Annotated in this window: 52 protein-coding genes (1 of these 52 running past the window's edge); 19 read left to right on the top strand and 33 right to left on the bottom strand. The window is 71.7% G+C overall.

The window, feature by feature from the left end; all coding sequences use genetic code 11:
• Both QSK30_RS03430 and QSK30_RS03425 read right to left on the bottom strand, forming a co-directional pair.
• Positions 1–9,203, bottom strand: the 5' portion of a protein-coding gene (locus QSK30_RS03430) for an SdrD B-like domain-containing protein (RefSeq protein WP_285499452.1). Its footprint begins 1,507 nt before the window's first position; 9,203 of the gene's 10,710 nt are visible here — the first part of the coding sequence; it begins with the start codon at positions 9,201–9,203; its stop codon lies off the left edge, out of view.
• Positions 9,204–9,381: 178 nt separating this feature from the next.
• Complete coding sequence (locus QSK30_RS03425; RefSeq protein ID WP_285499451.1) at positions 9,382–10,359, bottom strand: helix-turn-helix domain-containing protein; 978 nt, start codon at positions 10,357–10,359, stop codon at positions 9,382–9,384.
• 98 nt (positions 10,360–10,457) lie between these two features.
• Here QSK30_RS03425 and QSK30_RS03420 point away from each other — a divergent pair, with 98 nt between their 5' ends.
• From QSK30_RS03420 to QSK30_RS03410, 3 genes are all read left to right on the top strand, one after another.
• Positions 10,458–11,903 (top strand): VOC family protein, encoded by a 1,446-nt coding sequence (locus tag QSK30_RS03420; RefSeq protein ID WP_285499449.1) that lies wholly within the window; start codon positions 10,458–10,460, stop codon positions 11,901–11,903.
• A gap of 432 nt (positions 11,904–12,335) precedes the next feature.
• Positions 12,336–13,139 carry a S1 family peptidase gene (locus QSK30_RS03415; protein ID WP_285499448.1) on the top strand — a complete coding sequence of 268 codons (804 nt, stop codon included), beginning with the start codon at positions 12,336–12,338 and terminating at the stop codon, positions 13,137–13,139.
• Between the two features lie 82 nt (positions 13,140–13,221).
• Positions 13,222–14,688 (top strand): protein adenylyltransferase SelO, encoded by a 1,467-nt coding sequence (locus tag QSK30_RS03410; RefSeq protein ID WP_285499447.1) that lies wholly within the window; start codon positions 13,222–13,224, stop codon positions 14,686–14,688.
• 27 nt (positions 14,689–14,715) lie between these two features.
• Here QSK30_RS03410 and QSK30_RS03405 read toward each other — a convergent pair whose 3' ends face one another.
• On the bottom strand, positions 14,716–15,795 hold the full coding sequence (locus QSK30_RS03405) for a DmpA family aminopeptidase (RefSeq protein WP_285499445.1): 1,080 nt from the start codon (positions 15,793–15,795) through the stop codon (positions 14,716–14,718).
• Positions 15,795–16,400: a TetR/AcrR family transcriptional regulator gene (locus QSK30_RS03400; RefSeq protein ID WP_285499444.1), complete on the bottom strand. Its 606-nt coding sequence runs from the start codon at positions 16,398–16,400 to the stop codon at positions 15,795–15,797. The genes QSK30_RS03405 and QSK30_RS03400 overlap by 1 nt, the downstream gene beginning before the upstream one ends.
• A gap of 138 nt (positions 16,401–16,538) precedes the next feature.
• On the opposite strand from QSK30_RS03400, the gene QSK30_RS03395 reads away from it, so the two are divergent.
• Positions 16,539–18,008, top strand: a complete 1,470-nt coding sequence (locus QSK30_RS03395; protein WP_285499443.1) for an APC family permease — start codon at positions 16,539–16,541, stop codon at positions 18,006–18,008.
• Positions 18,009–18,014: 6 nt separating this feature from the next.
• Here the strand turns inward: QSK30_RS03395 and QSK30_RS03390 are convergent, their stop codons facing one another.
• From QSK30_RS03390 to QSK30_RS03375, 4 genes are all read right to left on the bottom strand, one after another.
• Positions 18,015–18,725, bottom strand: a complete 711-nt coding sequence (locus QSK30_RS03390; protein WP_285499442.1) for an SDR family NAD(P)-dependent oxidoreductase — start codon at positions 18,723–18,725, stop codon at positions 18,015–18,017.
• A 34-nt stretch (positions 18,726–18,759) separates the two neighbouring features.
• Positions 18,760–19,254, bottom strand: a complete 495-nt coding sequence (locus QSK30_RS03385; protein WP_285499441.1) for a hypothetical protein — start codon at positions 19,252–19,254, stop codon at positions 18,760–18,762.
• Between the two features lie 105 nt (positions 19,255–19,359).
• Positions 19,360–20,991, bottom strand: a complete 1,632-nt coding sequence (locus QSK30_RS03380) for an amidohydrolase (protein ID WP_285499440.1) — start codon at positions 20,989–20,991, stop codon at positions 19,360–19,362.
• Positions 20,992–21,170: 179 nt separating this feature from the next.
• Positions 21,171–21,479, bottom strand: coding sequence for a hypothetical protein (locus tag QSK30_RS03375; RefSeq protein ID WP_285499439.1), 309 nt, complete (start codon positions 21,477–21,479; stop codon positions 21,171–21,173).
• A gap of 148 nt (positions 21,480–21,627) precedes the next feature.
• Here QSK30_RS03375 and QSK30_RS03370 point away from each other — a divergent pair, with 148 nt between their 5' ends.
• On the top strand, positions 21,628–21,873 hold the full coding sequence (locus QSK30_RS03370) for a nucleotidyltransferase domain-containing protein (protein ID WP_285499438.1): 246 nt from the start codon (positions 21,628–21,630) through the stop codon (positions 21,871–21,873).
• Between the two features lie 67 nt (positions 21,874–21,940).
• Here the strand turns inward: QSK30_RS03370 and QSK30_RS03365 are convergent, their stop codons facing one another.
• The 4 genes from QSK30_RS03365 to QSK30_RS03350 form a co-directional block, all read right to left on the bottom strand.
• Positions 21,941–22,735: a putative protein N(5)-glutamine methyltransferase gene (locus QSK30_RS03365; RefSeq protein WP_285499437.1), complete on the bottom strand. Its 795-nt coding sequence runs from the start codon at positions 22,733–22,735 to the stop codon at positions 21,941–21,943.
• A gap of 119 nt (positions 22,736–22,854) precedes the next feature.
• Positions 22,855–25,053, bottom strand: a complete 2,199-nt coding sequence (katG, locus tag QSK30_RS03360) for a catalase/peroxidase HPI (protein WP_285499435.1) — start codon at positions 25,051–25,053, stop codon at positions 22,855–22,857.
• Positions 25,054–25,115: 62 nt separating this feature from the next.
• Positions 25,116–25,547 carry a Fur family transcriptional regulator gene (locus QSK30_RS03355; RefSeq protein ID WP_285499434.1) on the bottom strand — a complete coding sequence of 144 codons (432 nt, stop codon included), beginning with the start codon at positions 25,545–25,547 and terminating at the stop codon, positions 25,116–25,118.
• A gap of 125 nt (positions 25,548–25,672) precedes the next feature.
• Positions 25,673–27,292 carry a PucR family transcriptional regulator gene (locus QSK30_RS03350; protein WP_285499433.1) on the bottom strand — a complete coding sequence of 540 codons (1,620 nt, stop codon included), beginning with the start codon at positions 27,290–27,292 and terminating at the stop codon, positions 25,673–25,675.
• A 130-nt stretch (positions 27,293–27,422) separates the two neighbouring features.
• On the opposite strand from QSK30_RS03350, the gene QSK30_RS03345 reads away from it, so the two are divergent.
• Positions 27,423–28,919 (top strand): CoA-acylating methylmalonate-semialdehyde dehydrogenase, encoded by a 1,497-nt coding sequence (locus QSK30_RS03345; protein ID WP_285499432.1) that lies wholly within the window; start codon positions 27,423–27,425, stop codon positions 28,917–28,919.
• 17 nt (positions 28,920–28,936) lie between these two features.
• Positions 28,937–30,322, top strand: coding sequence for an aspartate aminotransferase family protein (locus QSK30_RS03340; protein WP_285499431.1), 1,386 nt, complete (start codon positions 28,937–28,939; stop codon positions 30,320–30,322).
• Between the two features lie 742 nt (positions 30,323–31,064).
• On the opposite strand, the gene QSK30_RS03335 is transcribed toward QSK30_RS03340, so the two are convergent.
• Positions 31,065–31,868: a DUF7402 domain-containing protein gene (locus QSK30_RS03335; RefSeq protein WP_285499430.1), complete on the bottom strand. Its 804-nt coding sequence runs from the start codon at positions 31,866–31,868 to the stop codon at positions 31,065–31,067.
• A gap of 435 nt (positions 31,869–32,303) precedes the next feature.
• A complete protein-coding gene (locus tag QSK30_RS03330; protein ID WP_285499429.1) occupies positions 32,304–33,647 on the bottom strand; it encodes an MFS transporter in 1,344 nt (447 codons plus the stop codon).
• Positions 33,648–33,819: 172 nt separating this feature from the next.
• Here QSK30_RS03330 and QSK30_RS03325 point away from each other — a divergent pair, with 172 nt between their 5' ends.
• A complete protein-coding gene (locus tag QSK30_RS03325; protein ID WP_285499428.1) occupies positions 33,820–34,200 on the top strand; it encodes a MarR family winged helix-turn-helix transcriptional regulator in 381 nt (126 codons plus the stop codon).
• A gap of 37 nt (positions 34,201–34,237) precedes the next feature.
• On the opposite strand, the gene QSK30_RS03320 is transcribed toward QSK30_RS03325, so the two are convergent.
• A complete protein-coding gene (locus QSK30_RS03320) occupies positions 34,238–34,450 on the bottom strand; it encodes a hypothetical protein (RefSeq protein WP_285499427.1) in 213 nt (70 codons plus the stop codon).
• A 167-nt stretch (positions 34,451–34,617) separates the two neighbouring features.
• On the opposite strand from QSK30_RS03320, the gene QSK30_RS03315 reads away from it, so the two are divergent.
• The 4 genes from QSK30_RS03315 (at position 34,618) to QSK30_RS03300 (ending at position 36,977) form a co-directional block, all read left to right on the top strand.
• Complete coding sequence (locus QSK30_RS03315; protein WP_285499426.1) at positions 34,618–35,454, top strand: NYN domain-containing protein; 837 nt, start codon at positions 34,618–34,620, stop codon at positions 35,452–35,454.
• A gap of 163 nt (positions 35,455–35,617) precedes the next feature.
• On the top strand, positions 35,618–36,277 hold the full coding sequence (locus QSK30_RS03310) for a hypothetical protein (RefSeq protein ID WP_285499423.1): 660 nt from the start codon (positions 35,618–35,620) through the stop codon (positions 36,275–36,277).
• Positions 36,278–36,422: 145 nt separating this feature from the next.
• Positions 36,423–36,575, top strand: a complete 153-nt coding sequence (locus tag QSK30_RS03305; RefSeq protein ID WP_285499421.1) for a hypothetical protein — start codon at positions 36,423–36,425, stop codon at positions 36,573–36,575.
• 21 nt (positions 36,576–36,596) lie between these two features.
• The gene (locus QSK30_RS03300; RefSeq protein ID WP_352231543.1) at positions 36,597–36,977 is read left to right on the top strand and encodes a hypothetical protein; all 381 of its coding nucleotides are present in this window, start codon (positions 36,597–36,599) and stop codon (positions 36,975–36,977) included.
• Positions 36,978–37,002: 25 nt separating this feature from the next.
• Here QSK30_RS03300 and QSK30_RS03295 read toward each other — a convergent pair whose 3' ends face one another.
• Entirely contained in the window at positions 37,003–37,416 is a 414-nt protein-coding gene (locus tag QSK30_RS03295) for an ATP-binding protein (protein ID WP_285499419.1), read from the bottom strand.
• A 109-nt stretch (positions 37,417–37,525) separates the two neighbouring features.
• Positions 37,526–38,713 (bottom strand): glycosyltransferase 87 family protein, encoded by a 1,188-nt coding sequence (locus tag QSK30_RS03290; RefSeq protein WP_285499417.1) that lies wholly within the window; start codon positions 38,711–38,713, stop codon positions 37,526–37,528.
• A gap of 99 nt (positions 38,714–38,812) precedes the next feature.
• Here QSK30_RS03290 and QSK30_RS03285 point away from each other — a divergent pair, with 99 nt between their 5' ends.
• Together QSK30_RS03285 and QSK30_RS03280 are read left to right on the top strand one after the other, a co-directional pair.
• Complete coding sequence (locus QSK30_RS03285; protein ID WP_285499415.1) at positions 38,813–39,475, top strand: response regulator transcription factor; 663 nt, start codon at positions 38,813–38,815, stop codon at positions 39,473–39,475.
• Complete coding sequence (locus tag QSK30_RS03280) at positions 39,472–40,572, top strand: sensor histidine kinase (protein ID WP_285499414.1); 1,101 nt, start codon at positions 39,472–39,474, stop codon at positions 40,570–40,572. The genes QSK30_RS03285 and QSK30_RS03280 overlap by 4 nt, the downstream gene beginning before the upstream one ends.
• 48 nt (positions 40,573–40,620) lie before the next feature.
• Here the strand turns inward: QSK30_RS03280 and QSK30_RS03275 are convergent, their stop codons facing one another.
• From QSK30_RS03275 to QSK30_RS03265, 3 genes are read right to left on the bottom strand one after another with little or no spacing between them, the layout of a single operon-like run.
• The gene (locus QSK30_RS03275; protein WP_285499413.1) at positions 40,621–41,130 is read right to left on the bottom strand and encodes a MauE/DoxX family redox-associated membrane protein; all 510 of its coding nucleotides are present in this window, start codon (positions 41,128–41,130) and stop codon (positions 40,621–40,623) included.
• Positions 41,131–41,165: 35 nt separating this feature from the next.
• Positions 41,166–41,534 (bottom strand): hypothetical protein, encoded by a 369-nt coding sequence (locus QSK30_RS03270; protein ID WP_285499402.1) that lies wholly within the window; start codon positions 41,532–41,534, stop codon positions 41,166–41,168.
• A 37-nt stretch (positions 41,535–41,571) separates the two neighbouring features.
• Positions 41,572–42,207, bottom strand: a complete 636-nt coding sequence (locus tag QSK30_RS03265) for a DedA family protein (protein ID WP_285499401.1) — start codon at positions 42,205–42,207, stop codon at positions 41,572–41,574.
• Positions 42,208–42,848: 641 nt separating this feature from the next.
• Between QSK30_RS03265 and QSK30_RS03260 the strand changes: the two genes are divergently transcribed.
• Positions 42,849–43,487, top strand: a complete 639-nt coding sequence (locus QSK30_RS03260) for a hypothetical protein (protein WP_285499399.1) — start codon at positions 42,849–42,851, stop codon at positions 43,485–43,487.
• On the opposite strand, the gene QSK30_RS03255 is transcribed toward QSK30_RS03260, so the two are convergent.
• The 10 genes from QSK30_RS03255 to QSK30_RS03210 form a co-directional block, all read right to left on the bottom strand.
• A complete protein-coding gene (locus QSK30_RS03255; RefSeq protein WP_285499397.1) occupies positions 43,369–44,223 on the bottom strand; it encodes an AfsR/SARP family transcriptional regulator in 855 nt (284 codons plus the stop codon). The two genes, QSK30_RS03260 and QSK30_RS03255, sit on opposite strands and share 119 nt — an antisense overlap.
• Complete coding sequence (locus tag QSK30_RS03250) at positions 44,220–45,050, bottom strand: ABC transporter permease (protein ID WP_285499396.1); 831 nt, start codon at positions 45,048–45,050, stop codon at positions 44,220–44,222. The genes QSK30_RS03255 and QSK30_RS03250 overlap by 4 nt, the downstream gene beginning before the upstream one ends.
• A gap of 2 nt (positions 45,051–45,052) precedes the next feature.
• Positions 45,053–46,018, bottom strand: a complete 966-nt coding sequence (locus QSK30_RS03245; RefSeq protein WP_285499393.1) for an ATP-binding cassette domain-containing protein — start codon at positions 46,016–46,018, stop codon at positions 45,053–45,055.
• Positions 46,015–46,431, bottom strand: a complete 417-nt coding sequence (locus QSK30_RS03240; protein ID WP_285499392.1) for a lasso peptide biosynthesis B2 protein — start codon at positions 46,429–46,431, stop codon at positions 46,015–46,017. The genes QSK30_RS03245 and QSK30_RS03240 overlap by 4 nt, the downstream gene beginning before the upstream one ends.
• The gene (locus QSK30_RS03235; RefSeq protein ID WP_285499391.1) at positions 46,428–46,688 is read right to left on the bottom strand and encodes a lasso peptide biosynthesis PqqD family chaperone; all 261 of its coding nucleotides are present in this window, start codon (positions 46,686–46,688) and stop codon (positions 46,428–46,430) included. Before QSK30_RS03235 ends, QSK30_RS03240 begins: the two co-directional genes overlap by 4 nt.
• Positions 46,685–47,269, bottom strand: coding sequence for an asparagine synthase-related protein (locus QSK30_RS03230; RefSeq protein ID WP_285499390.1), 585 nt, complete (start codon positions 47,267–47,269; stop codon positions 46,685–46,687). Before QSK30_RS03230 ends, QSK30_RS03235 begins: the two co-directional genes overlap by 4 nt.
• An 18-nt stretch (positions 47,270–47,287) precedes the next feature.
• Positions 47,288–48,523: an asparagine synthase-related protein gene (locus QSK30_RS03225; RefSeq protein ID WP_285499389.1), complete on the bottom strand. Its 1,236-nt coding sequence runs from the start codon at positions 48,521–48,523 to the stop codon at positions 47,288–47,290.
• 120 nt (positions 48,524–48,643) lie between these two features.
• A complete protein-coding gene (locus QSK30_RS03220; protein ID WP_285499388.1) occupies positions 48,644–48,778 on the bottom strand; it encodes a keywimysin-related RiPP in 135 nt (44 codons plus the stop codon).
• 131 nt (positions 48,779–48,909) lie between these two features.
• Positions 48,910–49,683, bottom strand: coding sequence for an ABC-2 transporter permease (locus QSK30_RS03215; protein ID WP_285499386.1), 774 nt, complete (start codon positions 49,681–49,683; stop codon positions 48,910–48,912).
• Positions 49,680–50,591 carry an ABC transporter ATP-binding protein gene (locus QSK30_RS03210; protein ID WP_285499384.1) on the bottom strand — a complete coding sequence of 304 codons (912 nt, stop codon included), beginning with the start codon at positions 50,589–50,591 and terminating at the stop codon, positions 49,680–49,682. Before QSK30_RS03210 ends, QSK30_RS03215 begins: the two co-directional genes overlap by 4 nt.
• A gap of 169 nt (positions 50,592–50,760) precedes the next feature.
• Here QSK30_RS03210 and QSK30_RS03205 point away from each other — a divergent pair, with 169 nt between their 5' ends.
• Positions 50,761–51,951 (top strand): sensor histidine kinase, encoded by a 1,191-nt coding sequence (locus QSK30_RS03205; protein WP_285499383.1) that lies wholly within the window; start codon positions 50,761–50,763, stop codon positions 51,949–51,951.
• Positions 51,948–52,682, top strand: coding sequence for a response regulator (locus QSK30_RS03200; RefSeq protein WP_285499382.1), 735 nt, complete (start codon positions 51,948–51,950; stop codon positions 52,680–52,682). Before QSK30_RS03205 ends, QSK30_RS03200 begins: the two co-directional genes overlap by 4 nt.
• Here QSK30_RS03200 and QSK30_RS03195 read toward each other — a convergent pair.
• Positions 52,615–53,307 (bottom strand): response regulator, encoded by a 693-nt coding sequence (locus QSK30_RS03195; protein ID WP_285499380.1) that lies wholly within the window; start codon positions 53,305–53,307, stop codon positions 52,615–52,617. The genes QSK30_RS03200 and QSK30_RS03195 overlap by 68 nt on opposite strands.
• A complete protein-coding gene (locus QSK30_RS03190) occupies positions 53,304–53,963 on the bottom strand; it encodes a sensor histidine kinase (protein WP_285499378.1) in 660 nt (219 codons plus the stop codon). Before QSK30_RS03190 ends, QSK30_RS03195 begins: the two co-directional genes overlap by 4 nt.
• 588 nt (positions 53,964–54,551) lie before the next feature.
• On the opposite strand from QSK30_RS03190, the gene QSK30_RS03185 reads away from it, so the two are divergent.
• Positions 54,552–55,229 carry a papain-like cysteine protease family protein gene (locus QSK30_RS03185; RefSeq protein ID WP_285499377.1) on the top strand — a complete coding sequence of 226 codons (678 nt, stop codon included), beginning with the start codon at positions 54,552–54,554 and terminating at the stop codon, positions 55,227–55,229.
• A 13-nt stretch (positions 55,230–55,242) separates the two neighbouring features.
• Positions 55,243–56,031: a hypothetical protein gene (locus QSK30_RS03180; RefSeq protein ID WP_352231542.1), complete on the top strand. Its 789-nt coding sequence runs from the start codon at positions 55,243–55,245 to the stop codon at positions 56,029–56,031.
• Here the strand turns inward: QSK30_RS03180 and QSK30_RS03175 are convergent.
• A complete protein-coding gene (locus tag QSK30_RS03175; RefSeq protein ID WP_285499374.1) occupies positions 55,977–56,939 on the bottom strand; it encodes an XRE family transcriptional regulator in 963 nt (320 codons plus the stop codon). The genes QSK30_RS03180 and QSK30_RS03175 overlap by 55 nt on opposite strands.
• Positions 56,940–57,389: the final 450 nt, after the last annotated feature.

Here is a 57,389-nt window from a genome sequence, read left to right as displayed (position 1 = left end):
TCGAACACCAGGCCCGCCAGCGACCCGCGGGTCTCGGCGAAGACGTACCCGGTGAGCGTGCTCCCCGAGGTGACCGGGATGTCGAAGATGACGTCGCTGACCGTGGCGTCGCCGCCGCCGGTGCCCGCGGTGTCCGGCCCGTCGCCGTAGCCGTCGGGCTGGGTCTCGATGACCGCGTAGGTCCCCGGCGCCAGGTCGGTGAAGGAGAACGTGCCGTCCGGACCCGTGGTGGTGGCGACCCCGCCACCGGGGCCGACCAGGGTCACGGTCACCCCCGGGATGCCGGTGCCCGCGTCGTCGACCACCCGGCCCGCGAAGGTCGAGACCCGGAACTCACCGAAGGTGTAGCCCGTGGCGTCGACTCCGCCCGGCAGGGCGATCTCGGTGATGGAGTCGGGCGGCGTCGGTGTGCCGCCTTCACTGCCCGCGGTGTCGGTCCCGTCGGCATAGCCCGCGGGCTGGGTCTCGGTGATCGTGTAGGTGCCGCCGACGAGGTTGGGGAACGTGTAGGTGCCGTCGGGCGCCGAGGTCACCGTGGTGTTGACCGGGTTCCCCTGTGCGTCGGTGCCCGTCAGGGTCACGCCGGCTCCGGCGATGCCCGGCTCGCCGGGGTCTTGGGTGCCGTTGTTGTTGGTGTCGTCGAAGACCACGCCGGCGAGTGAGCCGCGTTCTTCCGCGAACTCGTAGCCGGTCCCGGCGGTGCCGGGGGTGATCACGATCTCGCTGATGACGTCGTTGACGGAGGCGTCGCCGCCGGCGGATCCGGGGGTGTCGGGTCCGTCGCCGTAGCCGGCGGGCTGGGTCTCGGTGATGGTGTAGGTGCCCGGTCGCAGACCCGGGAAGGCGTAGGTGCCGTCGGGGTTGGTGGTGACGGTGACCGACACGGGGTTGCCGTTGTCGTCGGTGCCGCTCAGTACCAGGGTGACCCCGGCGATGGGGTTGCCGCCGTCGTCGACGACCCGGCCGGAGAGGGAGGAGGCGGGTAGTTCGCCGAAGGTGTAGCCGGCGCCGTCGGCGCCCCCGGTCAGGGTGATCGCGGTGATGGAGTCCGGCGGGACGGGCAGGCCACCGGAGGTGCCCGCGGCGTCGGTGCCGTCGAGGAACCCGGCCGGTTGGGTCTCGGTCACGGTGTAGAGGCCGCCGACCAGGTCGGCGAAGGTGTAGCCGCCGTCCGGCGCGGAGGTGACGACGCGGTTGACCGGGTTGCCCACCGCGTCGGTGCCGGTGAGGGTCACGGTGACCCCGCCGATGCCCGGCTCGCCACCGTCGCGGACCCCGTTGTTGTTGAGGTCCTGGAACACCGCACCGGAGACCGAACCGCGGTCCTCGGCGAAGGTGTAGCCGGTGCCGGTGGTGCCGGAGCCGATGACGATGCCGCTGATCACGTCGTTGACCGACGCGTCACCGCCGGCGGATCCCGGGGTGTCGGGTCCGTCGCCGTAACCGGCGGGCTGGGTCTCGGTGATGGTGTAGGTGCCCGGCGGCAGGTTCGGGAACGAGTACGAACCGTCCGGGCCGGTGGTGATGGTGATCGGGGCGCCGGGTCCGGTCAGGACCAGGGTGACGCCGGGGATGCCGTTGCCGCCGTCGTCGACCACGCGTCCACTTAGGACAGATGCCCGGTACTCGCCGAAGGTGTAGCCGGTGCCGTCCACACCACCGTCGAGGGTGATCTCGGTGATCGAGTCCGGCGGGGTCACGGTGCCGCCCGCGGTACCTGCGGTGTCGGTTCCGTCGACATAGCCTGCGGGCTGCGCCTCAGTGATCGTGTACGTCCCGCCGATCAAGGTCGGGAAGGTGTAGGCGCCGTTGGCTCCGGAAGTGACTGTGGTGTTCACCGGGGCGCCGGTGACGTCGGCGCCGGAGAGCGTGACGCTGACCCCGCTGATACCGGGCTCGCCCGGGTCCTGGGTGCCGTTGTCGTTGGTGTCGTCGAAGACCACACCGGCGAGCGAACCGCGCTTCTCCGCGAACTCGTAGCCGGTGCCGTCGGTACCGGAGCTCACGACGATGCCGCTGATCACATCGTTCAGCGAGGCGTCACCGCCCGCGGATCCCGGGGTGTCGGGACCGTCGCCGTACCCGGCGGGCTGGGTCTCGGTGATCGTGTAGGTGCCCGGCGGCAGGTTCGGGAAGGAGTACGTCCCGTCCGGCCCCGTGGTGATCGTGATCGGTGCACCCGGCCCGGTCAGAACCAGGGTTGCGCCAGGGATCCCGTTGCCTGCCTCGTCCACGACCCGGCCGCTGAGGCTGGAAGCGCGGTATTCGGCGAAGGTGTAGCCCGTGGCGTCGACGCCGCCGTCGAGGTCGATCGCGGTGATCGAGTCCGGCGGAGTCGGCGTGCCACCCGAGGTCCCAGCGGTCTCGATGCCGTCTGCGTAGCCCGCGGGCTGCGCTTCGGTGACCGTGTAGGTGCCGCCGACCAGGTCGGAGAACAGGTACGAACCGTCGACCGCCGAGGTCACCACGGTGTTGACCGTGTTGCCCTGGGCGTCGGTGCCCGAGAGCGTGACGCTCACGCCCCCGATGCCGGGCTCGCCCGGGTCCTGGGCGCCGTTGCCGTTGGTGTCGTCGAAGACCACGCCCGCTAGCGAACCTCGGTCCTCGGCGAACTGGTAGCCGGTGCCGGTGGTACCGGAGCCGACCACGATGTTGCTGAACACGTCGTTCGCGACGTCACCGCCGGCGGTACCAGCGGTGTCCGGGCCATCGCCGTAGCCAGCGGGCTGGGTCTCGGTGATCGTGTACGTGCTCGGTGCCAGGTTCGGGAACGAGTACGTCCCATCCGGACCGGTCAGCGCCGAGATCGGACCACCAGGACCGGTCAGCACCACCAGCACGTTCGCGATCCCGTTGCCGCCATCGTCCACGACCTGACCGCTGAGCGTCGAAGCCCGGTACTCGCCGAAGGTGTAACCCGTCGCGTCGGCACCGCCGTCGAGGTCGATCGCGGTGATCGAGTCCGGCGGGGTGAGCGTGCCACCCGAGCTGCCAGCCGTGTCAGTGCCGTCCACATAACCGGCGGGCTGGGTCTCGGTGACCGTGTAGACCCCGCCCACCAGGTTCGGGAAGGTGTAGGCGCCGTTGGGCGCCGAGGTCACCGTCGTGTTCACCACGTTGCCCTGGGCATCAGTACCCGACAGGGTCACGCTGACCCCGCCGATACCCGGCTCACCCGGATCCTGCGTCCCGTTGTTGTTCGTGTCGTCGAAGACCACACCCGCCAACGACCCGCGGTCCTCAGCGAACTCATAGCCGGTGCCGTCCGTGCCGGAGCCGACCACGATGCCGGTGAAGACATCCGGGCCGACAGTGCCGCCCGCGGTACCAGCGGTGTCCGGACCGTCCCCATAACCGGCGGGCTGGGTCTCGGTGATCGTGTACGTGCCCGGCGGCAAGTTCGGGAACGAGTAGCTGCCGTCGGGACCAGTGGTGATGGTGATCGGGGCACCGGGGCCGGTGAGCGTGATCGTCACGCCGGGGATCCCGTTGCCGCCGTCGTCCACGACCCGGCCGGCGAGGCTGGAAGCGCGGTACTCGCCGAAGGTGTAGCCCGTGGCATCGACGCCACCATCGAGGTCGATCGCGGTGATCGAATCCGGCGGGGTGAGCGTGCCACCCGAGCTGCCGGCGGTGTCGGTGCCGTCGACATACCCGGCAGGCTGCGCCTCGGTGACCGTGTAGGTGCCGCCGACCAGGTCGGAGAACAGGTACGAACCGTCGACCGCCGAGGTCACCACGGTGTTGACCGCGTTGCCCTGGGCGTCGGTGCCCGAGAGCGTGACGCTCACGCCCCCGATGCCCGGCTCACCCGGATCCTGCGCGCCGTTGTTGTTCGTGTCGTCGAAGACCACGCCCGCGAGCGAACCGCGGTCCTCGGCGAACTGGTAGCCGGTGCCGTCCGTGCCGGAGCCGACCACGATGTTGCTGAACACGTCATTGCCCGCGGTACCACCAGCACTGCCAGCAGTGTCCGGACCATCCCCATAACCAGCGGGCTGGGTCTCAGTGATCGTGTAGGTGCCCGGCGGCAAGTTCGGGAACGTGTACGTCCCGTCCGGACCGGTGGTCACCGTGATCGGGGCACCAGGACCGGTGAGCGTGATCGTGACGTTCGGGATCCCGTTGCCACCGTCGTCGACCACGCGGCCGGCGAGGCTGGACGCGCGGTATTCGGCGAAGGTGTAGCCCGTCGCGTCGACACCACCGGCAAGGGCGATCTCGGTGATCGAGTCCGGCGGAGTGACGGTTCCTCCCGAGGTGCCCGCGGTATCGGTGCCGTCGACGTAGCCGGCGGGCTGGGCCTCGGTGACCGTGTAGGTGCCGCCCACCAGGTTCGGGAAGGTGTAGGCGCCGTTGGGACCGCTGGTCACCGTGGTGTTGACCGGGGTGCCCAGGGCGTCCGCACCGGAGAGCGTGACGCTCACGCCGCCGATGCCCGGCTCACCCGGATCCTGCGCGCCGTTGTTGTTCGTGTCGTCGAAGACCACGCCGGCCAACGACCCGCGCTCCTCGGCGAAGGTGTAGCCAGTGCCGTCCGTACCCGAATTGAGGACGATGTTGCTGAACACGTCGTTCGCGACGTCACCACCGGCGTTGCCCGCGGTGTCCGGGCCATCGCCGTAACCGACCGGCTGGGTCTCGGTGATCGTGTACGTGCCCGGCGGCAGACTCGGGAACGAGTAGCTGCCGTCCGGCCCGGTGGTCACGGTGATCGGGGCACCGGGACCGGTCAGGACCACGGTGACGCCCGCGATGCCATTGCCGCCGTCGTCCACGACCCGGCCGGCGAGGCTGGAAGCGCGGTACTCGGCGAAGGTGTAGCCCGTGGCGTCGACACCGCCGGCAAGGGCGATCTCGGTGATCGAGTCCGGCGGGGTGGCGGTGCCACCCGAGGTGCCCGGGGTGTCGACGCCGTCGGCGTAGCCCGCGGGCTGCGCCTCGGTGACCGTGTAGGTACCGCCGACGAGGTCGGAGAACAGGTACGAACCGTCCGGCGCCGAGGTCACCACGATGTTCACCGGCGTGCCCAGTGCGTCCGTGCCCGAGAGCGTGACGCTCACGCCGCCGATGCCCGGCTCACCCGGATCCTGCGCGCCGTTGCCGTTCGTGTCGTCGAAGACCACACCGGCCAACGACCCGCGCTCCTCGGCGAAGACGTACCCGGTGGCCGCACCGCCCGAGGGCAGCACGATCCCGCTGATCACGTCGTTGACCGAGGCGTCGCCGCCCAGCGATCCCGGGGTGTCCGGGCCGTCGCCGTAGCCCGCGGGCTGGGTCTCGGTGACCGTGTAGGTGCCGGGGGCCAGGTTCGGGAAGGTGTACGACCCGTCCGGGCCGGTCAGCACGGTGATCGGACCGCCGGGACCGGTGAGGACCACCGTGGCGCCGCCGATGCCGTTGCCGCCGTCGTCGACGACCCGACCGGCGATCGATCCGGTCACGAACTCGCCGAACAGGTAGCCGGTGGCGTCAACACCGCCGGCGAGGGTGATCGCGGTGATCGAGTCCGGCGGGGTGGCGGTGCCACCCGAGGTGCCCGGGGTGTCGATGCCGTCCGCGTAGCCGGCGGCCTGGGTCTCGGTGACGGTGTAGGTGCCGCCGATGAGGTCGGCGAACGAGTAGGAGCCGTCCGCGGCCGAGGTGGTGCTGAGGTTGACGGCGTTGCCGAGCGCGTCCGTCCCGGTCAGCGTGACCGTGGCGCCGGGGATGCCCGCCTCGCCCGGGTCCTGCAGGCCATTGTTGTTCACGTCGACGTAGACCACGCCGGAGAGCGAACCCCGGTCCTCGGCGAAGAGGTAGCCGGTCGCGGTGGTCCCGGAGCCGAGCACGATGCCGCTGATCACGTCGTTGACCGAGGCGTCGCCGCCCGCGCTGCCCGGCGTGTCCGGGCCGTCGCCGTAACCGGCGGGCTGGGTCTCGGTCACCGCGTAGGTGCCGGGACGCAGACCGGTGAAGGTGTAGGCGCCGGTCAGGTCGGTGGTCGTGGTCAGCAGCACGGGGTTGCCGTTGTCGTCGGTGCCGGTCAGGGTGACCGTGGTCCCCGGGATGCCGTTGCCGCCGTCGTCGGCGACCCGACCCGCGAGGGACGCGCCGGACAGCTCGCCGAAGAGGTACCCGGTGCCGTCCTCCCCCGGGTCCAGGTCGATCTGGGTGACCGAGTCCGGCGGGGTCAGGACGCCGCCCGCGGTGCCCGCCGCGTCCTTGCCGTCGAGGAAGCCGACGGGCTGGGTCTCGGTGACCGTGTAGGCGCCGCCGAGCAGGCCGGTGAACGAGTAGCCGCCGTCCGGGCCGGTCGTGGTCGTGACGTTGACCGGGTTCCCGGCGTTGTCGGTGCCGGTGAGCGCGACGCTGACACCGGGGATGCCGGGCTCACCCGGGTCCTGGGCGCCGTCGTTGTCCAGGTCCTCGTAGACGGCCCCGGTGAGGGACCCGCGGTCCTCGGCGAAGACGTAGCCGGTCGCGGTGGCGCCCGAGGCCAGGGTGATACCGCTGATCACGTCGTTGACCGCGGTGCTGCCGCCCGCGGTGCCCGCGGTCTCCGGGCCGTCGCCATAGCCGGCGGGCTGGGCCTCGGACAGCGAGTAGGTGCCCGGCGGCAGGCCGGTGAACGAGTAGTCGCCGGTGGCCGAGGTCGTGGCGGTGGCGGGCCCGCCTGGACCGGTCAGGGTGATGACCACGCCAGGGATCGGGTTGCCCGCGTCGTCGACCACCGTGCCCGCGAGGGAAGCGCCGACGAACTCGCCGAAGGTGTAGCCGGTGGCGTTGGTGCGCACCGGCAAGGAGATCGCGGTGATCGAGTCCGGCGGGGTCAGCGTGCCCCCGGCCGAACCGACCGCGTCGATGCCGTCGGTGTAACCGGCGGGCTGGGTCTCGGCGACGGCGTAGGTGCCGGGACGCAATGCCGGGAAGGTGTAGGAGCCGTCGGCGGCGGTGGTCGTGGTGAGGTTGACCGCGTTGCCCGCGGTGTCGGTGCCGGTCAACGCCACGCTGACGCCCCCGATGCCCGCCTCGCCGCCGTCGCGCACGCCGCTGCCGTCGGCGTCGACGTAGACCGAGCCGGCCAGGCTGGAGGTGTTCAGCTCGGCGAAGTTGTTGTCGGTGCTGGAGACCCCGCCCGCCAGGGTGAGGGTGAACGAGTCGTTGCCCGCGACGACGGCGTTGGTGCCGGGGGTGTCGATGCCGTCGTCGAACGCGGGGGGCTGGGTCTCGGTGACGGTGTAGACGCCCGCCGCGACGGCCGCGAACGAGTACGTGCCGTCGGGCGCGCTGGTCGTCGTGAGGTTGACCGGCGCCCCGCCTGCGGTGGTGCCCGTGAGGGTGACGGTGACGCCCCCGATGCCGGTGTCGCCGTCGGCGGCGTCGAACACGCCGTTGTTGTTGCGGTCGGCGAAGACCCGGCCGGACACGGCGCCGACGGTGGGCGCTTGGGCGGTCGCGCTGTCGGTGATCGTGCCGTTCAGCGGGTCGGTGGCGGTGACCGTCGCGGTGTTGGCGTCACCGGCGATCGGGGCGGTCGCGGTGCAGGTGTAGGTCGTGGTGTCGCCGATGCCGAGCAGGCCGATCGTCCGGTTGCAGCTGGGCGTGACCGGGTCCGACACCACCACGCCGGTCAGCGCGGTGTCGCCCTCGTTGTGCACGGTGATGGTGAAGGTGATCGTCTGGCCCGCGGCGTAGCTCGCGGCGTCGGCGGTCTTGGCGATGTCGATCGCCGGGTTGATGACCACCACGTCGAGGCTGGCGGCGTCGCTCATCGGGTCGCCGAACGGGTTCACCCCGGTCACCGTGGCGGTTTGGGTGAAGTCGTCGGCGGGGGCGGGCCCGGTGCAGGTGTAGGTGACCGGGACGTCCGCGGCCAGGTTGCCGATCGCCCGGTCGCAGTCGGAGACCACCGGGTCGGCGACGGCGACGTTCACCGCCGCCGAGCCGCCCGGGGAGACCACGGTGATCTGGTAGGTCACCGGCTGGCCCGGCCGGAACGGACCGGTGCCCACCAACGACTTGGTGATGTCCAGCGACGGGATGGGGACCGACAGGACGAGGTTCTCCGCCAGGTAGGTGTCGCCGGAGGTGCTGAAGGTCAGGTTGGCCGAGGTCGCGCCGACCGGGATGGGGGGCACGGCGAACTGCTTCGAGTCGACGCTCATGTTGTTCGCCACGGCGGGCGACAGGGCGTTCTGGCCGTTGGAGACGAAGTAGTTCGTCGTCGCGCTGCCCGAGAGCGGTTCCGCCAGGGCCGTGCCGTTGGCCGAGAACTGGTCGCCCGCGATGTTGAAGTCGCCCTCGTAGGCGGTCAGCCCGGCCCGGGTGCCCGCGGCGCCGACGCGGAAGCCGTTGATCGTGATGGTGGTCGCCGGGTCCACTGAGGACTGGCGGACGTGGCCGTCGTAGACGAAGACCTCGCGCTTGGCCGGGGCGTTGACGTTGGCGTCGTTGTACTTGTAGACCACGACCAGCGACCAGCCCGCGAAGCAGCCGAAGCCCTCGGGGGTCCAGACGTTGCCCAGGGTGATCGTCTGCGGGACGCCGGTGGTCGCGCCCGCGAAGCGCGCGGTGACGTTGGCGTAGGCGGTGTAGAACTGCGGCTGCGAGGCGGGCACGTTGGCCAGCGCGTCGCGGCTGATCACCTGCGGGGCGACCGCGGCGGCGGCCCCGGCACCCACGGACAGGCGCACCGAGGTGCTCTCGGGCGTGCCCGCGGGGAGGTTGGACGAGCCCGCGCCCGCGAGGAACTGGCGGGTGTTGCATCCGGGCAGCGCGGAGACGGTGCCGTCGGCGAGCCGGATCGTGCCGGTGTCGCCCGCCCAGTTCAGCCGCGCGAAGTCGACGGTGGCGCCGGTCGGGATGGTGATCGAGGCGGTGCTGGAGTTGTAGGTCGCGGCACTGGAGTCCACGTCGGCCCAGCGCATGTAGTAGCTGTCGTTGATGCCGGTCGCGGCGGTGTAGGTGCGGGCCTGAGAGGTGGCGCAGGTCGCGATCGGCTCACCGAACGGGTCGACCGGGTCCGTCGGCGACGGGCAGCGGCTGTTGCCGTTGCCCGCCTGGAGGAAGTCGCCGTAGAGCTCCTGGTCGTAGTTCAACGTGAACGGGCGGACGACGGCCGCTTGCGCGGGTGACGTCGTCAGCACCACGATCCCGGCCGCTGCCGTGACCGCCGCCAGCGCCGCTGCCAAGCCCCGGCGAAGGGCACTTCCTTTGACCATGTGACGACTCCCCTGGCCCAACCCGAAGCAGCATCCAACTATCGGAATGTGTCGCCTGTCCGGAATGGCCGCTCCCCGGGCAGGGGAGGTTCACCATGTCGTGTAGAGATGTGTAACGGATCACTCTGGACTGTCGCACCGCTGGCTGGACCTGCCCAGTCGCGTGTGGACAGGTCGGTCAGCCCGCCTGCCGCCGCGCGTCCACGCGCTCGTGGAACGCGCGCCGATAAGCGGTGGGCGAGGCGCCCACGACCCGGGCGAAGTGCGCCCGCAGGCTCGCCGGGCCGCCGAACCCGCAGGTGGTGGCGATCCAGGCGATCGGCCGGTCGCTGGTCTCCAGGAAGTGCTGGGCCCGGCGCACCCGCTGCCGCAGCAGCCAGCGCAGCGGCGAGAGCCCGAGCGCCTCGGCGAACCGGCGCTCCAGGGTGCGCACGCTGACGCTGGCCCGGGCGGCCAGGTCCGCGGTGGACAGCGGCCGGTGCAGGTGCTCGCCCGCCCAGTCGACCAGGGTGGGCAGCCAGTCCGCGCGGGCGGCGGGCGCGTCGGGCCGGTGGTACTGCGACTGGCCGCCGTCGCGGTGCGGCGGGGTGACCAGGCGGCGGGCGAGCTCGGCGGCGACCGCGGCGCCGTGGTCGACGCGGACCACGTGCAGGCAGGCGTCGATGCCCGCGACCGTCCCGGCGGAGGTGATCACGTTCGCGTCCTCGACGTAGAGCACCGACGGGTCCACCCGGACGGCGGGGTGGCGGCGGCTCAGCTCGTCGGCGTGCAGCCAGTGGGTGGTGGCCCGGCGCCCGTCGAGCACCCCGGCGGCGGCCAGGACGAAGGCGCCGGAGCAGATGGACAGGATCCGGGCGCCGCGCCGGTGCGCCGCCCGGACGACGTCGACCAGCGCGGCGGGCGGGTCGTCGTGCACGTTGGTGCAGGCCGGGACGACGAGGGTGTCCGCCGAGGCCACGTCCCACCCGGGGCGGCCCGGGGCGAGGGTGAACCCTGGCGTCAGCCGCACCGGCGCGTCGCCGACCGGGACCGCGGCGAACTCGTACCAGGGGTCGGCCAGGTGCGGCCGGTCGACGCCGAAGACCTGGCAGGGCACGGCCGCCTCGAAGATCGGCATGTCGTCGGTGACCACCATGACGACGCGGTGGGCGCGCATGTCGCGAACCTAGCGCAGGTTGACGCAGCAGGGGGTGGCCCGCGGCGGTGCCGGTCAGCAGGATCGGGACCAGTCCACGATGGTCGGAGGAGAGCTGCATGAGGGAACCCACGAAGCCGGTGGCCGCGGTGTTTGGCGCCTACGGGCACACCGCCCGGTTCGTGACGGCGGAGCTGCTGGCGCGCGGGTGGACCCCGGTGCCGTCCGGCCGGGACCCGCTGAGGCTGGCCGCGGCCCACCCCGACCTGGAGTCCAGGACCGCCTCGGTCGACGACCCAGGCTCCCTGGACCGCGCGATCGCGGGCGCGACCGCGGTGATCAACTGCGCCGGTCCGTTCGGGGACACGGCACCACCGCTGATCGAGGCCGCGCTGCGCGCCGGGGTGCACTACCTCGACGTCAGCGGCGAGACCCTGGTGGCGATGAGCACCTTCGAGACCTACCGGCACGACCCGAGGGTGCGGGCGGCCGGCATCGCGGTGGCACCGGCCCTGGCCTTCTACGGCGCGCTCGGCGACCTGCTCGCCACCGCCGCGCTGGGCCACTGGCCCGCGGCCGACGGGATCTCGATTGCGGTGGCCCTGGACAGCTGGCACCCGACCAGGGGAACCCTCCTGGCGGGCAAGGCAAGAGCAGGCCGCCGGGTGGTCTTCACCGACCACGAACTGCGCGTGCTGGCGGGCGACGACCAGCCGCCCCGGTCGACCTGGACGTTCCCCGAGCCCTTCGGAACCCAGGAGGTCGTCGGCCAGTTCTCCACCACCGACGTGGTCACCATCGCCCAGCACGTGGACACCGCGCGGATCGACGCTTTCCTGAACGTCGCACCGCTGAAAGACCTCAGCGACCCGGAAACCCCAGGACCGCAGGCGGTCGACGAACAGGGCCGCTCCGCGCAGGAGTTCGTAGTCGAGGTCGTCGTACGTCGCGGGTCCGAACAGCGGCGCGCGGTCGCCCGCGGGCGCGACATCTACGCCATCACGGCGCCGATCGTGGTGGAAGCGGCCGAGCGGATCTTGGCGGAGGGGGTCGTGGGGGTGTTACGGCCGGGGAAGCGTTCAACGCCAACGACTTCCTGCGATCCTTGCCATTGGCCGAACTGTCCCTTGGCCACTCATGAGCCGCTACCGGTGCCGTGCGGAGGTTTCCGGACAGGTGGGAAGGGGCACGCTGGCGAGGTGATCGGACGACTGCGCAGCATTGTGTTGGACACCAAGGACCCGCACGGGTTGGCGACCTTCTACGCCGCCCTGCTCGGCGGGGAGGTCACCACGGTCGAGGAGGACTGGTGCGTCGTCACCGACCCGGGTGGGGTGCGGGTGGCGTGTCAGTTGTCGTCGGGGCATGTGGCGCCGGAGTTCCCTGATGTGGCCGGGTCGCAGCAGGTCCACCTGGACGTCGTGGTCACCGACATCGAGGAGGCCGACCGGCGGGTTCGGGAGATCGGCGCGCGGCGGGTCACCGCCGAGCACCCCGAGGACGACTTCCGGGTCTTCCTCGACCCGGCCGGGCACCCGTTCTGCCTGGTGTACGGCATCTCCTGACTCAGCGGGACTGGAGTCGGGGAACAGGCCGGCCCACTCCTCGGGCAGGCCCAGGCCGCCGATCTGGTCGCAGATCCGGCGCGGGGCGGGGGCGGGGCGGTCAGGATTGCCAGCGGGGCTAGCACGCGCAGCCCGCGCCCGGCCGCGCCGCCGAGGGTGCCGATCCACCGGCGCACACCGCCGCTCATCCGCTCGGGATCCGCCGCGGGCGGGTTGGGAATTCTGATGTCGCGGTCGCGGATTCGCCCCACGCGGACCTCAATCGCCTTCTTTCACAATTTTGTCGGCGCCAGTTGAAAGGTTCGACACCCGAGACAGAATTCCGTTGATGTGAATACCCGGTGTTTTTCTTGCCACCCGAACGGGGGTGGTGAGTGAAGGGCGCTGCGTCGACCCTGGCGGGTGCGAACCCTGCAACCGGAAGGAAATCCCATGATCAAGCAAGTGCTCGGCGTGCTCGCCGTCGCGCTGGCGGGGGTGGTGTCGGTCGTCGTCCCGGCCAGTGCCGGGGTCACCGCCGACTTCGCCGCCATCGTGGCGCTGGACAATTGCTCCGGCTCCGTGGTGCGGCCGCCCGCGGCCGCGGACAACGACCCGGCGCTGGTGCTGACCAATGGGCACTGCGTCAAGCTGATGGGCGCGAACGAGGTGATCGTGAACCAGGCGTCGAGCCGGTCGTTCACCCTGCTGGGACCGTCCGGCCAGTCGGTGGGGACGCTGCGGGCGACCAAGCTGGCCTACGCCACGATGAAGAACACCGACGCGGCGTTCTACCAGCTCGGCACCACCTACGCGCAGCTGCAGCAGCAGTACCGCACGCGGGCCCTGGACCTGTCCGCCAGCCGTCCCGCGCAGGGCACCGGCATCCAGGTCGTGTCCGGCTATTGGAAGCGGATCTACACCTGCTCGGTGGACGGCTTCGCCTACCAGCTCAAGGAGGGCAGCTGGACCTGGAAGGACTCGATCCGCTACACCCGGTCGTGCAACGTCATCGGCGGCACCTCCGGATCGCCGATCATCGACACCGGCTCGGGGAAGGTCGTGGGGGTCAACAACACGATCAACGAGAGCGGCGGGCGCTGCACGATGAACAACCCGTGCGAGGTCTCGCAGACCGGGCAGGTCACCGTCCGGTCGGGGATCGGGTACGCCCAGGAGACCTACGACGTCCCGACGTGCATCACCACCGGGAACCAGTTCAACCTCTCGCTGCCGGGGTGCACCTTGCCTAGGTGAGACGCCCAGGTGAGATGTCCAGGTGAGATCCGCGAGCGCGCCGCCACCGACCTGGTCGGCGGGCGCCACGTACCTTGGTGGGGTGAGCACCGCACCGCTGTCGGCAATTACCCTGGGTGACGAGTTCGCCCGCACGCTCCCGGAGCTGGCCCTCCCCTGGCAGGCGGAGCAGGTGGCCGAGCCGAGGTTGCTCGTGCTCAACGAGCGGGTGGCCGCGGACCTGGGGCTCGACAGCGCGTGGCTGCGGGGTCCGGAGGGAACTCGGCTGCTCGTCGGCAACCACGTGCCCCCGGGCGCCGCCCCGGTGGCGCAGGCCTACGCCGGGCACCAGTTCGGGAACTACTCCCCCCGTCTCGGAGATGGGCGGGCTCTCCTGCTCGGGGAGCTCGTCCACTCCGACGGGCGGCCGCGCGACCTGCACCTCAAGGGCTCCGGCCGCACCCCGTTCGCCCGTGGCGGAGACGGGTTCGCCGCCGTCGGACCGATGCTGCGCGAGTACGTGGTCAGCGAGGCGATGCACGCGCTCGGCATCCCCACCACCCGCTCGCTGGCGGTGGTGGCGACCGGCCGCTCGGTGCGCCGGGAGACGCCGTTGCCGGGCGCGGTGCTCGCCCGGGTCGCGCGCGGCCACCTGCGGGTCGGCAGCTTCCAGTACGCCTCGGCCACCGGCGACCTCGACCTGCTGCGCAGGCTCGCCGACCACGCGATCGACCGCCACCACCCCGCCGCCGCGGGCGCCGAGCACCGGTACCTCGAGCTGTTCGAGGCGGTGGTGGCCGCGCAGGCCGCACTGGTGGCGCGCTGGATGCTCGTGGGGTTCGTCCACGGGGTGATGAACACCGACAACATGACCATCTCGGGCGAGACCATCGACTACGGCCCGTGCGCGTTCCTGGACGCCTTCGACCGGTCCACCGTGTACAGCTCCATCGACCACCGCGGGCGCTACGCCTACGGCAACCAGCCCGCCGTGGCCGAGTGGAACCTCGCCCGGCTCGCCGAGGCCCTGCTCCCCCTCTTCGCCGACGACCAGGACAAGGCGGTCGCCTTGGCGGTCGACGCGCTCGGCGGGTTCCGGGAGCGGTACGACCGCACGTGGTCCGCCGGGATGCGGGCCAAACTGGGCCTGCCTAGCGCCTCGACCACACCGCTCGTCGACGAACTGGTGGATGACCTGGTCGCGCTGTTGGCCGAGAACCACGTCGACCACACGTCGTTCTACCGCCGCCTCGGCGCGGCCGCGCGCGGCGACACCGAGCCCGCACGCGGGTTGGTCCTCGACATCGCCGCCATCGACAGCTGGATCGCCCGCTGGCGGGCCCTGAGGCCTGACGCCGACGCGATGGACCGGGTGAACCCGGTCTACATCCCGCGCAACCACCTCGTCGAGGAGGCGCTCAACGCCGCGACCGAGGGCGACCTGGGCCCGTTAGGCGGGCTGCTGGACGCGGTCACCGCGCCCTACGACGAGCGGCCCGGCCGCGACCGGTACGCGGACCCGGCACCGGCGGACTTCGGCGCCGCCTACCAGACCTTCTGCGGGACCTGACCGTCTGTCCTCATCGGACTCTGGTGGCTACCGGCCCGCCTTGGTCACCAGGTCCACCAGGCGGTCCACCGGGATGCCCGGGGAGCGGTGGCCGAGGCGCCCGGTCACGGTGGTGGCGGCGACCAGCGCGTTGAGGACCGCTTCCTCGACGGCCTGCACCACGGCGGCGAACAGGTCGTCCACGCGGTTCCACGGGATGTACCGGAGGGTGTCGTAACCCGGGTCCCCGTGCGGGAATCCCGACTCGGCGAGCACGTTGCCGGTGGAGAACGCCAGGAAGATGTCGCCGGAGAAGTGCGACCCGGTGGTGCCCGTGCGGGCCAGTCCCAGCGGCACGCGCCTGGCCAGGGCCGAGCACTGGCCGGGGAGCAGCGGCGCGTCGGTGGCGACGACGGCGATCACCGACCCGGCGCCGGGCGGGAACATCCAGTCGCCGTCCTCGATCGGGTTGTCGTCGGACAACTGTGCGCCCACCGGCACGCCGCAGACCGTGAGCTCGCTCCGGGAGCCGAAGTTCGCCTGGACGAACACGCCGACGGTGTAGGAGTCCGCGCCGTGGCGCACGACCCGCGACGAGGTGCCGCTGCCGCCCTTGAACGCGTAGCAGTTCATCCCGGTGCCGCCGCCGACCGAGCCCTCGGCGACCGGGCCGGGCGCGGCGGCGTCGATCGCGGCGACGGCGTGCGCGGGCTGGACGTGCGGGCCGTTGATGTCGTTGAGGTAGCCGTCCCAGGTCTCGGCGACGACCGGGAGCAGCCACTGGTCGGCGACGCGGGGGTGCTCCCGGGCTGCCCAGTCGATCACGCCCCGGTGGCACGGCCCGATGGCGTGCGTGTTGGTGATCAGCACCGGCAGCCGCAGCTGCCCGGTCTCGTCGAGCAGGGCGCTGCCGGTCATCTCCCCGTTGCCGTTCAACGAGAACCGGCCCGCCGCGCACGGCAGGTGGACCTCGGCGCGGCCGCGCGGCAGGATCGCGGTCACGCCGGTGCGGACCGCCTCGCCCGCGACCAGGGTGGTGTAGCCGACCTCGACGCCGGGCACGTCGGTGATCGCGTTGTGCGGGCCGGTCTCCCCGGGCAGCGGAAGGCCTAGGTCTCGGGCGCGCATCAGGCCTCCAGTGGGCAGTTCGTGGCGTCGGCCGCGTAGGCGATGAGGATCGCCTCGGCCTGGGGGGTGGTGAAGGTGGGGACCGCCTGGGTGATGTGCAGGCCCAGACCGTCCTCGAGGGACACCAGGGTGCGGGCGATGGTGGTGGCGTCCCGGGTCAGGTCGAACACCCCGGTGGCCGAGCCGGTCTCCAGGATGGCGGTGTAGAGGGCGACCTGGCGCTCGCACAGCCGGATGTGCTGGGCGGCGTAGGCGGCGTCGCGGCGGGCGTAGGCGCCGAGCTCGTAGATCAGCACGCACAGCTCGTCGTCCTGGCCGGTGGGCAGCCCCGCCTTGATGGTCCCGACCAGCCGCCTGCGCGGGTCGGGCTCCAGCCGCGCGGCGTCCTCGCGGTCCACGCAGAACCGCTCGACGGCCTCGCGCTGCACCTCGAAGAGCAGGTCGCTCAGGGTCGGGAAGTAGTAGAGCACCGAGCCGGTGGACATGGCGGCCTGGTCGGCGACGTCGCGCAGCCGCAGGTTGAGCACGCCCCGGTCGAGGACGGCCTGGCGCGCGGCGGTGATGAGCTCGGCGCGCTTGTGGTGCGCCTGGCTTGGTCTCGGCATGCCCGGGATTCTTCAGGCGAGGATCAAAGAACGCAAGAGTCACCAGTCGTGACACAACCTTTTCTCAGCAAAGTATTGACGTGGGTCACATCGAGTTCTTTGATGACCAGTCAAAGAACTAAGTCCGAGGAGACCGCCATGCCGGATCCGTCGTCGTCACCGTCCACACCGGTCCCGCCACCGTCCGCACCAGCGGCACCGGCCCTGCGCCGGGGCCTCAAGGTGCTCGGCACCCTGCTCATCACGCTCTCCGCGATCTCGCCCGCGTCCTCGGTGTTCATCATCGCGCCGGGGGTGGTGGGCCAGGCGGGCAGCGGCGCGTTCTGGAGTTTCGTGATCGCCGCGGTGGTGGGCGTGTTCATGGCGTTCGTCTACGCGGAGCTGGCCTCGGCCTACCCGCTCAGCGGCGGCGAGTACGCCATCGTCGCCCGCACCCTGGGCAAGCTGCCCGGTTTCGTCACCCTCGGGCTGCTGCTGGTCACCCAGCTGCTGATCATCGCGGTGATCGCGCTGGGCGTGGGCACCTACCTGGAGGTGCTGATCCCGGGTCTGCCCGGCCCCGTGGTCGCGGCGGTGACCACCGCGGGCGCGACCGTGCTCGCGGTGTTCGACGTCAAGCTCAACGCCTGGATCACCGGGGTCTTCCTGGTGATCGAGATGGTCGCGCTGGTCGTGGTGAGCGCGCTCGGGCTGTTCGACCCGGCCCGCCCGCTGGGCGACCTGCTGGCCGCGCCGGTGGCGGCCGCGGACGGGGTCGTCGGCCCCGCCTCGGCCGGGCTGATCGTCGGCGCCGCGGCCGTGGCGATCTTCTCCTACAACGGGTACGGCTCGGCGGTGTACTTCGGCGAGGAGACCGCGAACGCCCACCGCGGCATCGCCCGGGTGATCCTGTGGGCGCTGGCGATCACCGTGCTGGCCGAGCTGGTCCCGGTCACCGCCGTGCTGCTCGGCGCGCCGTCGCTGCCGGACCTGTTCGCCGCGGACAACATGATGAGCTACTTCGTCACCGCGCAGGCGGGGTCGACGGTGAACACGGTGATCAGCCTCGCCATCGCGCTGGCCATCCTCAACGCGGTGCTGGCGATCATCCTGATCACCTCGCGGATGGTGTTCAGCACCGGCCGCGACGCCGCGTGGCCGGGTGCGGTCAGCCGCGCGCTGGCCGCCATCCACCCCAGCACCGGGACGCCGTGGATCGCCACCCTGGCCACCGGTGCGTTCGCCACCGCGCTGTGCTTCGCGGACAAGGACTTCCTCCTGGTGGTGACCGCCACCTCCATCGTCGCGGTGTACGCGGCGCTGTGCCTGGCGGTGATCAGCGGCCGCCGCAACGGCAGCACCGCGCACGCCGCCTACCGGATGCCGTGGTTCCCGGTCGCGCCGGTGCTCGCCCTGGCGGCGTTGGCCTACGTGATCTGGCAGAGCGCGCTCGACCCCGAGGTCGGACGCCCGAGTCTCGCGATCACCGCGGGCATCGGTGTCGCGTCAGCGCTGTACTACCTCGTGCTGCGCAGGCGTGGCGTGTGGGAGCTGCGCGGTCCGGCGGACGAGGAACCGGCCACGGAGGAGCCGCAGGCACGGGAGCGGGTCGTCGAACCGGGTGCGTGACGGGGGCTACCAGGGCAGGGTGCCCTGGGCGTCGACGTAGGTTCCGGTGGGCCCGTCCGGGCCCACCTGGGCCATCCGCACGATGATCTCGGCACCCTGCTCGACACTCTGGTGACCGGTACCGGCGTTCAGGTCGGTCGCGGTGAACCCGGGCTCCACGGCGTTGATCCGCATCGCCGGGAACGCCTTGGCGTACTGCACGGTCAGCATGTTCACCGCGACCTTCGACGTCGGGTAGGCGACTCCCGGGTAGGCGTGGCCCGGGGTGTCCGGGGTGCTCAGCCGGGTGAGCGAGGCGAGCCCGCTGCTCACGTTCACCACCACCGGCGCCGGGGATCGGCCCAGCAGTGGGAGGAACGCGTGCAGGACGCGCACCACACCGAAGACGTTCGTCTCGAACGTCCGCCGCAGCACCTCGGCGGTCAGGGCCGCGGCGCCGATCACGACGGTGCCGTCGGCCATCTCCTGCTGGATGCCCGCGTTGTTGACCAGGACGTCCAAGCCGCCGCCCGCCTCGACGACCTCGACCGCGGCGGCCACCGACGCGTCGTCGGTGACGTCGAGCTGGACGGCCCGGGCGCCCAGCCGCTCGGCGGCGAGGCGTCCGCGTTCGGCGTCCCGGCTCCCGAGGTAGACGGTGTGCCCGGCGGCGACCAGTCGACGAGCGGTCTCGAACCCGAGCCCTTTGTTCGCTCCGGTGATCAGTGTCGTCGTCATGATCTCGACGCTAGGACCTGGAGCGCGCTCCAGGTCAACCCGCCGCGGGCCCGTCCGCTCCCGGGGGCAGGCGGGCCGCGGTGACCACGCCGGAGAACGAGTACTCCACCACGACCTGGTCGACCGGTGAGTAGACCCAGAACTCGGCCGCGCGCTCGACGATGTCGACGAAGCGCGGCGCGGCGGAGCCGACCGCCAGCTCCACACTCGGGATCGCCGGGCTGGCCCACAGCAGGATGACGCTCCGTGCGGCGGGCATGTCGTGCTCGACGACCACGCCCAGGTCGACCGACTCCGAGTCCGCGGTGCGCAGCACCAGCCCCGGCGGCACCGCCGCCCACTCGATCGTGCCGTCGGTGTCGCGCGGGTACCGGTCCAGGCTCGCTCGCTCGGTCCGCAGGTGGCGGTCCAGGTCCAGCAGCTCGACCCCGGGCCGCCCCACCCAGCTCAGCAGCCGGTCCCACGGTTGGTCCGCGCGCACCACGCGCACCATGGACCGCGGCAGGAGGTCCGGCCGGGTCCCGTACACACGGTCGAGCGTCAAGGGGGCCGCCAAGCAGTCGCGCGAAGTCACTCTCCGTCCGCTGTCACGGTACGGCCTGGTCCCGCGCGGGCAGACCCCTGCCCACCCCCGTCAGCGCTGGAAGACCCGGCGACCCGCGAACCACGTCTCGGTCACCGTGGTGGCGGCGAGGTCCGAGGTGGCCGTCTGGAAGGGATCGCGGTCGAGCACCAGGAAGTCCGCGGACTTGCCCGGCGTCAAGGACCCGGTGACGTCGTCGACGCCCATCGCGCGGGCACCCGCGAGGGTGAACACCTCGACGGCCTCGGCGAGGGTGATGGCCTGCTCGGCCCACAGCGCCCCGGGGTGCGCGCCCGCGGGGTCCTGGCGGGTGATCAGGCCCTGGATGCCCTCCCAGGCGTTCGGCGACTCGCTCACCGGCCAGTCGGAGCCACCGGCGACCAGGGCCCCGCTGTCGAGCAGGGAGCGGTTGGGCTGCATGCGGGCGGCCCGGTCGGCGGGGAGAACGTCCGCGATGGCCGTGGGGATGACGCCGGGCACCCAGAGGAACGGCGAGATGTCGGCGGCGACACCCAGCTCACCGAAGCGGGCCAGGTCGTCGGGGTGCACGAACTGCCCGTGCGCCACCTGGAACCGGGTGTCGGCGAACCCCTCGGCGCGCAGCGCCTGGACGGCGTCCAGGGTGGCGCGCACGGCGGCGTCGCCGGTGCAGTGGATCTTGGCCGACAACCCCGCCTGGGCGGCGACGCGCAGCCAGCCCTCCAGTTCGCCGGGTGGCATGGTGGTCGCGCCGTGGAAGCACGCGCCGTGCACCTCGTCGGGCAGGTAGGGCTCCAGGAACGCCGCCGTCCGGGTCGGCGGGACACCGTCAAGGAAGATCTTCACGAAGTCCGGCCGGTGGTGCTCGGTGCGGTAGCGCTCACCGAGCTCCATCAGCGGTAGCCCGATCGGGTCGAACCCGAAGATCGGGTCGTTGATCAGCAGGCACGAGACCACCCAGGCGGCCAGCTCGCCCGCCTCGTCCAGCGACTTCAGCGCGCTGAGGATGTCGACCGACACCCCGGCGTCCTGGAACGCGGTGATCCCGAACGAGTGCAGGATGCCGATCGCGTGCCGCGAGGCGCTCGCGTGCTGCTCGTCGCTGAGCGCGCGGGTCTCCCGCAGCGCGCGCTCGACCAGCACGCCCGCGGCCTCCAGCAGGACCCCGGTGGGGGCACCGGTGGCCGGGTCGCGCACGATCACCCCGCCCGCCGGGTCCGCGGTCGCGGCGGTGACCCCGGCCAGCTCGAGGGCGCGGCTGCTCACCCACCGGTTGTGCCTGCTGTCGTCGCTCAGCGCGACCGGGCGGCCACCGGCGGCCTCGTCCAGCGCGTGCCGGGCGGACTCCCGCGACAGGGTCTCGACCAGCGTGGACGCCCACGCCCCGCCCACCACCCACTCGTCCGGGCCGAGGTCGCGCGACCAGTCGCGGACCGCGGCGAGGATGGCGGCGAAGTCGGCCTCCGCGCCGAAGGTCAGCTCGAACAGCTCGGCCCGACCGGCCAGCGCGTGGTGGTTGTGCACGTCGACCAGCCCGGGCATGACGAAGGCGCCACCGAGGTCGCGGACCTCGGTGTCCGGCCCGACCGCGACCTCGTTGAGGGCGAGCACCCGACCGTCCTGGACGGCGAGCGCCGACGCCCAAGGCCGCGCGGGGTCCACTGTGTACACGGTGGCGTTGGTCAGGATCAGGTCGGCTGCCAAGGTCGGGTCACTCCCCCGTCGAGTACTGGGCGGCGGGAGGCGACGCGACTCCCCCGCTCCCTACCGGCAGCAGTCTCGGCGGGGTGGCGGCCCGGCGGAAGCGACCGCGCGCGGTCGTGCGGCGCCGGACAACAAGGATGCGCTCAGCGCCAATCAAGGCCCGGACGGCTGGCCCGAGGTCAACCGGATCGGGTGAGGAAGCGGGCGCCGATAGTGGCGCCCGCGACGCACGGCAAGGTGATCAGCACGAGGTCACTGGTCCCGAACGGCCACCCGGAGGCCAGCAGCGAGAGCGGCGGCCAGAGCCCGGTCGTCCGGCGCACCGGCGCATCGCACGCGAACGGCACCACCCCCGACTCGATGTGCACACCCGGCCCGTCGCCCATGAGCCTGATCGCCGCCGCTGTGGCAACGACCCCGCCGACACCCGTGCAGACGACCAACAACGCCAACGCGGAGTACCGGACACGCACCCGATCTGGTTCCACGATGACAACCTAGGCGGGCACCTGGGCGTTTGTGGTGGGCGCGAAGTGAAGGCATTGTGGTGATGCGGCGCTGTGGTCATGTGCGCTGTGGTCATGTGCATTGCAGTTACGTGCATTGTGGTGGTGTGGCCGCCGGGGCGGGGGTGTCGTGACGAGCATCCGGTTCCCCACGCCCGCGCACCGCGGTGTCCTCGATGAGGTCTTGGCCGAACTGGTCGAGGATCCCTTGGTGTGCGGGGTGTTGCTGGGCGGGTCGCTGGCCCGCGGCACCGCGCGGGTGGACTCCGACCTCGACGTCCTGGTGGTGGCCACCGCGCCACCGGGTGCGTTCGCCGCCCTCGAAACCCGCCTCCCTGGCCCGCGATCACACCCACTCAGTCCACGTGGGACATAGGTTTCGTTGGCGCACAACAGAACCGGAGCCTTGACTCCGGAGCTGCCGACACGCGGCAGGCGCCTGGTCAGGCTGCTGGTTTGGTCCCGATGACGACGGTGCAGTAGAACTCCTCGGAGGTGACCACGCGGGGAACCAGTCCGTGCTCGGCCATGGTGCCCGCGGTCAGGTCGGCCTGGTGCTCGCCGGTCTCGATCAGCAGGCTGCCGCCCGGGGTGAGCCACCGCGATGCCTCGGCGGCGACCCTGCGGTGCACGTCCACCCCGTCCGGGCCACCGTCGAGGGCCACCCGCGGCTCGTGGTCGCGGGCCTCCGGCGGCATCATCGTGATCTCCTCGGACGGCACGTACGGCGCGTTGACGACCAGGACGTCCACCCGGCCGCGCAGCGCGGCGGGCAGTGGGTCGTAGAGGTCGCCCTCGTGGACTTGGCCGCCGAACTCCGCGAGGTTGCGGCGGGCGCACCGGACCGCGGCGGGCTCGATGTCGGCGGCGTGCAGATCGATCCCGTCGACCGCGGCGGCTATCGCGGCGCCGAGCGCGCCCGCGCCACAGCACAGGTCGACCACGACGGCTCCCGGCCGCGCGAGCTCGACGGCCTGCTGGACCACGAACGTCGAGCGCGTGCGCGGCACGAACACCCCGGCGTCGACCACTACCCGGCGACCGCAGAACTCGGCCCAGCCGAGGATGACCTCCAGCGGTGCCCCCTCGACGCGCCGCCGCACCATGTCCGCGAGTTCGACCGGCGAGCAGGCGGCGTCGAGGAGCAACCGCGCCTCGTCCTCGGCGAACACGCACCCGGCCGCCCGCAGCGTGGCCACCACGTCAGACACCGGTGATGCGGCGGAGAAGGCCGACATGGACGCCTTTCACAAAATCTGACAATGAGTTTCGAGCGTGCGCCCTGGAACCGAGTATCGAGCGGTGGTACCAGGGCGGTGTCCAGGCCGGCCGCCGTGCGGCCGGCCTGGACAGCGGATCACACCAGGTCGTAGCGGTCGAGCTCCATGACCTTGACCCACGCGGCCACGAAGTCGCGCACGAACTTCTCGCGCGCGTCATCGGCGGCGTAGACCTCGGCGACCGCCCGCAGCTCCGAGTTGGAGCCGAAGATCAGGTCGACGCGGCTGCCGGTCCACTTGACCGCGCCGGTGGCGTCGGTGCCCTCGAAGGTCTCCGCGTCCGCCGCCGTCGGCTTCCACGTGGTGCCCAGGTCGAGCAGGTTCACGAAGAAGTCGTTGGTCAGCGCGCCCGGGGTCGAGGTGAGCACGCCCAGGGTGGACTGCGGGGAGTTGGCGCCCAGCACCCGCAGGCCGCCCACCAGCACGGTGGTCTCCGGCGCGCTGAGGGTCAGCAGGTTCGCCCGGTCGACCAGGAGGTACTCCGCGGGCAGGCGGGTGCCCTTGCCGCGGTAGTTGCGGAACCCGTCGGCGACCGGCTCGAGGGCGGCGAAGGACTCCGCGTCGGTCTGCTCGGCCGAAGCGTCGGTGCGGCCCGCGGTGAACGGGACCTCGACGTCGTGGCCCGCGGCCTTGGCGGCCTGCTCCACGGCGGCGGACCCGCCGAGGACGATCAGGTCGGCCAGCGAGACCTTCTTGCCGCCGGTCTGGGCGCTGTTGAAGGACTCCTGGATGCCCTCGAGCGTGCGCAACACCTGGGCCAGCTCGTCCGGGCCGTTGACCTCCCAGCCGCGCTGCGGCTCGAGGCGGATGCGGGCGCCGTTCGCGCCGCCGCGCTTGTCGCTGCCGCGGAAGGTCGAGGCCGACGCCCACGCGGTGGAGACGAGCTGGGCGACGGTGAGCCCGGAGTCCAGGATCTTCGCCTTGAGCTCGGCGATGTCCTCGGCGCCGACCAGCTCGTGGTCCACGGCCGGGATCGGGTCCTGCCAGATCAGCGTCTCCTGAGGCACGAGCGGCCCGAGGTAGCGCTGGATCGGGCCCATGTCGCGGTGGGTCAGCTTGAACCACGCGCGGGCGAAGGCGTCGGCGAACTGGTCCGGGTTCGCCAGGAAGTGCCGCGAGATCCGCTCGTACACCGGGTCGAACCGCAGCGCGAGGTCGGTGGTGAGCATGGTCGGCGGGCGGCTGAGCGAGCCGTCCTGCGGGTCGGGCACGGTGTTGGCCGCGGCACCGTCCTTGGGCTGCCACTGGTGGGCGCCCGCGGGGCTCTTGGTCAGCTCCCACTCGTGGCCGAACAGGTTCTCGAAGAAGGAGTTGCTCCAGGTGGTCGGCGTGGCCGTCCAGGTGACCTCGAGACCGCTGGTGATCGCGTCGCGGCCCTTGCCGCTGCCGAAGCTGTTCCTCCAGCCCAGGCCCTGCTCCTCGATCGGGGCGCCCTCGGGCTCGGGGCCGACGTAGCGGTCGGGGTCGGCCGCGCCGTGCGCCTTGCCGAAGGTGTGGCCGCCCGCGATCAGCGCCACGGTCTCCTCGTCGTTCATCGCCATCCGGCCGAAGGTGTCGCGGATGTCGCGCGCCGAGGCCAGCGGGTCCGGGTTGCCGTTGGGGCCCTCCGGGTTGACGTAGATCAGGCCCATCTGGACCGCCGCGAGCGGGTTCTCCAGCTCGCGGTCACCGGTGTAGCGCTCGTCGCCGAGCCAGGTGCGCTCCGGGCCCCAGTAGACGTCCTCGTCGGGCTCCCAGACGTCGGCGCGACCGCCCGCGAAGCCGAAGGTGGTCAGGCCCATGGTCTCCAGCGCGCGGTTGCCGGTGAAGATCATCAGGTCCGCCCAGGACACGGTGCGGCCGTACTTCTTCTTGACCGGCCAGAGCAGCCTGCGCGCCTTGTCCAGGTTGCCGTTGTCCGGCCAGCTATTGAGCGGGGCGAAGCGCTGCATGCCCGCGCCCGCGCCACCGCGGCCGTCGTGGACGCGGTAGGTGCCCGCGCTGTGCCAGGCCATCCGGATCATGAACGGGCCGTAGTGGCCGAAGTCGGCGGGCCACCAGTCCTGCGAGGTGGTCAGCACGGCGTCGACGTCGGCGGCGAGCGCGTCGAGGTCGACGGTCTGGAAGGCCGCGGCGTAGTCGAAGTCGGCGTCCATCGGGTCGGCCACCGCGGTGTGCTTGCGCAGGATCGCGAGGTTGAGCTGGTTGGGCCACCAGTCGCGGTTGCCCCCGCCCTCGGTCGGGTGGTTGAAGCGCCCAGCCGAGACCGGGCAGCCGCCTGCGCCTTCCTCGTTCATGTCTCCAACTACGGCGTCAGGGCTTTCAGACACGGGAATCCTTCCGAGATGAGAGCGTGTGCTCAGGAACTGAGTGCGGTGGTGCAGTCGGGGCAGCGGCCCCAGTAGACGACCTCGGCCTCGTCGATGGTGAAGCCGTGGGCGTCGGAAGCGGTCAGGCAGGGCGCGGGCCCGACGGCGCAGTCCACGTCGGCGATGGCCCCGCACCCCCGGCACACGACGTGGTGGTGGTTGTCCCCGACCCGCGCCTCGTACCGCGCCACGGACCCCGGAGGCTGGATGCGCCGGAGCAGACCCGCGGTGGTGAGCGCGCGCAGCACGTCGTAGACGGCCTGGTGGGACACGTCCCCGAGGCCGGTCCGCACGGCCCCGATGATCGAGTCCGTGTCGGCGTGCGGGTGCTCGTGCACCGCGGCCAGCACGGCTAATCGCGGACGCGTCACGCGCAGCGCGACCTCGCGCAGCATCCGCTCGAAGTCCGAGGTGGGGGGCACGCGGCACAGTGTGCCCACTTTTCTTGAACCAATCAAGAACCGCCCGTGAACACGGCGTGCCCGCCGGACATGATGATCTTGCCAGGTCCGCTCGGCGGGCCGGCGACCGCCCACCGCGACGCCGATCAGCCGGTGACGCGCGCCGCCTGGTCGTGAGCCAGGACCGCCAGGTGCAGCGACAGCCGGGTCTCCGCGTCGGCGATGTCGCGGTCCAGCACGTCCGAGAGCCGCTTGAGCCGCGCGTACACCGCGGGTCGACTCAGGTGCAGGACGCGCGCGAGCACGGCGACATTCCCGTTGGCGGCGAGGTAGGAGCGCAGCAATCCGACCAGGTCGAGGCCGGGTTCTTCGCCGTGCCGCTGCGCGCGGTGGCTGAGCAGGGGGTGCAACTGGAGTTCGGTGAACTGCTGGAGCCTGGGGTCCGCGCGCAGTGACCAGAGCAGCCCCCGCGCCCCGAGGTCACGGGTCCGGTGGACCCGTTGGTGCCCTGGGTTGGCGGCGACGGCATCGGCGACGTGGGTCGCTTCCTCCAGCGCGGCGGCCAGCCCGGTGAGCCGGGTGGCCGGGGTCGCGGCGGCGGCCACCAGCCCGGCCGGGAGCCGGGGGTGGTCCGCCAGGGCGGCCAGGAACGAGCGCACGGCCGCGGGCTCGTCGGTGTCGGCGGGGCAGGAGAACACGACCGCGATCCGGCCGGGCGCGGTGATGCCGGTCAGGGCGCCCCGGCCCTGGGCTCGGGCGGTCGCGGCGGCGGCGTCGAGTGCGGCTTGGTCGACCTCGGCCGACGGGGCCCCGGGCGACCCGACGGCGAGGACCAACACCGCGTAGGCGCGACCCGCGCGCAGGCCGATGGCCCGCAGCCGCGCGCTCATCGCCCGCTCGTCGGTGACCTGCCCGGCGAGCAGGTCGCGCAGCAGGCCGCCGTGGGCGTCGAGGGCGACGTCCAGCCCCTCACCCTGGAGCATCCGAGTGATCGCGAGCGTGGCCGCGGCCCGTTCCAGCACCGCCACCACCCGGTCGGCGTCGGACTCGGCCACCGCGAGCGGCACCACCAGCCGACCCCAGCGGCCGCGGCGCGGGCCGACCGGTGTGCAAAGCCAGCGCTCGGGGCCCGCCACCGCGGTCTCGGCACCCGCGACCGCCAGCCGCGACCTGGACTCCCAGTCGCGCAGCACCTCCCCCGCCCTGGTGGTGTCGCTGAAGGCGATCGCGTGGTGGGACAGGTCCTCCAGCACGACCGGGTGGCCACCGAGGGCACTGGCCTGGGCCAAGACCTCCTCGACCCGGCCGCCCTCCACGGTCAGCGTGGTGAACACCTGGTCGACCTGCTGGGTGAACCGCAGCCGCTCGTGCTCGACGTCGAGGATGCGGGCGTGCACCGCCTCGGTGATCTCGACGAACCGCACGGTGCGCCGCAGCTCCACCAGGGGCAGCCCCAACCGCCGGGCGGTGCGGACCATCGGCTCGGGCAGGGCGGGCAGGTGCCTGCCGAGCTCCACGACCAGCCCGCTCGCCCCGGCCTCGCGCAGGGCGGTGACGTAGGCGGCCAGGTCGGCGCCGGGGTCGGTGGCCACGATGCCGGTGGACAGCAGCAGCTCACCGCCCTCGAGGGTGCCCGCGACGTTGGCGATCTCGCTGACGTGCACCCAGCGGACGGGCCGGTCGAGACCCTCCGCGCCCGCGCGCACCCGCGGGTCGCCCGCCTGGACGCTGGGGGTGGCCAGCACGTCCGCCACGGTCGGGTACATGGCCGGACCCTAGCACCGGGCTTTACACATCGTCGGCCCTCGTCAGAGATGTGCGGCAGTGTGTAACTAGCCGTGCGCGGGCGGGCGCAAGAGGCTGGTGTGGAACCAGATGTGAGTGGAAGGGAATCGGATGAACGCGAGCACCGTGGGGCACTGGATCGATGGCGCGGAGGTGCCTGGCGACTCGGGCCGCACGGCCGACGTGTTCGACCCGGCCACCGGCAAGGTCGCCCGGCAGGTGGCGATGGCGGGCCCTGCGGAGATAGAACGGGCGGTGGCGTCCGCCGCCGCGGCGTTCCCCGGCTGGCGGGACACCTCGCTGTCGCGGCGCACGCGGGTCCTGTTCGCCTTCCGCGAGCTGCTCGACGCGGCCACCGACGAGCTCGCCGAGATCATCACCGCCGAGCACGGCAAGGTCGTCTCCGACGCCCAGGGCGAGGTGGCGCGCGGCTTGGAGGTGGCGGAGTTCGCCTGCGGGATCGGGCACCTGCTCAAGGGCGGGTACACCGAGAACGCCTCCACCGGGGTGGACGTGCACTCGATCCGCCAGCCACTCGGCCCGGTGGCGGTGATCAGCCCGTTCAACTTCCCGGCGATGGTGCCGCTGTGGTTCGTGCCGATCGCGATCGCCGCGGGCAACACGGTGGTGCTCAAGCCGAGCGAGAAGGACCCGTCGGCCGCGCTGCTGCTGGCCCGGCTGTGGCAGCGGGCGGGCCTGCCCGACGGGGTGTTCACCGTGCTGCAAGGGGACAAGGAGGCCGTCGACGGGCTCCTGGACCACAAGTCGATCAAGGCCGTCTCATTCGTCGGGTCGACCCCGGTGGCCCAGTACGTCCACCAGCGCGCGGGCGCGGCGGGCAAGCGGGTGCAGGCCCTGGGCGGGGCCAAGAACCACATGGTGGTGCTGCCCGACGCCGACCTGGAGCTGACCGCCGACGCGGCGGTCAACGCCGGGTTCGGCTCGGCGGGCGAGCGGTGCATGGCCATCAGCGTGGTGGTCGCCGTCGGCGCGGTCGCCGACCCGCTGGTGGCCGCGATCGCCGAACGGGCCCGCGGCCTGCGCACCGGCGACGGCAGGCGCGGCTGCGACATGGGGCCGCTGGTGACCGGCGCGCACCGGGACAAGGTCGCCGACTACGTCGCCGCGGGCGAGCGGGCGGGCGCCAAGCTGGTGGTCGACGGCCGGGAGGTCGTGCCCGACGCCGACGGCTCCGGCTTCTTCCTCGGCCCGACGCTGCTCGACCACGTGACCCCCGAGATGTCGGTCTACACCGACGAGATCTTCGGACCGGTGCTCTCGGTCGTCCGGGTCGACAGCTACGCCGAGGCGCTGGACCTGGTCAACGCCAACCGGTACGGCAACGGCACGGCGATCTTCACCGGCGACGGCGCCGCCGCCCGGCGGTTCGAGAACGAGGTCGAGGTCGGCATGGTCGGGGTCAACGTGCCGATCCCGGTCCCGGTCGCCCACTACTCCTTCGGCGGTTGGCGGGACTCGCTCTTCGGCGACACCCACGCCTACGGCACCGAGGGCGTGCACTTCTTCACCCGGGGCAAGGTCGTCACCTCCCGCTGGCCCGACGGCACGCGGCACGGCCTCGACCTCGGCTTCCCCCGCAACGACTGAGACGAAGGACGGCACACATGACGCTCACCGAGCACGACCCGGCCGCGTCCGCCCTCGGCGGCACCGGGTGGGGCAACCTCTGGCCGCACTTCACCAGGCTCTCGACGCACGCGCAGCAGCAGATCCCGGTGATCACCCGCGGTGAGGGCGCCCACCTCTGGGACAACCGCGGCAGGCGGGTGCTGGACGGGCTGTCCGGCCTGTTCGTGGTCCAGGTCGGCCACGGCCGCCGCGAACTGGCCGACGCGATGGCCGCCCAGGCGGCGGAACTGGCCTACTTCCCGGTGTGGGGCTACGCCACCCCGCCGGCCATCCAGTTGGCCGAGCGCCTCGCCGACGCCGCACCGGGCGACCTGAACCGGGTCTTCTTCACCACCGGTGGCGGCGAGGCCGTGGAGAGCGCCTGGAAGGTGGCCAAGCAGTACTTCAAGCTCATCGGCAAACCCCTCAAGCACAAGGTGATCAGCCGCGCCGTCGCCTACCACGGCACACCCCAGGGCGCCCTGGCCATCACCGGCCTGCCCGCGATGAAGCAGCAGTTCGAACCCCTGACCCCCGGCGGTTTCCGGGTACCCAACACCAACTTCTACCGAGCCCGCGAACACGCCGACGACCTGGTCGCCTTCGGCCGCTGGGCCGCGGACCGGATCGAGGAGGCCATCCTCTTCGAGGGCCCGGACACCGTGGCCGCGGTGGTCCTGGAACCGGTGCAGAACTCCGGTGGTTGCCTGACCCCACCACCCGGATACTTCGAACGGGTCCGCGAGATCTGTGACACCCACGACGTCCTACTGGTCTCGGACGAAGTGATCTGCGCCTTCGGCAGGCACGGCACCACCTTCGCCTGCGAGAAGTTCGGCTACCAACCCGACATCATCACCTGCGCCAAGGGCATGAGCTCCGGCTACGCCCCGATCGGCGCGATGATCACCAGCGACCGGATCATCGAACCCTTCCTGCACGGCAAGACGGTGTTCCCGCACGGCTACACCTTCGGCGGCCACCCGGTCTCCGCGGCGGTCGCCCTCGCCAACCTGGACATCTTCGACACCGAAGGACTCAACCAACGAGTCCTGGACAACGAAGCCGCCTTCGGCGCCACCATCGGCAAACTGCTAGACCTCCCCATCGTCGGCGACGTCCGAGGCGACGGATACTTCTGGGCAGTGGAACTGGTCAAGGACAAGCACACCAAGCAAACCCTGGACGCGGACGAACGCGAACGCTTGATCCGTGGTTTCCTACCGGGAGCCCTGTTCGAGAACGGGCTGTACTGCAGGCCGGACGACCGAGGGGACCCGGTGGTGCAGGTGGCACCGCCGTTGACCTCCGGACAGGCGGAGTTCGACGAGATCGAGCGAATCCTCCGGCACACGCTGACCGAGGCCACTGCGTTGCTGTGACGGGCTAGGGACCGTGGAACGCCGCAATCCATTGCTACAGCGGCGTTCCACGGCCACCGGCCACACAGCAATCTACCTCTCGTCCTCCCTTGTCCTCCTTGCTCTTCACTCTCTAAATGCCGAGCCGGCTGGTACGCAAGACCCGTTACGTTTGTGCTCGATTGGGTGGACTGCCTTCGTGTGGGGGGAGAGCACCGCTAAACTTGCCGTGGGTGGGGATGCCCTTCACCCGCCCTTTTTTCACCACCGCGGTGCTCTAGGGGCCCCACGCGAAGGCAGTCCAGCCAATCGAGCCCCGCTCTTACTCGGGCAGCTCATGAGGTGTGCCGCCCGGGGGTCGACGCCACGGGTGGCTCGTAGACATGGGCTGCCCGAGGAAAAGACGGGGCTCGATCTAGTGAACTCGCTTCGTGTGGGGCCCCTAGAGCACCGCGGTGGAGAGAAAAGGGCAGGTAAGGGCATTCCCACCCACGGCAAGTTTAGCGGCACTCTCCCCCCACACGAAGCGAGTCCACTAGATCGAGCATCCGTAGCGGGCGTTGCGTTCCAGCGCGGTCGGCCTATCCGCTGCGGATGGGTGGGTGGTGGCGGGCGGGTCCATGGCTGGGCTTCGGTGCCAGCGGGGTCGCTATTCTCTGGCGTACCAGCGAGATCGGCCTATCCGCTGCGGTTTGCTGGGGAGCGGGATTCACTTGGGTACCAGCGAGGTCGGGATCCTGTCGCGTACCAGCGGGGTCAGCCTTCAGTAGGCGTATACCTGGACCTCGTTCACCCGCAGCACGTTCGGCTGGCTGGAGGGACCGACCTTCGCCAACACCCTGACGCCTCTGCTGAGGCGGGGCGGGAACCAGACCTGCACGGTGTTCGCGGTGTTGTAGTTGTAGGTCCCGACTGTGTCGTACCAGGTGCCGTTCTGGTGGAGGACCTGGATGTCGAAGTCGCGCAGCTGGTTGCCGGGTGTGGTGTGCAGGACGATGTGGCCGACGCTGGTGTAGTCGTGCCAGCGGATGGCGACCCATTCCGGGCCTGCGTCCGCTGATCGGGTGGTGGTGCTCCAGCTGTCCCGGCAGTCCTGGCCCGCGTTGGTGTAGCCGTCGTTGACCTTGGTGGCCCAGTAGCCCGGTGTGGTCGAGGATGCCTGGGCGTAGCCGAACAGGGCGATGTTCTCGCCCGGTGTCGACGGCCTGGTCGTGGGTTGCGGGAGGCTGGTCAGGGCGCCGGGTGCCGGTTGGTAGGTCGTCCCCGGCGCGGGGACGGAGGTGGTGTAGGTCGGGCCGGGCGTGGTCGTGGTGGTGGTCGTCGTGGTCGGGATCGGGGTGTAGCACGACGGGACCGTCGGGGTGGTCTGCGTGGTCCGGGTCGAGGAGGACGGGATGGTCGGGGTGGTCGAGTTCGGGGTCGACGACGGCGGGAAGGTCGTGGGTGCCGCCGCCGTGTGCGTGCCGGTCTTCGGTGCGGCGGTGGCGGTGGGGACCAGGACGGCCAGGGTCGTGAGGCTGAGCGCGGCGAGTGCGATGGGGACGTGTTTGCGTGCTGGCAGGCGCACCGGTGGTTCCTCTCGGGGGTCAGGGTGGGGGACGCGCGGGATCGCGGTGCCTGGGACGGGTCCGCATCGGATTCGCGCTGGGATTCGGTGACAGCACAAGGAATCTAGCGAACGGAGATCATCGCTGGAAAGGGTTTCCCGTGTGCTGGTAAAGGTTTCCCCCGGTCCGGTGACGATCCACATTCTCGTCGGGTGAACTGTCCCGGGAGATTCCGCCGAACGCCAACCGATCCATCGGTGATCGGCGTCTGAAGTGGACTGTAGTCCGCTATTCCCAGTCATACCAACGATGTGCCGCGATGCAAGCCCGGGTGCGCACCACCGGCCCGCCACCAGCACGTCGAGGTCGGCTTGGTGGTGTCCCGGCATTTGCCGAGTACCGTCCTGGCCGAAGACGTGCGCGGTAGCGGGCCGGTAGTCCCCCTTGCCCCCGATTCAGCGGCGACGTGCGCGGCGTGCCAGCGGTACGAGGTTGAGCAGCAGGCCGACTACCGCCACCACGGTCACCAGGTTCAAGCCTGGTCGGAACCCGCTGAGGTCGGTGGGGGTGGTGGCGCCCGCCAGCACTGCCGTGACGACCGCCAGGATGAGGGCGGAACCGACCTGGCCGGAGGTTTGGAGCAGGCCCGCGGCCAGGCCCTGTTCGGCGTCGTCGATGCCGTCGGTGCCCTGGGCCATGATCGCGCTGAAGCCGAACCCGAACCCGCCGCCGAGGAGCAGCATGGCGGGCAGGATGGAGGTGAGGTAGTCCGGTGTGCCGCCCGCGGTGAACAGGAACCAGAGGTAGCCCAGGCTCAACGACACCATGGAGGCCAGGATGAGCCGTTCGGTGCCGTAGCGGTCGATGAGCTTGCCGACCAGTGGTGAGCCGACCACCACCACGAGGCCCGCGGGCAGCAGCGCGAACGCCATCGCCAACGGTGCCCAGCCCAGGACCTTCTGCAGGTAAAGAGTCATCATGAACTGGAAGCTGATGTAGGAGCCCATCAGCGCGATCACGCTGAGGTTGGCCCGGACGACCGTTGCCACCCGCAGGATGCCCAGGCGGATCAGCGGGTGCGCGATCCGGTTCTCGATCAGCACGAACGCCACCAGCAGCCCGGCGGCCACCACGATCGAGCCCAGGGTCAGCGGGGAGAGCCAGCCGCGCTCGGGGGCGGTGACCACGGTGTAGACGGCGAGCAGCATGCCGGTGGTGAGGGTGACCGCGCCCCACAAGTCGTGGCCGCCCTCGGCGCGGGTGGTGTCGCGCGGGATCAGCCGCAGGCCGAACACCAGCGCGCCCAGGGCCAGCGGCACCGGGGTCAGGAAGGTCCAGCGCCAGCCCACGCTGGTGAGCAGGCCGCCGATGATCAGGCCGGAGGAGTACCCGCTGGCGCCGAACACGGTGAAGATCGACAGCGCCCGGTTGCGGGCCGGACCCTCCGGGAAGGTCGTGGTGAGGATGGACATGGCGGTCGGCGCGGTGAACGCGGCGGCCAGCCCCTTGGCGAAGCGGGTGATCACGAGCAGCACGCCGTCGTCGACCAGGCCGCCGACGAGCGAGGCCGCGGCGAACGCGCCGAGCGCGATGAGGAAGACCCGGCGGCGGCCGAGCAGGTCCGCGGTGCGGCCGCCGAGCAGCAGCAGACCGCCGTAGCCGAGCACGTAACCGTTGACCAGCCACTGCAGCGACGAGTCGGACATGCCCAGCTCGGCGCCGATCGAGGGCAGCGCGACACCGACCATGGAGACGTCCATGCCGTCGAGGAACAGCACGACGCACAACACGGCCAGCACTCCCCAGAGCCGGCCGGACCAGGCGGGAGCCCGCGTGGACGCGGGGGCGGGTGATGTTTCGGTGAGAGACACAGCGCCAAACTACATGCGACAGCATCTAATGTAGCAACATGTTATTCCAGCGCATAAGATGCATCGACATATGTTGTCTGCGCATGCTAGGGTGCAGGCCATGTTCCAGCGGCCTGAGCTCATCGACCAGTGGCGGTCGCTGACGCTGCGCTACAACGAGATCGCCTGCAGGCTCGACCGCGAGCTGGCCGAGGCGCACGGCGTGAGCATGAACGAGTTCGAGACGCTCGACCGGCTCGCCGCCCAAGACTGCGACAGCCTGCGCATGCAGGACCTCGCCGCGGCGATGTACCTGAGCCAGAGCGCCCTGTCGCGCACGGTCGCCCGCCTCGAGAAGGCCGGCCTGGTCGACCGGTCCCTGTGCGAGGCCGACCGCCGCGGCGTCTTCGTCCGCATCACCGACGAGGGCCGGGCCCGGCACGCGGGCGCCAGTCGCACCCACCTGACCATCCTCACCGCGTACCTCACCGCCGCCAAGTGACCGCCGCGGTTCGGTGACCGGACGGGCCGCGCGGCGATCAGAGGAAGGTCGTCTGCCCGATCGGCACGGACAGGCTCGACAGACCGCGCAGGGCGCAGTCGAGGTTCGGGTTGGCCGCCCCGACGGTGTGCGAGTTCGTGCCGGTCAGCGGTCCGCTGGTCCGCGTGGTCCGCACCGTCCCGTCGAGTACGTCACTGACCACACCCGCCCGCAGGTGGGCATCAACACCGTTCAGGGAAACGCGGTTCACCCTTCGCTCTGGCGAACCGTCCGCGAGGCGGCACCGCAAGTGCCGCAAGGGAAAACAAGGGCCGTCCGTGTCATCAGGCCGGGAGCCGGGACGAGTTTCGGGTGATCCGGCGTGCCGACGCGCGGACGGGGATCTGCCGCCGACACCCGCCCGGTAAGGTCGGCCAAGTGGGTGAACTCGTGCACATCGGTGTGTTCTACGACGGGACGTGGTTCGCGTACCTGAGTGACTTCTACGCCACCGCCCACCCGCGGGCCGCCCGAGTCGCCCTCGACGGCTTCCACGACGCGCTGCGGTGGTTCGTGCACACCCAGACCGGGCGCCCACTCGACGAGTGCGTGGTGCGGGAGGCGCACTACGTTCGGGGCCGCATCGAGACCCCGGCCACCTCCTTCGACACCGCCCTGGCCGTCGCCGGGATCACCCGCCACGACCTGCCCCTGCACGGCGGCAAGGAGAAGGGCGTCGACGTCCACTTCGCACTCGAGGCCTGGGAACGCGCCACCACCACCCCCCTGCACTGGGTCGTCCTGGTCACCGGCGACGCCGACTTCACCCCACTGGCCACCCGCCTCACCCGCCGAGGAATACGGGTCGTGGTACCGGTGGTCGACGAACTGCCACTACCTCCGGAGTGGACACCCCGCACCGCCGCACCACTTCGCGCCGCCGCCACCACAACCCCGTCCTTCGACGCGCTGTTCGCCCCCGCCGACCGCGACGACTACCCCCTGCGGCGCCCCTTCGTGCGGTCCACAGAGGCCGTCGCCGCGGCACCGGGCCTCCCCCGCGGCCGCCGACGCGGCACCGTGACCGGCTGGCGGCCGGGCCAAGCCCACGGCTTCATCACCGACACCCGCGGCGCTTCATGGTTCGCCTCCCGCGACGAACTACCCAACGGCTACACCCTGCTCCTCACTGGAACCTCGGTGTCCTTCACCGGTTCCCCCACACCGATCCCCGGCCACAAATACCCCCGCGCGACCGCCATCCACCTTGAATAACCACCTGTCGCAACACTTCACCACCCAGCCAGACAGCCACTCCGGACCAGCCCGCCCTGCTGGAGAGCGCGGGGCGGCACAAGCTCGACCAAGCCCAGGGCTCTGAGCAAAGCCCGCAACCCCTGCAGATCCACGCCCGACTCACACAGGTCTAATGCACCGCATGACCGTCTACGACCTAGCCCAACACCTCCCGCCCATCGACCAGCTCCGCGCCCGCTGCATCGCCCTGGCGGCGCTGGACGTCCTCCTCTCCCCCGACAGGGACGACCGCTACCACGACCACGACCCCGCCTGGTCCCCCGGAACCGAGGTGTCGGTCAAGCGCAACGGCGGCGGTGACGAGTACTCCATCGCGTTCACCCCCGCGGGCGCCTTCGTCCGCGGTTTCGACCACGAGTCGCCGATGAGCCCGTACGCCACCGACGACGGGCAACCGTGGCCCGGTGTGCTCGACCGGGTGCCCGCCGTGTTCCAGCCGTGTGTCGACGAGCCCGCCTTCGCCGACGAGGGCGTTCCCTCGGTCACCGTCTGCCTGTGGCGGGAGCACACCGACGACCGGTGGCACCACGGTGAGATCGACTTCCCCGGTGACGGGGACGACGGCGCCGACTGGTTGTTCAGCCCCCTCGCCGACGGCACTCCCGAGGCTTTCCAGGAGTTCGCCCAGGACTACTACGAGACGTCGGTGGACCTGGCCGCGGTGCGCCACGTGTACGCGCTGCGCCCGCTGACCGACGAGGTCGTGGGCAAGCTGAACAGCGAGGCCACCCTGTCCGGTGTGATCGAGGAAGTCCTGCGGACGGGGTACCCAGCCCGATAGCACCGCACATTGCCGGTGACGCGCAGGTGTCAGGGCCACCCACACGGGGTACGTGAAGCATGATCGGGTTCTTCGGGACCCGGTGCCAGGTCCGGTTCCGCCGCCCCGCGCTCCGCCGCGGGGCGCAACAGGGTTGGGAGCAGCCATGCCTCGGGTCCAACAGCACCGCCGTCGACTGCCGGGCAACTGGTTCCGCACCACCTCGGTGCAGAGCCACTACCGCCGTTCGCCCGCGCTGATCCCCACGATCATCGCCGTGGCTCTGGCGCTGATCCTGCTGCTGGTCATCATCTTCTGACTCTTCTGACCCTGCTCCCCCGTGGACGACCCCACCGCCCCGGTCCGGCTCACCCGTGAGACGGTGACCGGGGATAAGGTGGGGTGGAACGGCACCGAGCGGATGGAGCGGACGATGAGCGACGACCCGAACGTGGTGGACGCCGAGCTCGTCGACGAGCCCGCCACCGCACCCGCGCCGGTGCTCCCGCCCGCCGACTACTCCGCGGGCGGCGTCCCCAGCTTCGACTACGTCCGCGACCGGATCGAGAACCGCGTCCACACCTCCGCGGGCTCGGTAGAGCTGGCCGGTCTGGGTGGCTCCGGCCCGGACGTGAAGTCCCTGGACGAGCAGCTCGCCGACCGCGAGGAGGCGGGCCGGGCCAAGCTCGCCGAGATCCGCCGGTCCATGGGCCTGGAGTGACCGGTACGCCGGTCCAGTCCGCGGGTCAGTCGCCGTCGGTGGTGAAGTAGGCGGTCAGCGTGCCGTGGTCCTCCTCGACGGTGAGGTCCACGCGCTCGGCGACCCGGGCGATCAGGCGCAGCCGGTGGTCGCGGTCGTCCCCGGAGCCCGAGGTCCCCGCCGTCCACGTGTAGTGGTCGATCGCGGTCATCACCACGCCCGCTTCGTCCCAGTGCAGGGTGACGGTCGTGTCCTCCTTCTCCGCGCCCTGCTGATGGATCGCGTCGCTCACCGCCTCGTGCGCGGCCAGCACCACGTCCTCGCGCAGCGGCTCCGGGACGCGGCGGGAGTCCAGCCAGCGCTGCAGCTGCCCGCGCAGGGTCGCCAGGTGCTCGACCCGGCCCGGCACGGTGGTGGCGAACACCGCTACGTCGTTGTCCGTGATGTCCGGGTGCCTCATGTCCCGTGGAGTACCCGGCCCCGCGCCCAGGACACCTCAATGGTTCAACCAATTTGTCGATCATGGCCGAGCTGGGCGCCCAGCCGCCCAATGATCCACTGTGGACCCCTCAGTCGAGTGTCCTAGGTGGACTCGCCAGCGCGGGCGCCGGGGCGGCGGCGCGGACATCCGGCGCGGTCTCGGCCGAGCCGCGCGCCCGGGGCCTCGGCAGGCGGAGCCACGGGGTGGACGCCACAGCGGCCGCAGCCGTCGGATCCGCCCGCAGCCGGGTCCTCGTGGTCATCGACACAACCACCAGGGCCAGTACCGCGTAGTAGAGGTATGTGTTGACCAGGAACGAGTCCGTCCACCAGTGCGGCGCGGCGAAGAACACCACCGCCCCGCCCAGGGCGAGTGTCCGCTGCCCGTAGGCGAAGAAGACGAGGAGTACCGGCAGGCACCAGACCCAGTGGTGGGACCACGATATCGGCGACACCAGCAGCATTGCCAGCGCATTCACCGCGAACGCCAGTGGGCCGTCCACTCGGCGCATTCCGGCGACCGCCAACGCGATTACCGCCACCGCCAGGACCGGCCACAGCCACGTGGTGTCCACTCGGGTGAGTGCACCCAGGATGGATTGATTTCCCTCGTAGCCGACGCCCACTTTCTCACCGGTGGTGAACACCGCCTTGGTCCAGAACTCGACTGATTCATCCCAGGCGAAGAGGAATCCGGCACCGGTGGCGGCGGCGAAGGAGATCCCGGCGTTCCTGAGTGATTTCCAGTCGCGGCGGAGCAGGAAGAACAGGATGAACGCGGCCGGGGTCAGCTTCAGCGCCGCGGCCACCCCGACCAGGGCGCCGCGCGGCCAGCGCGGGGTCCGGACCAGGCAGTCCGCCGCCACCATGGCCATCAGGACCACGTTCACCTGCCCGTAGAACAGGGTGGAGCGGAACGGTTCCAGGAACAGCAGCGCGGGCAGTAGCACCAGCCAGTTCCTCGACAGCCGCAGCGCGGGCAGCGCCACGGCCATCGTCACCGCCGCGAGCGTGACGGTGAGGAATGCCATGACGGCGCTGGCCACCGGGAACGACACGACAGTCAACGGGATCATCGCGACCGCCGAGATCGGCGGGTAGATGAACGGCAGCGTGAAACCGAGAGACGTCTTGGGCAGCGTTTCGTAAATGTTCCCGCCGGTCAGCCAGGTGTCCACGCCGATTCGGTAAACTTCCAGGTCAAGCTGGTAGTAGTTCGCGAAGTAGACAATCCAGGCGCCCGAGAGCACAACAGCCACAGCGGCGAGAACTCGCATGCGGCATGTGTACTGACACCCCCATGGCGTGCCGGTAAGGTCGACCTTTATCTGACTTTTACCCCGTCGGGCTACGATGCCCCTGGGGGAAGGGGATCCATGCGTGTTCTCGTGGCCGAGGACGAGGAGTTGCTCGCCGACACCATCGCCGAGGGCCTTCGGCACATGCACATGGCCGTCGACGTCTGCTACGACGGCGACTCGGCGATGGAGCGGGTCGCGGTGCACCGCTACGACGTGGTCGTGCTCGACCGCGACCTGCCCAGGGTGCACGGCGACGACGTGTGCAGGCGCATCGTCGCCGGTGACGGCGAGACGCGGGTGCTGATGCTGACCGCGGCGGCTGGCATCCGGGAGCGGGTCGACGGGTTGGGGCTCGGCGCCGACGACTACCTGACCAAGCCGTTCGCCTTCGCCGAGCTCGTCGCCCGGGTGCAGGCGCTGAGCAGGCGGGCGCACCGGGCGCTGCCGCCGGTGCTCGACCGCGCGGGCGTGCAGCTGGACCCGGCGAAGCGGTACGCGGCGCGCGACGGGCGGCCGCTGTCGTTGTCGCCCAAGGAGTTCGCCGTGCTCAAGGTGCTCATGCGCGCGGCCCCGGGGACCGCGGTGAGCGTGGAGGAGCTGCTGGAGAAGGCGTGGGACGAGAACGCGGACCCGTTCACCAACACGGTCCGGGTGACGGTGATGACGTTGCGGCGCAAGCTGGGCGACCCGCCGGTGATCCACACCGTCTCGGGCGCGGGATACCGGTTCGGCGCGTGAGCCGGGCACCGGTGTCGTTGCGCGACCGGGTCGCGCTGGCCTGCGGCCTGACGTTCCTGCTCGGCCTGCTGGTCGACCGGGCCACCCGGGACCTGCTCTACGAGGGCTACGTCTCGCTCACCCGCACCTGCGAGTACGCGGCGGGCACGTGCGTCCCGCACGACGGGACCGCCAAGGCGCTGTGGGTGATCGGGTTGGCGGTCGCGCTCGTCGCCTTCGTGGCGCTGCTGCGCTTCGCCGCCCGGCGGTCGTTGCGGCCGCTGCACGGGATGGCGGTCGTGGTGCGGCAGCTCGGGCCGCAGAACCTGGGCCAGCGGATCCGCCGCGGCGGCGCGAACGACGACCTGCGCGCGCTGGCCGACTCGGTCGACGAGATGCTCGACCGGATGGTGGCCAGCTTCGAGAGCCAGCGCCGGTTCGCCTCCAACGCCTCGCACGAGCTGCGCACCCCGCTGGCGGTGCAGCGGACGTTGGTCGAGGTCGCGATGGTGACCGGCGGCGAGGACCCGGCGCTCAACCGGCTGGGCGCGCAGCTGCTGCTGGTCAACGAGCGCCACGAGCGGCTGATCGAGGGTCTGCTGGTGCTGGCCGAGAGCGACCGGGGGCTGCCGAGCACCACCCCGGTCCGGCTGGACACCCTGGCCGCGGAGGTGATGCGCTCCTACGAGCAGCTGGCGGCCGACCGCGGGGTCACGCTGCGCCGCCGGGTGGTCGAGCGGACGCTGCCGGGCGACCCGGTGCTGCTGGAGCGGATGGTCAGCAACCTGCTGCACAACGCCATCCAGTACAACGAACCCGGCGGCTGGGTGGAGGTCGTCGTGGCCGACGAACCCGCGCTCTCGGTGCGCAACACCGGCCAACCGGTCCCCGCGGAGGCGGTGTCGTCGTTGTTCGAGCCGTTCCGCAGGCTGACCGCGGAGCGCACGAACGACCGCGACGGCGCCGGGCTCGGCCTCTCGATCGTGCGCTCGATCGTCGCCGCGCACGACGGCGGTGTCTCGGCCACCCCGGGCGAGCAGGGTGGGCTGCGGGTGGACGTCCGGCTACCGCCGGACGGGAACTGTCCACACAGGACGTACGGGAGTCCGCGCGGGTAACGGCGAAGCGCCGGTCCTGGGCTGCGACGCCACTGTGGTTCCGCGCCGTCAGCGGACCGCCAGCAACTCCGCGACCTGGTCGGACAGGGTGATCACGGCCGTGCCGACCGTGGCCGCGGCCAGGGCGACCAGGACGCCCGGCGCCGCCAGTGCCACGCCCGGGGCCGGGATCGCGGCGCCCACGGCCGCCATGGCGAGCAGCAGCAGGTTCCGGGCTAGCTGCCACCAGCCCAGTGGGGTGCGCGCGGCCCCGAAGCACGCGCACCGGACGTGTTGGCGGCGCAGCATCGCGCTGGCGGGGACCGCGGTGAGGATCGCGGTGAGCACCAGCGCGGCGATGAAACCGGATCGGGCGGTCGGGCCCCAGCCGAGCAGGCCCGCGACGGCCAACTCGGCGGCGATGGCCACGACCGCCGTCGGGCGTCGTATCCCACTCGGCACGATCCGCAGCTCGACGATCGAGTCCAGGAAAGCGGTGAAGTGCCGGGACTTGGCGACCGCGGCGATCAGGAACACCGCGCACAGGCACCACCGCAACGCCAGCAGCGAATAGGCCATCTCGCCCGCTCCCCCTCGGTGCCAGGGTCCGCGGGTCAGATGCCGGTGCGCGCGTAGAAGTAGAAGGGGGTGAGCACGACGGCGAGGGTCGCCACCCAGAACAACACCGCCCGCGGCCCGGTCAGCCCGAGCCTGCGCCGCGCCACCCGGTTGACCAGCACGACCGCGGCCACCACGACGCCCCCGCCGAAGAGCAGGACGAACAGGCTCAGCCTGGCCTCGAGGCCGTGGTAGGGCGCCGGGGTCGTGCCCGAGGCCATGGCCCGCACGTAGTGGGAGAACACCAGCGCCGTGGTCAACGGGATCGCGGCACACACGCCGATGATGGCGTTCGCCGCCGCCCACGCCGCCCAGGTGATCCACGTCGTCGGGACCCGCTCGCGCACCGCCGTCAGGTGATCCACGCCCCAACCGCCCCCGTCCCGTCCGACCGCGCGGTGGTCAGGCCTGCTCGGACACCTCGTCCGGCCCCGGCTCTTGGGCGGCCATCCGCTTGCGGACCACCAGCGTAACGATCACGCCGACCAGGACGGCGACACCCAGGCCAATCCAGGAGAACCGGGACAGCCACTTCTCCGCGATCGTGCCCAGGTAGTACACCAGCGCCGTGGTACCACCGGCCCAGACGATCCCACCCGCGGCGTTGGCGGCGAAGAACTTGCCGTAGCTCATGTGTAGGGACCCGGCCAGTGGCCCGGAGAGAATCCGCAGCAATGCGACAAAACGACCGAAGAACACCGCCCAGACCCCGCGTTTGGCGAACAGCGCCCGAGCCTTGGCGATGTGCGTGGGCCCGAAGTGCTTCGGGAACTTACGCCCGGCCCAGGCGAACAGCCGAGGACCGCCCTTACGCCCGATCAGGTAGCCGAGGCTGTCCCCCGCGATGGCACCGGCGCTGGCGCACACACCGATCCACACCGGACTCAGGCTGTCGTGCTGGGAGGCCAGCAGGGCGGCGCTCACCAGCACGATCTCGCCGGGCAGGGGGATCCCGACGCTCTCGATGCCGATGACCAGGCCGACGATCACGTAGATCGCCAGGGGCGGGATTGCGTTGAGGATCTCGTCGACGCTCACGGGGGCATTGTGGCTGGGGGTCTGGTGTGGAGGGCGGGCGGGGCTGCTCTTGTGCTTGGTGTTGCTGCTCTGGGCTGCCGTTTTGAGTGTTGCCGTCGTGGGTCCCTGCTTCCCCTACGCCAAGTGTGACTACGGGCTGGACTGGTCTGTCAAGGCGGGAACGATGCCTTGACAGACCAGTCCAGCCCGTGTTTTGGCTGCGTATGGGATGCAGGGGCGGGGTGGTCGCCGGGGTGCAGTGGGGCTGCCGGGTAACGGTGGGGCTGTCGGATGGCAGGAGGGGGTGGCAGGAGGGGGTGCCGCCTTGGGGTGGAGAGGTGCCGGATGGAGGCGGGTGGAGGCGGGATTGCGGGCACCTCGACTCACTTCCTTGCTCACTTCCTTTGTTCCTCCTCCCTCCTTCTTTATCACCGGGTCGTGTCGGGTCGGGTGGTGATGGGGAATGTATAGAAGTCGCTCCTAGACTCGTTGTAGAGGAGGGATTCGTTATGGCGCAACACATTGATCGACGGGGTTTGCTCAGGATCTCGGCTGGGGCGGCGGTGCTGGCCGGGGTCGGGGGGTTGGCGGTGCCTGCCGCCGCGGGCCCGGTGGGCTCGAGCGGGCATGGTGGACATGGTGGGTTTCCGCCGGTGCCGGGGATGGTCGGGGACCGGCGGGCGAATGAGTTCTGGTACGAGTTCGACGATGTCACCCTGTTCCACCGAATACCGGAGGTCACCGCCGCTTTCGCGGCCATCCACGACATCCTGGGTGACAACTCCGTGCAGTTGATGGTGGGCAACTGGTTCACGATGAGCGCGGGCAGTGGTTATCCGGCCGATTACACCGAGTTCGTGCGGCCGATCGCCGATCCGCTCCGGGTTCTGTCGGGGGTGCAGCTCGGGGTGGTGGACAAGTACTACCGCCACGACGACCCGCGGCTCGTGACGGCGTTCTCCGAGTTCGGGCAGGGGACGTTGTTCGACCCCCGGCGCGCCGATGTGGAGGCCGAGGTGCACACCATGGACGGGGACCCGCCGACCGGGTACCACCTGTGGCACGTGTTCCTGCGGTCGATGATGTTCCTCGGCATCGACCGGCACCGGTGGGCCCGGTTGGACCCGTTGATCGGGTTCGCGTGGGCGTTGCAGTCGATCGCCAAGCCGGGGCACCGGGTGGTCAATCCCGGGTTGCCCCGCTCGACGGTCGCCCCGTTGGCCAGGCGGTGGCTGCGGCGGTCCCCGGAGCAGCTCGACGTGGACTTCCAGTCGCAGTGGTATCCGGCGCCGTCCCGGTGAGGATGTGCCCGGTGAGGATGTGCTGGTAGGTCTGCCGCAGGAGGGGGCCGGGTGCGACGCCGACGTGGTCGTCGAGCAGTGCCCGGCCCCGGTGGTAGACCTGCAGGGCCTCGGTCTGGCGTTGGTCGCGGTAGAGCGCGACCATCAGCTGCGCCCGGAACCGCTCGCGCATCGGGTGGCGGGCCACCAGGGCGGTGAGTTCCGGGAGCAGTCGCGCCGGTGGGTGCAGCGTCAGGCAGGCCTCGATCCGGGTTTCCAGGGCGGACATCCGGAGCTCGTCGAACCGCGGGGACTCCGCGGCCCGCAACGGTTCGGCGACGTCGGCGAGGGCTGGACCGCGCCACAACGCCAGGGCGGCGTCGGCGTGCCGCAGGGCGGTCTCGGGGTCGCCCGCCGCCAGCAGGCGGTGGCCCTGGTGCACGAGTCGGGTGAACTCGTCGGTGTCGAGGTGGGCTTCTGATCGCAGTTGGTAGCCGGGGCGGTGGCGGCGCAGCCGGACGTGCGGTGCCAGTGCCTTGCGCAGTCGGGAGGCGTAGGTGTAGAGCTGTGCCTCGGCGGTCGCGGGGGCGGTTCCGGCCCACAGCAGGCGGGCCAGGTGCGTGTCGGGCAGCACGCTGTCGCGGGCCAGCAGCAACGCCGCCAGCAGTGTGCGGGGCTTCGGGCCACCGAGTCGGATGGCCGTGCCGTCGGCGGTGACGGCGCTCAGCGGGCCGAGCAGGTGGATCCGCGCTGTCATTCGGCGCGGGAGAACCGACGGGCGGCGACGACCAGTGCCACCGCGGCCAGTGCCGCGACGAGACCGAGTTCGGCGACGAGCGGCGGGGCGCTCCCCCACCACTGCGGCCCGGTGGTCCCGGGCAGCCGCGCCGCGTCGCCGGGCAGGGTCCGCCGGAGGGCGTCAACGGCGTAGGCCAGCGGGTTGACGGCCACCGCGGCGCTGAGCCAGCCGGGGAGGCCGCCCGCCGGGAACACCGCGCCGGAGAGGAACAGCAGGGGGGTCAGGGCGAGGTTGATGACGACCTGGAACGTCTCGATCCGCTTGATGCAGACCGCGGCGAGCACGCCCATGGCGGTGAAGGTGAACGACACCAGCACGAGTTCCCCCAGCACCAGCAGCAGTTCCGGGCGGTACGGGATCCCGGCGACGCCCGCCAGGACCAGGACCAGCAGCCCGTAGAGGGTGCCCGCGGTCGCGCCGCCCAGGCACAGGCCCGCCACCAGGGCGGCGCGGCGGACCGGTGCCACGAGCATCTGCCGCAGGAACCCGGACTGCCGGTCCCACACGATTGAGATCCCGACGGCGAGCGCGGGCGCCTGCACGGCCATCAGCAGCACTCCCGGGAACAGGTAGCCCTGGAAACCGCCCCCGCCCATCAGCGAGTTCAGCCCCGTGCCGAGGATGAGCAGGAACAGCAGCGGGCTCACCAGGCCCATGGCGACCCGCAGCCGGTTGCGGCCGAACCGGATCACCTCGCGCAGCCACAGCACCCGGATGGTGCGCAGGTCGGTGCCGAACCGGTTGCGGCGCAAGGGATCGGGTGGGAGTTCGAGAGAAGCGAGCACGTCTACCTCCCGCTGGTCGCGGCGAGCGCCATCGGGCCGTCCTCGGCCTCGCGGATGGTGCGGCCGGTGTAGTGGACGAACACGTCGTCGAGGGCGGGCGCGGTCACGGTCACCGAGTGCACCGGCACCGCGAGCTCGGCGCAGAGCTTGGGCACGAAGGACGCCCCGTCGGTCACGCGCACCCGCACCCCGTCGGCGCCCGCGTCGGCGTCGAGGCCGAAGTGGTCGCGCAGGGCCCGCACCGCGGCCGCGTCGTCGCCGGTCCGCAGCGTGATGAGGTCGGCACCGATGACGGCCTTGAGCTCGGCGGGCGTGCCGGAGACGACCGACTCCCCCGCGTCCAGGATGGCGATCCGGTCGCAGTGCTCGGCCTCCTCCAGGTGGTGGGTGGTCAGGAAGACCGTCACCCCCTGCTCGCGCCGGATCCGGTGCAGGTGCGCCCAGATCGAGATCCTGGTCTGCGGGTCCAGCCCGGTGGTGGGCTCGTCGAGGAACAGCACCCGCGGGGTGTGCAGCAGACCCCGGGCGATCTCCAACCGTCGGCGCATCCCGCCGGAGAAGGTGCCCACCGGCGACCTGCGCCGGTCGGTCAGCTCGACCAGCTCCAGCAGCTCGGCGATCGCGACTCGGGCCCGGCGGCGCGGGACGCCGAACAGCTCGGCGTGGAACCGAAGGTTCTCCTCGGCCGTCAGGTCCAGGTCCACAGTGGACTCCTGGAAGATCAGCCCGATCGCCCGGCGGACCTCGGCGGGCGCGCGCAGCACGTCGTGCCCGGCGACCTCGGCGCGGCCCGCGGTCGGGCGCACGAGCGTGCACAGCATGCCGATCGTGGTGCTCTTGCCCGCGCCGTTGGGACCGAGGAAACCGAACAGCTGCCCGGGGGCGACCGCCAGGTCCAGGCCCTTGACCGCGGTCCGCTCGCCGTAGGTCTTGCGCAGCCCCTCGGCCACCACGGCGTACTCGCTCACGAGGCCGACCGCACGGTCATGGTCGGGTGGAACTGGCTCATGTCGTCGATCTCGCCCACCGCGACTCCGTCGACCTCCACCCACGCGTGCGCCCGGAACGGCTGGGTGCGCACACCCGTGCACCAGTCCGGCCACTGCCCGTGCAGCCTGCACAGGACCGCGGTGGCGACCGACCGCTGCAGACAGCCCTGTCCGGCGCACCGCGCGCTGACGCTCACGGTCGCCTGCCGGGCGCTCAGCGCCAGGGCGGCCTCGGCCGGTCGGGCACCTCTGCTGATCAGCTTCAGCGACTTGCGCAACCGGCCCGGCGGCAACAGGATCAGCAGCCGCGCGACGCCGACGGCGGCGCGCGCGGTCAGCTGCCGTCGCCACGGGAGGTGGACCCGGAGTTCGGAGGCGGCGGGCACGGTCATGACGCCACCACCAGACCGGCCGCGCGCAGGGCGTCCAGCAGGCCCCGGACGTCGCCGAGGGCGCGGTCGGCCGACTCGGGGTGCCGCTCGGTGAGCAGCGCGGCCGTGCGCTCGGGCGAGGTCCCCTCGAGCAGGAGCCGCAGGCTGGCCGCGCCGGTGCGGTTGAGCTGCCAGTAGGACCCGTCGCGCTGGTCGAGCAGCACGGCGCCGTCGTCCACGGCGGTGATCGTGACCTCGTTCCGCAGGGCCAGTGTCATCGTGGATCTCCTGACAGGGACACAGTTTCAGTGGGTGTGGAGCTGGGCGAGCGGAGCCAGGTCTCGCAGGAGAGGGTGTTCTCCACCGGGATCAGCTGGCCCAGCTTCGCGCCGGGGTCGAGCAGGGTGGCCCGCAGCAGCCGGGGGTCGACCATGCCCAGCCGGGTGAGCCGCAGGTCGTCGCACAGCTCCAGCAGGGTGCCGCGGTTGCGGCGCAGGCCGTCGTAGGCCTCGGCGCTGTACTCGCCCTTGGTGCGGCGGGCGAGCACCTCGTCCGGGACCACGCCGCGCATGGCCGCGGTCAGCACCGGCTTGTACTTCCCGGGCGCGGCGCGGTCGGCGATCCGCACCGACAGCGCCGCCTCGACGACCCGGTCGTCGAGGAACGGCGCGTCCCACTCGACGCCGGAACCGCCCAGGGCCAACCGCATCTGCCGGACGGCCCCGCCGCTGTAGACGGAGTACTCGAGCATCTGGTGGCGGACGTGGTCGGGCACCAACGGCTGCGGATCGGCCGCGGCGGCCTCGCGCAGCAGGCGCCGCACGGACTCCACGGTCTCGCGGGTGGTCCACGGCGGCATGCGCCGCCAGCTGCCGCCTCAGCCCAGGCCGGGGTCCGACAGCGGGGTGGCCGGGTCGGTGAGCACGTCCGCCGCCTCGGTCAGCGACCGGGCGAACGGCGAGCGGTCCAGCAGGCCGCGCACGGTCGGGCCGAACGCCCACCGGTTCGCGACGCGGCGCTGGTGCACGTCGGAGAGCGCGCGCAGCGGGTGCGCGCGGACCAGCGACCACAGGTAGGTGGGCAGGGTGGTGAACAGCTCGTCGCCGCCGATGCCGACCAGGTGCAGGGTGGCGCCGTCGGCGGCGTCGGCGCGCGCCTGGTGCTCCATGTGCAGCCGGTTGCGGTCCCAGGACAGCGGGCCCTCGACGTCGTCGGCCCGCTCGGTGGGCGAGGCCTGCCCCTCGTACCAGCTCGGCGCGTCCTTGGGGGCGACGAACCGGTGCCGGGCCCCGGGCAGCCGGGCCGCCGCGCGCTCGGCCCACTCGGTGTCGTCGTTGGCCGGGTCCCTGGCCCGCCAGTGGTGGGTCACCAGGTCCGCCCCGGCGGCCGCGGCGAGGAAGCACAGGCTGGTCGAGTCGAGGCCGCCGGAGAGGTCGGCGCCGACCGCGGGCCTGCCCTCGACCCGCACGGACACCGCGTCGAGCAGGGCGTCCCGGAGCCGGTCGGCGACCTCGGCCAGCGGCTGGTCGGCTGCCGGGGGCGTCCACCACTCGATCTCGCGGGCGCGGCCGTCCGGTTCGAGCTCGAGCCAGTGCCCGACCGCCACCTGGCGCACGCCCCGCCACGGTGTGCGCAGGGTCAGCGGCCACGGCGGGGCGGGCACCAGCAGCCGCAGGGCGAGGGTGTCCTCGTCCAGCGGAGCCGCGGTGAACTCGGCGAGCAGCCGGGGGCTGTCCGCCGCGACGGTGAGTCCGCCGACCTCGGCGTGGAAGATCTGCCGGGCGGTGGAAAGTGTTCCCTGGCACCGGATCCGGCCGTCGAAGGACGCGGTCGCGTGCACCGCGCCGGGCAGCGCCCGGAGCAGGGGGTCCAGGTCCCGCAGGGAACTCGCGCGGGCGAGGGCGCGTTCGGCGACCTGCGGGTCGAGCCGGGTGCGACCGAACAGGGCGAGCCTGCGGGTGCCCGCGGTGACGAGGGTGAGGTCCTCGGCCGCCCAGTGGCCCACCACCCAGGGCCGCCCGGAAGCGTGCGTCAGCACCGATCCCGCCGCGGACCGGGCGGATTTCGCGAGCACGTCGGCGCCCGGGTCGTCCGGGAGGATCAGAAAGTCCATGGCTCCTTCTTCGGGTCGTGGGCCGCGGGCAGGCGGGCGTGGTGGGGGCGCGGACCGGCGGCGGGAACGGGGTGAGCCGTTCCCGCCGCCTGCCGCTCGACGATCAGGTCACCGGGGTGATCAGATCAGCGCGTGCAGCCAGAACGTCCAGTCCACCGGGTCGCGGGGCGGCGGGATGCCCAGGGTGACCTGGGCGAAGTCGCCTGCCTTGACCAGCGTGGGCGGCTCGTAGACGACGCCGTCGTTCTTGGTCATGGTGCTCCTCCAATCCTTGTGTGCGAAGGTGTTCGGTGCGGGGTCGCACCTGGTCTGACACCTTCGAATCTAGGAAGCCCGCGGTCCCGGGAGTGTGGGACAACGGTCCCGACCCGGCCCCGGTTCGCCGCTCAGGCGTCCCGCGAGCGCAGCGCCAGGTAGCCGCCCGCGAGCGCGGCGGCGGCCCAGGCCGCCTGCACCAGCAGGCCGGTCCACGGGCCGAGCACCGAGTCGGTCTGGGTGGTGACCAGCATGATCTGGTGCCCGGCCTGGTCCGGCAGGAACTGCCCGACCCGCTTGATCCCCGGCACGTGCCCGAGCAGGTTCGACACGATGAAGAAGAACGGGATCAGCACGCCGAGCGCGAGCGCCGAGCTGCGCAGGACCGTGGCCACGCCCGTGGAGAACAAGGCGATCAGGGTCAGGTAGACCCCGGTGCCGAACACCGCGCGCAGCACGCCGGGGTCCCCGAGCGACCCGCCGTGCTCGCCGAGGGCGACCTGCGAGACGAAGAACATCGCGAACGCGGTGAGCTCGGCGACCACGAACGCGAGCAGGCCGCCCGCGAGGATCTTGGTGCCGTAGAACCGGCCGCGCAGCGGCACCGCCGCCAGCGACGCGCGGATCGTGCCGCTGCCGTACTCGGAGCTGACCACCAGCACCGCGAACGCCACCAGCACCACCTGGCCGTAGGCGACCGTGCCGAGCGCGAACTCGGCCGGGTCGAAGGAATCCCGCTCCGCCGGGCTGATCCGGTCGAACGCCCCGCGCATGAACACCGCCAGCGCCAGGCTGATCGCCACCGACAGCAGGAAGGTCAGCAGCAGCGTCCACGTCGTCGACCGGACGGTCCGGATCTTGGTGAGCTCCGAGACCAGCACCCCGGTCGAGCCGCGCCCGCTCATCGGCCCGCCCCCGCGCGGTACTCCACGGCGTCCGCGGTGAGCTGCATGAACGCGTCCTCCAACGACGCCGACTGCGGGCTGAGCTCGTCGACGGTGAGGCCGTTGATCGCGGCCAGGTTGCCGATCACCGCCGGTTTCGCCCCGGTGACCTCCAGGGTGTGGTCCGGTCCCGGCTCGACCTGGATCCCGGCCGCGGAGAGCACGGCGCGCATCCGCACCGCGTCGGGGGTGCGGATCCGGACGAACGACCGGGAGTTGCGGCTGATGAACTCGGACATGCTGGTGTCTGCCAGCAACCGCCCCCGCCCGATGACCACCAGGTGCTCGGCGGTCAACGCCATCTCGCTCATCAGGTGGCTGGAGACGAACACCGTGCGCCCCTCCGCGGCGAGGTCCTTCATCAGGGTGCGGATCCAGCGGATCCCCTCCGGGTCCAGACCGTTGACCGGTTCGTCGAACAGCAGCACCGCCGGGTCGCCGAGCAGCGCCGCGGCGATGCCCAGGCGCTGGCCCATGCCCAGGGAGAACCCGCCCGCGCGCTTGTCGGCCACGCTGTCCAGGCCGACCAGGTCGATCACCTCCCGGACCCGGCGCTTGCCGATCCCGTTGCTCTGCGCCAACCACAGCAGGTGGTGGTAGGCGGTGCGCCCGCCGTGCACCGCCTTGGCCTCCAACAGGGCGCCGACGTGGCGCAGCGGGTGCCGCAGCTGGTGGTAGCGCTTGCCGTCGAGCAGGACCTCGCCCGCGGTGGGGGCGTCGAGGTCGAGCACCATCCGCATCGTGGTGGACTTACCGGCGCCGTTGGGGCCGAGGAACCCGGTGACCTGACCGGGTTTCACCGTGAAGGTGAGGTCGTCGACCGCGACCGTGGGCCCGTAGCGCTTGGTGAGACTTCGCATCTCGATCATGCCGGTCACGCTCCCGCACGCGGCCGCGCGGCACATCGGCCCAGCCACCGAACCCGCCGCTCCCCCACCCGGGTGAGCCCCGGTCGCGCCGCACCCGTCCGGGTCACTCGCGGGGATGTCATCCCCTGGTCCGAGGCGCGCCCCTGGGCGCGTGAATACAGTCGGTGCCGTGCACGATTCCGGCCTGCGCGCCGTGGTCGCGCGGCGGTGGAGCCGTCGCGCGCTGGTGGCGTTCGACAGCGCGGCCGCGGTCGCCTACACGCTCGTGCTCCTGGTCGTCACCCTGACTCACCGCTCGGCCGACACCGCCCCGTGGTGGCAGTGCGCCGTGGCGGCGGGCATTGGGCTACCCGGCGCGGTGCGCAGGCTGTGGCCGGTGCCGGTCTTCGCTGTGGTGCTGGCGATGACCGCGCTCGGAGTGGCCACGAGCGACCTGCGGGAGCCTTTCGCCGCCGCGGCGTTCGCCCTCTACGCCGTGGCACTCACCGAACCGCGCCGCCGACTGCTGCCGACCTACGTCATCGGGGGCGTGAGCCTGGCCCTGCTGCTGGTCGAGTTCGTCGTGGGAACGCCCGGCTGGTGGAAGGACGACCTGCTGGACCTGCTGCCCACCGGGCTGGCGATGCTGGGCGCGGCGTGGACGGTCGGCCGCGCGGTGCGTGAGCGGCGCGCCTACGCCACCCGCGCCACCGGCGAGCTGGCGGCCCGGGTGGCGGCCGAGGAGCGGTTCCGCATCGCGCGCGAGCTGCACGACGTCGTCGCCCACAGCATGGGCGTGGTCGCGGTCAAGGCCGGTGTCACCCGACACCTGCTCGCCACCGCGAAGCCCGACGACCCCGACAACACCGCCGCCGTGGGCGAGGCGTTGCGCGCCATCGAGACCACCAGCCGCGACGCGTTGACCGAGATGCGGCGCATGCTCGGCGTCCTGCGCACCGAGACCACACCCGACCAACTGGTCCCCGCACCGGGGGTCGCGGAGCTGCCGGACCTGGTCCGCGAGGCGGCGAGCGTGGGCGTGGACGCCGAACTGCGGGTGCGCGGCGCCGAGCGGCTGCCCGAGGCCATGCAGCTCTCGGTGTACCGGATCGTGCAGGAGGCGCTGACCAACGTCGTCAAGCACGCCGCCCCGACGCGCTGCCGGGTGACCGTGGAGGGAACCGGGAACGAGGTGCGGATCGAGGTGTCCGACGACGGGTCCCCCGCCACCCCGGCAGCGACCGCCCCGGCGGGCCACGGCCTGGTCGGGATGCGCGAACGGGTCGCGATGTACGGCGGCGAACTCACCGCCGGACGGCGCGACACCCACGGGTTCCTGGTCAGCGCCCGACTCCCCTACGACCCGGGCGGCCCGCGGTGACCGACCCGATCCGGGTGCTCGTCGCCGACGACCAGGCCCTGCTGCGCGGCAGCTTCCGGCTGCTGGTCGACAGCACACCGGGCCTGCGCGCCGTCGGCGAGGCCCGCACCGGCATCGAGGCCGTCGAACTGGCCCACCGCAGCACCCCGGACGTGGTGCTGATGGACATCCGGATGCCCGACCTCGACGGAATCGAGGCGACCCGCCTCATCTGCGCCACCCCCGCCCTGGGGTCGGTCCGGATCCTGATCCTGACGATGTTCGACCTCGACTCCTACGTCTTCGGCGCGCTGCGCGCGGGCGCCAGCGGCTTCCTGCTCAAGGACACCCCACCCGAGGACCTCCTCGCGGGCATCCGGGTGGTCGCCGCGGGCGAGGGACTGCTCACCCCCGGCCTGACCGGCAGGCTGATCGCCGAGTTCGCCCGCCACACCCAGCCACTACCCGCGCCCGCGGGCTCACTCGAGGGCCTGACCGCCCGCGAACGCGAGGTGCTGACCCTCGTCGCGCGCGGGCTGGCCAACACCGAGATCGCCGCCGCCCTGCACCTGAGCCCGGCCACGGTCAAGTCGCACCTGGGCCACCTGTTCGCAAAGCTCGCGGCGCGCGACCGCGCGCAGCTGGTGATCGCCGCCTACGAGGCCGGGCTGGTGACCGCGGGCCTCAGCCGAGACCCGCGTCGCGGGCCCGGACCGCCGCCGCCTCCCGGTCCCGGACGCGCAGCTTGGTGAACACGTGGGTGACGTGGTTGCGCACGGTCTTCTCCGAGAGCACCAGCTTGCGCGCGATCCGCCGGTTCGTGTGGCCGCGCGCGATCAGGTCGAGCACCTGCCGCTCCCGCTCGGTGAGCTCCGGGAACGCGACGCGCCCCGGGAGTTCGTGCACCGCCGAGAAGTAGCGCCGGAGCCTGCCCGCGATCGACGGGCTGAACACCGCGCCCCCGGCCGCGACCGTGCGGACCGCGCGCAGCAGCTCGTCCCGGGACACCCCCTTGAGCAGGTAGCCCAACGCCCCGGCGCGCAGCGCGGCCACCACCGAGTCGTCGTCCTCGGTGATCGAGACGATGATCACCCGCGGCGCGGGCTCGCCGAGCACGCCGTCCTCGGTGATCGCGCGGGCCAGCTCGATGCCCGAGGCACCGGGCAGCTGGATGTCCAGCAGCACCACGTCGACCCGCGCGCGCTCCCCGGCCAGCAGCGCCAGCGCCTCCTCGGCGGTGGCCGCCTCCCCGACGATGTCGAGGTCCGGGCTGCCCTCGATGGCCGCCCGGGTGCCCGAGCGGAACAGCGGGTGGTCGTCCACCAGCAGGATCCCGGTGGTCGCCTCCCCGACCCGGCGGTCGTCCAGCGCGGTCACACCGCCCCCCGGGGCAGCACCGCGCGCACGAGGGTGCCCGACCGCCCGTCCGGCCAGAGCAGGACGACACAGCTGCCGCCCGCCGCCTCCGCGCGCTGCCGCATCGAGTGCAGCCCGGTGCCGTGTCCCCACCACCCCGCCGGTGGCCTGCCCGAACCGTCGTCGAGGACCTCCAGCACCAGCTCGGCGGCCGTGGCGGTGAGCTCGATCCCGACCGCGCGGGCACCCGAGTGCCGCAGCACGTTGGTCAACGCCTCCGCCGCGATGCGGTAGACCGCCAACTCCGCGGTGGGCGAGACCCCGGGCAGCTCGTCGGGCACGTCGACGACCACCGTCGCGGCGGCACCGTCGGGCACCGTCGCCGCCGCACCGTCGAGCCGGGCACCCAGCCTGCGCAGCGCGCCCGGCAACCCGGCCTCGACCAGGTCGGGCGGCGGCAGGCCGTCGACGACCCGGCGGATCTCGGTCATCGTGCGCGCGGTCTCGGTCGCCGCGTCGGCGACCAACCTGCGGATCTCCGGCTGCCCGCCGAGCCGGGCCGACACCGCGTCCAGCCGCAGCCTGATCCCGGCCAGCGCCGGCCCGAGGTCGTCGTGCAGGTCCCGGTGCAGGCGCAGCCGTTCACACTCGCGCGCCCGCGACTCGACCCGCCGCACCAACGCCTCCACCGACCACCGGCGCCGCGGCTCGTCACACGCCCGACGCCGCGATCTGCCCCGCAGCACACCCAGCCAGCTCGATTCGGGCACAGCAATCCCCCATCCGCACACCGGGCGGCCGCCCGCACCACCGGTGTGCGGCTCCCCAGCGCGCCAGCCCGTCCGGACCACCGCCCGGCGAGGCCGGTCCGGTGATCTTCCCGACCAGCATACTCAGCCGCGCCGTGCTATCGCGGGTGCGAACCGGACTATCCCGGCACCCGTTCCCAGGGAACCGGACAGTCCCTAGTGGACAGTGCGGCTCCCGGCAGGCGCGGCGCCGTGACCAGGCGTTCACCTGGAGTGAACGGCCGGTGAATGTTCTTGTCCCGCACCCGCCACGCACACCCGCTGAGCACCGCCGACGCTGCGCCCGCGCCGTCACCGGCCAAGAGGCGCGCGGGTGAACGATCACAGCGCGGTGGCCGGGAAACCAACGGTCGTTGTCCGGGACGCGAAGGGCGCGCACGGTAGTGCCGAGCCGGTCAGCCCGCCAACGGGCCGACCGGTGGCTCTCCCCTCTCCCCTCCCCTGCAAGGAGAACTCGTGAATCGGACAACCATCCGACGGGCCGTCCCGTGCCTGGTCGCCGTGGCTGCCGCGCTCACCACCTCGTTCGCCGCGCCGTCCCTGGCGATGGCGTCGACCGGTGCTGAGATCGTGCCCAACGGGCTGGTCAAGACCGCCGACCACACCCAGGTCAAGGAGATCGCCCCGCTCGGCGCGGCGCAGAACCTCGCGCCGCTGGTGTCGAAGCGGCTCAACTACAGCCAGCAGGTCCAGACGCAGAACCAGTGGTGCTGGGCCGCCGACGGCTCCAGCATCGAGCGCCTGCTCGGCGGCGCCGCCACCCAGCAGACGTTCTGCGCCGCGGGCAAGGGCACCTCGGCGGGCTACTGCCCGAACCAGGCCGCGCAGATCTCGGAGATCGTCCGCGGCTTCCGCGGCACCGGGTTCAAGGCCCAGGACGCGGGCGGCCCGATCTCGTTCAGCTCGATCACCAAGCAGATCGACGCGGGCATCCCCAACCTCACCGGCATCTACTGGACCTCCGGTGGCGGGCACGCCGAGGTGATCTACGGCTACGACACGTCGAACCAGACCATCATGATCGGCGACCCGTGGCCGTCCTACCAGCGCTACCAGACCTTCACCTACAGCCAGTACGTCAGCAACAGCCGGTTCCGCTGGAACGACACCATCGTCAACATCGCCAAGGCGTAAGGGGATCGTGGTCGTGATCTGCCGGAAGTCGGTCGCCTGCGCGCTCACCGCGGTCGCGCTGTCCTTCACCACCCCCGCCTCGGCGTCGGCGGCCCTGCCGCCACCGTCACCGGCGGACTTCGCCGCCGCTGTCGAGGCGGCCAGGACACCCGCCGCGATCGGTGTCGCGAGGACCAACTTCCGGCAGGTCCACGGCGTGGAGCCGAAAACGGTGGCGGTCGCCGACCACGGCGTGGCCGCCTACGTGCTCAACCCGGACTTCGTCCGGGGCGTGCCGGGCGCGCCCGCCGGAGTGCTGCAGTACATCGCGGTGACCGCCACCGCCGACACCGGCGTGCGCGCGACCCTGCGCGCCAACCCCGAGGGCGCGGGCCACTGGACGGTGGGCAGCGTGTTCTCCGGCGACGACGAGGAGGCACTGAGCGCCCGACTGGGCAAGGACTCGGTGCTGCTGAACGAACCCCAGATCAACGGCTGGTACGAGCTGACCCCCAGCGGGGTCGTGCTGCTGCAGGCCAGCCTGCCGCAGTCGCCGGTGGGAACGCCCCTCCCGCTCGCGGAGTACCAGCGGCAGGTGCAGTCGCGCTACGGCGACAAGCTGCCCGGCTCGACCTACGAGAAGGAACACAAAATCGGCTTCACACAAGCCGAAGTCGCCCCGCCCGCGGACCGGAGCACCGCGGTGTGGTGGCTGTCCGCGGGCGGCCTGGCGGTGCTGGTGCTCGCGGCGGTCCTGCTGCGGCGGCGCTACTCCCAGAGGAAGTCGACGCCGGCGAGCGAGGGCTCCAGCCCCTCGAAGTAGGCGCAGGCGAAGCCGTTCGGCCCGCACAGCAACGGTTCGCTGACCGTCGGCTCCACCCCCTCGCGCGCCCGCTCCACCCGGGTGCACCGCACCGGCAGCATCGACGGGTCGAAGTAGAGCCGGATCAGGTAGGCCTGCATCCGACCGCGGATCACCCGGAAGTAGGTGGGCGCGGGCACCGGCGCGGTGCACACCAGGGTGAAGCTGAAGATGTGCACGTCGCCCTCGGCGAGCTTGCGGTCGAACAGGAGCTCGAACACCATCCCCGCCGACGACTCCTGCTTGCGCACCCGACCCACCCGGCACCCGTCGCCGGGGAGGATCCTGGCCGTGTCCAGGTCGGCGCCCGGCTCGCTCTGGTGGGTCACCACGAACCCGTCCGGCCCGTGCCGCCGCGCCCGCACCGCCATGTTCGACGTCATCTCCACGACCTCGCCCGCGGAGTTCAACCGCACGTCGTCCAGGACGGTGACCACCTCGAGGTCGGCGTTGCACGGACTCCCCGACACACCGTCGAACTCGGTCAGCAGGGCCCCGGTGCTCGCCCAACTCTGACTCAGCTCCTGGATCAGCGGCACCCGCCGGTCCAGCTCGGGCCCACGCTGGTGCGGGCCGATCAACACGACCAGGCTGTCCTCGGGCAACTGCAACACGCGCTCGAGCGCCCGCACGGCGTCCAGGGCCCGCGGCACGGCGGGGTGCCGCAGGCCGCGCTGCCAGTAGCTCAGCGTCGACTGGGCGATGGTGATGTCGTGAGAAGACAGGTGCGCGCGCAACCGGGACAGCGACAGCCCCCGGCGCTGGATCGCGACGGCCAACGCGCGGGCGAACGGCCCGTACCGCAACGCCTTGGCCAGGTCGGCGGGCAGGGCGGGGCCTGCGCTGGGCACCTCCACCTCGTCAGGCACGCGTCACCTCCCGCCGCCGCGTCCGCACGGCCTGGGTCCGACGACCACGTCGGACGCACTCTAGGCAAGATCCGGTGACTGGCCAACACGCTGGGGCTGGAATCGGTGCATCACCAATTGCCGACGAGGGATGTGCTGGTGCGCAATGGGAGGAAACGGGCTATTTGGCGTTGCTGCTGCCGTTCTGGCTTGCCGTTTGGGTGTTGCCGTCGTGGGTCCCTGCTTCCCCTACGCCAAGTGTGACTACGGGCTGGTGGTGTCTGTCAAGGCGGGAAAGACGCCTTGACAGACACCACCAGCCCGTGTTTTGGCTGCGTATGGGACAATACCGCTAAGTTAACCGTGGGTGCGGTAGGATTTGCGGGTGGCGAGGGTCGGGCAGGTCAAGGCGCGTGGTGTGGATTCCGGTTCTGCGAGGTTGACGGATCGGGTTTCGTTGGGTGTGTTGGC

The organism is Actinokineospora sp. NBRC 105648, from assembly GCF_030269645.1.
Taxonomy (GTDB): Bacteria; Actinomycetota; Actinomycetes; order Mycobacteriales; family Pseudonocardiaceae; genus Actinokineospora.
Note: the sequence above shows the minus strand (reverse complement) of the source record. Positions and strands in the feature narration are given on the sequence as shown.

Coding starts and splice junctions, on each gene's coding strand:
- QSK30_RS03285 (WP_285499415.1), top strand. CDS start 38,813: ATGCGTGTTCTCGTGGCCGAGGACGAGGAGTTGCTCGCCGACACCATC.
- QSK30_RS03340 (WP_285499431.1), top strand. CDS start 28,937: ATGACGCTCACCGAGCACGACCCGGCCGCGTCCGCCCTCGGCGGCACC.
- QSK30_RS03310 (WP_285499423.1), top strand. CDS start 35,618: ATGACCGTCTACGACCTAGCCCAACACCTCCCGCCCATCGACCAGCTC.
- QSK30_RS03230 (WP_285499390.1), bottom strand. CDS start 47,269: ATGCCGCCGTGGACCACCCGCGAGACCGTGGAGTCCGTGCGGCGCCTG.
- QSK30_RS03305 (WP_285499421.1), top strand. CDS start 36,423: ATGCCTCGGGTCCAACAGCACCGCCGTCGACTGCCGGGCAACTGGTTC.
- QSK30_RS03255 (WP_285499397.1), bottom strand. CDS start 44,223: ATGACAGCGCGGATCCACCTGCTCGGCCCGCTGAGCGCCGTCACCGCC.
- QSK30_RS03295 (WP_285499419.1), bottom strand. CDS start 37,416: ATGAGGCACCCGGACATCACGGACAACGACGTAGCGGTGTTCGCCACC.
- QSK30_RS03325 (WP_285499428.1), top strand. CDS start 33,820: ATGTTCCAGCGGCCTGAGCTCATCGACCAGTGGCGGTCGCTGACGCTG.
- QSK30_RS03350 (WP_285499433.1), bottom strand. CDS start 27,292: ATGTACCCGACCGTGGCGGACGTGCTGGCCACCCCCAGCGTCCAGGCG.
- QSK30_RS03225 (WP_285499389.1), bottom strand. CDS start 48,523: ATGGACTTTCTGATCCTCCCGGACGACCCGGGCGCCGACGTGCTCGCG.
- QSK30_RS03275 (WP_285499413.1), bottom strand. CDS start 41,130: ATGGCCTATTCGCTGCTGGCGTTGCGGTGGTGCCTGTGCGCGGTGTTC.
- QSK30_RS03415 (WP_285499448.1), top strand. CDS start 12,336: ATGATCAAGCAAGTGCTCGGCGTGCTCGCCGTCGCGCTGGCGGGGGTG.
- QSK30_RS03400 (WP_285499444.1), bottom strand. CDS start 16,400: ATGCCGAGACCAAGCCAGGCGCACCACAAGCGCGCCGAGCTCATCACC.
- QSK30_RS03215 (WP_285499386.1), bottom strand. CDS start 49,683: ATGAGCGGGCGCGGCTCGACCGGGGTGCTGGTCTCGGAGCTCACCAAG.
- QSK30_RS03240 (WP_285499392.1), bottom strand. CDS start 46,431: ATGACCGTGCCCGCCGCCTCCGAACTCCGGGTCCACCTCCCGTGGCGA.
- QSK30_RS03405 (WP_285499445.1), bottom strand. CDS start 15,795: ATGCGCGCCCGAGACCTAGGCCTTCCGCTGCCCGGGGAGACCGGCCCG.
- QSK30_RS03235 (WP_285499391.1), bottom strand. CDS start 46,688: ATGACACTGGCCCTGCGGAACGAGGTCACGATCACCGCCGTGGACGAC.
- QSK30_RS03290 (WP_285499417.1), bottom strand. CDS start 38,713: ATGCGAGTTCTCGCCGCTGTGGCTGTTGTGCTCTCGGGCGCCTGGATT.
- QSK30_RS03345 (WP_285499432.1), top strand. CDS start 27,423: ATGAACGCGAGCACCGTGGGGCACTGGATCGATGGCGCGGAGGTGCCT.
- QSK30_RS03210 (WP_285499384.1), bottom strand. CDS start 50,591: ATGATCGAGATGCGAAGTCTCACCAAGCGCTACGGGCCCACGGTCGCG.
- QSK30_RS03390 (WP_285499442.1), bottom strand. CDS start 18,725: ATGACGACGACACTGATCACCGGAGCGAACAAAGGGCTCGGGTTCGAG.
- QSK30_RS03260 (WP_285499399.1), top strand. CDS start 42,849: ATGGTCGGGGACCGGCGGGCGAATGAGTTCTGGTACGAGTTCGACGAT.
- katG (WP_285499435.1), bottom strand. CDS start 25,053: ATGAACGAGGAAGGCGCAGGCGGCTGCCCGGTCTCGGCTGGGCGCTTC.
- QSK30_RS03220 (WP_285499388.1), bottom strand. CDS start 48,778: ATGACCAAGAACGACGGCGTCGTCTACGAGCCGCCCACGCTGGTCAAG.
- QSK30_RS03365 (WP_285499437.1), bottom strand. CDS start 22,735: ATGTCGGCCTTCTCCGCCGCATCACCGGTGTCTGACGTGGTGGCCACG.
- QSK30_RS03395 (WP_285499443.1), top strand. CDS start 16,539: ATGCCGGATCCGTCGTCGTCACCGTCCACACCGGTCCCGCCACCGTCC.
- QSK30_RS03425 (WP_285499451.1), bottom strand. CDS start 10,359: ATGCGCGCCCACCGCGTCGTCATGGTGGTCACCGACGACATGCCGATC.
- QSK30_RS03420 (WP_285499449.1), top strand. CDS start 10,458: ATGAGGGAACCCACGAAGCCGGTGGCCGCGGTGTTTGGCGCCTACGGG.